At 61.6% G+C, this 55190-nt stretch carries 56 protein-coding genes and 1 riboswitch (2 of these 57 running past the window's edge); of the genes, 18 read left to right on the forward strand and 38 right to left on the reverse strand.

Features of this window, described 5'->3' with window-relative positions; translation table 11 throughout:
• From ACSQ3Q_RS20725 to ACSQ3Q_RS20760, 8 genes are all read right to left on the reverse strand, one after another.
• Positions 1-552, reverse strand: the 5' portion of a protein-coding gene (locus ACSQ3Q_RS20725; RefSeq protein WP_436136212.1) for a hypothetical protein. It extends 114 nt beyond the left edge of the window; the window shows 552 of its 666 coding nt (coding positions 1-552); the start codon lies at positions 550-552; the stop codon falls past the left edge of the window.
• A gap of 58 nt (positions 553-610) precedes the next feature.
• On the reverse strand, positions 611-1360 hold the full coding sequence (locus ACSQ3Q_RS20730; protein WP_436136213.1) for a metallophosphoesterase: 750 nt from the start codon (positions 1358-1360) through the stop codon (positions 611-613).
• A gap of 13 nt (positions 1361-1373) precedes the next feature.
• Complete coding sequence (locus tag ACSQ3Q_RS20735) at positions 1374-1646, reverse strand: hypothetical protein (protein WP_436136214.1); 273 nt, start codon at positions 1644-1646, stop codon at positions 1374-1376.
• Complete coding sequence (locus ACSQ3Q_RS20740; RefSeq protein ID WP_436136215.1) at positions 1643-2494, reverse strand: metallophosphoesterase family protein; 852 nt, start codon at positions 2492-2494, stop codon at positions 1643-1645. The genes ACSQ3Q_RS20735 and ACSQ3Q_RS20740 overlap by 4 nt, the downstream gene beginning before the upstream one ends.
• Before the next feature lie 554 nt (positions 2495-3048).
• Positions 3049-3837, reverse strand: coding sequence for a metallophosphoesterase (locus ACSQ3Q_RS20745; protein WP_436136216.1), 789 nt, complete (start codon positions 3835-3837; stop codon positions 3049-3051).
• A 358-nt stretch (positions 3838-4195) separates the two neighbouring features.
• The gene (locus ACSQ3Q_RS20750; RefSeq protein WP_436136217.1) at positions 4196-5110 is read right to left on the reverse strand and encodes a metallophosphoesterase; all 915 of its coding nucleotides are present in this window, start codon (positions 5108-5110) and stop codon (positions 4196-4198) included.
• Between the two features lie 259 nt (positions 5111-5369).
• Positions 5370-5999 carry a hypothetical protein gene (locus ACSQ3Q_RS20755; RefSeq protein ID WP_436136218.1) on the reverse strand — a complete coding sequence of 210 codons (630 nt, stop codon included), beginning with the start codon at positions 5997-5999 and terminating at the stop codon, positions 5370-5372.
• A 39-nt stretch (positions 6000-6038) separates the two neighbouring features.
• Complete coding sequence (locus ACSQ3Q_RS20760) at positions 6039-6497, reverse strand: hypothetical protein (RefSeq protein WP_436136219.1); 459 nt, start codon at positions 6495-6497, stop codon at positions 6039-6041.
• Between the two features lie 114 nt (positions 6498-6611).
• Here ACSQ3Q_RS20760 and ACSQ3Q_RS20765 point away from each other — a divergent pair, with 114 nt between their 5' ends.
• From ACSQ3Q_RS20765 to ACSQ3Q_RS20785, 5 genes are all read left to right on the forward strand, one after another.
• Complete coding sequence (locus tag ACSQ3Q_RS20765) at positions 6612-6920, forward strand: helix-turn-helix domain-containing protein (RefSeq protein ID WP_436136220.1); 309 nt, start codon at positions 6612-6614, stop codon at positions 6918-6920.
• A 505-nt stretch (positions 6921-7425) separates the two neighbouring features.
• A complete protein-coding gene (locus ACSQ3Q_RS20770) occupies positions 7426-7824 on the forward strand; it encodes a helix-turn-helix domain-containing protein (RefSeq protein ID WP_436136221.1) in 399 nt (132 codons plus the stop codon).
• Positions 7825-8135: 311 nt separating this feature from the next.
• Positions 8136-9044 (forward strand): TnsA endonuclease N-terminal domain-containing protein, encoded by a 909-nt coding sequence (locus tag ACSQ3Q_RS20775; protein WP_436136222.1) that lies wholly within the window; start codon positions 8136-8138, stop codon positions 9042-9044.
• Positions 9035-11293, forward strand: coding sequence for a transposase (locus ACSQ3Q_RS20780; protein WP_436136223.1), 2259 nt, complete (start codon positions 9035-9037; stop codon positions 11291-11293). The genes ACSQ3Q_RS20775 and ACSQ3Q_RS20780 overlap by 10 nt, the downstream gene beginning before the upstream one ends.
• A 154-nt stretch (positions 11294-11447) precedes the next feature.
• The gene (locus tag ACSQ3Q_RS20785; RefSeq protein WP_436136224.1) at positions 11448-12563 is read left to right on the forward strand and encodes an AAA family ATPase; all 1116 of its coding nucleotides are present in this window, start codon (positions 11448-11450) and stop codon (positions 12561-12563) included.
• Positions 12564-12596: 33 nt separating this feature from the next.
• On the opposite strand, the gene ACSQ3Q_RS20790 is transcribed toward ACSQ3Q_RS20785, so the two are convergent.
• From ACSQ3Q_RS20790 to ACSQ3Q_RS20805, 4 genes are all read right to left on the reverse strand, one after another.
• Entirely contained in the window at positions 12597-13949 is a 1353-nt protein-coding gene (locus tag ACSQ3Q_RS20790; RefSeq protein WP_436136225.1) for a TniQ family protein, read from the reverse strand.
• On the reverse strand, positions 13946-14308 hold the full coding sequence (locus ACSQ3Q_RS20795; RefSeq protein ID WP_436136226.1) for a hypothetical protein: 363 nt from the start codon (positions 14306-14308) through the stop codon (positions 13946-13948). The genes ACSQ3Q_RS20790 and ACSQ3Q_RS20795 overlap by 4 nt, the downstream gene beginning before the upstream one ends.
• Before the next feature lie 66 nt (positions 14309-14374).
• Positions 14375-16117: a TnsD family Tn7-like transposition protein gene (locus ACSQ3Q_RS20800; protein WP_436136227.1), complete on the reverse strand. Its 1743-nt coding sequence runs from the start codon at positions 16115-16117 to the stop codon at positions 14375-14377.
• A 194-nt stretch (positions 16118-16311) separates the two neighbouring features.
• The gene (locus tag ACSQ3Q_RS20805; protein ID WP_436136228.1) at positions 16312-16755 is read right to left on the reverse strand and encodes a hypothetical protein; all 444 of its coding nucleotides are present in this window, start codon (positions 16753-16755) and stop codon (positions 16312-16314) included.
• 182 nt (positions 16756-16937) lie between these two features.
• On the opposite strand from ACSQ3Q_RS20805, the gene ACSQ3Q_RS20810 reads away from it, so the two are divergent.
• From ACSQ3Q_RS20810 to ACSQ3Q_RS20820, 3 genes are all read left to right on the forward strand, one after another.
• Complete coding sequence (locus ACSQ3Q_RS20810) at positions 16938-17576, forward strand: LexA family protein (RefSeq protein WP_436136229.1); 639 nt, start codon at positions 16938-16940, stop codon at positions 17574-17576.
• Complete coding sequence (locus ACSQ3Q_RS20815) at positions 17573-18352, forward strand: DUF5131 family protein (protein ID WP_436136230.1); 780 nt, start codon at positions 17573-17575, stop codon at positions 18350-18352. The genes ACSQ3Q_RS20810 and ACSQ3Q_RS20815 overlap by 4 nt, the downstream gene beginning before the upstream one ends.
• A 212-nt stretch (positions 18353-18564) precedes the next feature.
• On the forward strand, positions 18565-19857 hold the full coding sequence (locus ACSQ3Q_RS20820) for a three-Cys-motif partner protein TcmP (protein WP_436136231.1): 1293 nt from the start codon (positions 18565-18567) through the stop codon (positions 19855-19857).
• A 124-nt stretch (positions 19858-19981) separates the two neighbouring features.
• Here ACSQ3Q_RS20820 and tcmP read toward each other — a convergent pair whose 3' ends face one another.
• The 9 genes from tcmP to glmS all read right to left on the reverse strand — a co-directional run bounded on the left by tcmP (position 19982) and on the right by glmS (position 28232).
• Complete coding sequence (gene tcmP, locus ACSQ3Q_RS20825; protein ID WP_436136232.1) at positions 19982-21184, reverse strand: three-Cys-motif partner protein TcmP; 1203 nt, start codon at positions 21182-21184, stop codon at positions 19982-19984.
• A 35-nt stretch (positions 21185-21219) separates the two neighbouring features.
• A complete protein-coding gene (locus tag ACSQ3Q_RS20830) occupies positions 21220-21759 on the reverse strand; it encodes an ATP-binding protein (RefSeq protein WP_436136233.1) in 540 nt (179 codons plus the stop codon).
• On the reverse strand, positions 21756-22223 hold the full coding sequence (locus ACSQ3Q_RS20835; protein WP_436136234.1) for an ASCH domain-containing protein: 468 nt from the start codon (positions 22221-22223) through the stop codon (positions 21756-21758). Before ACSQ3Q_RS20835 ends, ACSQ3Q_RS20830 begins: the two co-directional genes overlap by 4 nt.
• Positions 22195-23640: a GNAT family N-acetyltransferase gene (locus ACSQ3Q_RS20840; protein WP_436136235.1), complete on the reverse strand. Its 1446-nt coding sequence runs from the start codon at positions 23638-23640 to the stop codon at positions 22195-22197. Before ACSQ3Q_RS20840 ends, ACSQ3Q_RS20835 begins: the two co-directional genes overlap by 29 nt.
• 72 nt (positions 23641-23712) lie before the next feature.
• Positions 23713-24213 (reverse strand): GNAT family N-acetyltransferase, encoded by a 501-nt coding sequence (locus ACSQ3Q_RS20845; protein WP_436136236.1) that lies wholly within the window; start codon positions 24211-24213, stop codon positions 23713-23715.
• 11 nt (positions 24214-24224) lie between these two features.
• A complete protein-coding gene (locus tag ACSQ3Q_RS20850) occupies positions 24225-24608 on the reverse strand; it encodes an ASCH domain-containing protein (RefSeq protein ID WP_436136237.1) in 384 nt (127 codons plus the stop codon).
• Positions 24586-25647, reverse strand: a complete 1062-nt coding sequence (locus ACSQ3Q_RS20855; protein ID WP_436136238.1) for an N-acetyltransferase — start codon at positions 25645-25647, stop codon at positions 24586-24588. The genes ACSQ3Q_RS20850 and ACSQ3Q_RS20855 overlap by 23 nt, the downstream gene beginning before the upstream one ends.
• Positions 25648-25705: 58 nt before the next feature.
• Positions 25706-26071: a hypothetical protein gene (locus ACSQ3Q_RS20860; protein WP_436136239.1), complete on the reverse strand. Its 366-nt coding sequence runs from the start codon at positions 26069-26071 to the stop codon at positions 25706-25708.
• A gap of 220 nt (positions 26072-26291) precedes the next feature.
• Positions 26292-28232, reverse strand: a complete 1941-nt coding sequence (gene glmS / locus ACSQ3Q_RS20865; RefSeq protein WP_436136240.1) for a glutamine--fructose-6-phosphate transaminase (isomerizing) — start codon at positions 28230-28232, stop codon at positions 26292-26294.
• 135 nt (positions 28233-28367) lie between these two features.
• On the opposite strand from glmS, the gene ACSQ3Q_RS20870 reads away from it, so the two are divergent.
• Positions 28368-28859: an Lrp/AsnC family transcriptional regulator gene (locus ACSQ3Q_RS20870; RefSeq protein WP_436136241.1), complete on the forward strand. Its 492-nt coding sequence runs from the start codon at positions 28368-28370 to the stop codon at positions 28857-28859.
• Between the two features lie 354 nt (positions 28860-29213).
• Complete coding sequence (locus ACSQ3Q_RS20875) at positions 29214-30296, forward strand: diguanylate cyclase (RefSeq protein WP_436136242.1); 1083 nt, start codon at positions 29214-29216, stop codon at positions 30294-30296.
• 81 nt (positions 30297-30377) lie between these two features.
• Here ACSQ3Q_RS20875 and ACSQ3Q_RS20880 read toward each other — a convergent pair whose 3' ends face one another.
• The 3 genes from ACSQ3Q_RS20880 to ACSQ3Q_RS20890 all read right to left on the reverse strand — a co-directional run bounded on the left by ACSQ3Q_RS20880 (position 30378) and on the right by ACSQ3Q_RS20890 (position 33815).
• Entirely contained in the window at positions 30378-31250 is an 873-nt protein-coding gene (locus tag ACSQ3Q_RS20880; protein ID WP_436136243.1) for a sensor histidine kinase, read from the reverse strand.
• A gap of 217 nt (positions 31251-31467) precedes the next feature.
• On the reverse strand, positions 31468-32895 hold the full coding sequence (glmU, locus tag ACSQ3Q_RS20885) for a bifunctional UDP-N-acetylglucosamine diphosphorylase/glucosamine-1-phosphate N-acetyltransferase GlmU (protein WP_436136244.1): 1428 nt from the start codon (positions 32893-32895) through the stop codon (positions 31468-31470).
• A 155-nt stretch (positions 32896-33050) separates the two neighbouring features.
• On the reverse strand, positions 33051-33815 hold the full coding sequence (locus ACSQ3Q_RS20890; protein ID WP_436136245.1) for a Crp/Fnr family transcriptional regulator: 765 nt from the start codon (positions 33813-33815) through the stop codon (positions 33051-33053).
• Between the two features lie 147 nt (positions 33816-33962).
• Between ACSQ3Q_RS20890 and ACSQ3Q_RS20895 the strand changes: the two genes are divergently transcribed.
• The gene (locus ACSQ3Q_RS20895; protein ID WP_436136246.1) at positions 33963-34361 is read left to right on the forward strand and encodes a BLUF domain-containing protein; all 399 of its coding nucleotides are present in this window, start codon (positions 33963-33965) and stop codon (positions 34359-34361) included.
• Positions 34362-34415: 54 nt separating this feature from the next.
• Here ACSQ3Q_RS20895 and fabF read toward each other — a convergent pair whose 3' ends face one another.
• Complete coding sequence (gene fabF, locus ACSQ3Q_RS20900) at positions 34416-35705, reverse strand: beta-ketoacyl-ACP synthase II (RefSeq protein WP_436136247.1); 1290 nt, start codon at positions 35703-35705, stop codon at positions 34416-34418.
• Between the two features lie 257 nt (positions 35706-35962).
• Between fabF and ACSQ3Q_RS20905 the strand changes: the two genes are divergently transcribed.
• On the forward strand, positions 35963-36568 hold the full coding sequence (locus tag ACSQ3Q_RS20905; RefSeq protein ID WP_436136248.1) for a TetR/AcrR family transcriptional regulator: 606 nt from the start codon (positions 35963-35965) through the stop codon (positions 36566-36568).
• Positions 36569-36756: 188 nt separating this feature from the next.
• On the opposite strand, the gene ACSQ3Q_RS20910 is transcribed toward ACSQ3Q_RS20905, so the two are convergent.
• Both ACSQ3Q_RS20910 and ACSQ3Q_RS20915 read right to left on the reverse strand, forming a co-directional pair.
• Positions 36757-37158, reverse strand: a complete 402-nt coding sequence (locus tag ACSQ3Q_RS20910; RefSeq protein ID WP_436136249.1) for a DUF2917 domain-containing protein — start codon at positions 37156-37158, stop codon at positions 36757-36759.
• Between the two features lie 105 nt (positions 37159-37263).
• Positions 37264-37836: a DUF2917 domain-containing protein gene (locus ACSQ3Q_RS20915; protein WP_436136250.1), complete on the reverse strand. Its 573-nt coding sequence runs from the start codon at positions 37834-37836 to the stop codon at positions 37264-37266.
• Between the two features lie 138 nt (positions 37837-37974).
• Here ACSQ3Q_RS20915 and ACSQ3Q_RS20920 point away from each other — a divergent pair, with 138 nt between their 5' ends.
• A complete protein-coding gene (locus ACSQ3Q_RS20920; protein WP_436136251.1) occupies positions 37975-38970 on the forward strand; it encodes a LysR substrate-binding domain-containing protein in 996 nt (331 codons plus the stop codon).
• Between the two features lie 97 nt (positions 38971-39067).
• On the opposite strand, the gene tyrS is transcribed toward ACSQ3Q_RS20920, so the two are convergent.
• On the reverse strand, positions 39068-40300 hold the full coding sequence (tyrS, locus tag ACSQ3Q_RS20925) for a tyrosine--tRNA ligase (protein WP_436136252.1): 1233 nt from the start codon (positions 40298-40300) through the stop codon (positions 39068-39070).
• 205 nt (positions 40301-40505) lie between these two features.
• Here tyrS and ACSQ3Q_RS20930 point away from each other — a divergent pair, with 205 nt between their 5' ends.
• Positions 40506-41867 carry a M23 family metallopeptidase gene (locus tag ACSQ3Q_RS20930; RefSeq protein WP_436136253.1) on the forward strand — a complete coding sequence of 454 codons (1362 nt, stop codon included), beginning with the start codon at positions 40506-40508 and terminating at the stop codon, positions 41865-41867.
• 153 nt (positions 41868-42020) lie between these two features.
• The gene (locus ACSQ3Q_RS20935) at positions 42021-43148 is read left to right on the forward strand and encodes an anhydro-N-acetylmuramic acid kinase (protein WP_436136254.1); all 1128 of its coding nucleotides are present in this window, start codon (positions 42021-42023) and stop codon (positions 43146-43148) included.
• Positions 43149-43456: 308 nt separating this feature from the next.
• On the opposite strand, the gene erpA is transcribed toward ACSQ3Q_RS20935, so the two are convergent.
• From erpA to ACSQ3Q_RS20965, 6 genes are all read right to left on the reverse strand, one after another.
• Complete coding sequence (erpA, locus tag ACSQ3Q_RS20940; protein WP_008907234.1) at positions 43457-43822, reverse strand: iron-sulfur cluster insertion protein ErpA; 366 nt, start codon at positions 43820-43822, stop codon at positions 43457-43459.
• A gap of 61 nt (positions 43823-43883) precedes the next feature.
• Entirely contained in the window at positions 43884-44282 is a 399-nt protein-coding gene (locus ACSQ3Q_RS20945) for a bactofilin family protein (protein WP_436136255.1), read from the reverse strand.
• Between the two features lie 151 nt (positions 44283-44433).
• Positions 44434-45144, reverse strand: coding sequence for a DUF6776 family protein (locus ACSQ3Q_RS20950; protein ID WP_436136256.1), 711 nt, complete (start codon positions 45142-45144; stop codon positions 44434-44436).
• 160 nt (positions 45145-45304) lie between these two features.
• Entirely contained in the window at positions 45305-45697 is a 393-nt protein-coding gene (rpsI, locus tag ACSQ3Q_RS20955; protein WP_436136257.1) for a 30S ribosomal protein S9, read from the reverse strand.
• Positions 45698-45708: 11 nt separating this feature from the next.
• Complete coding sequence (gene rplM / locus ACSQ3Q_RS20960) at positions 45709-46140, reverse strand: 50S ribosomal protein L13 (RefSeq protein ID WP_056162827.1); 432 nt, start codon at positions 46138-46140, stop codon at positions 45709-45711.
• Positions 46141-46343: 203 nt separating this feature from the next.
• Positions 46344-48290, reverse strand: a complete 1947-nt coding sequence (locus ACSQ3Q_RS20965) for a serine/threonine protein kinase (RefSeq protein WP_436136258.1) — start codon at positions 48288-48290, stop codon at positions 46344-46346.
• A 357-nt stretch (positions 48291-48647) separates the two neighbouring features.
• On the opposite strand from ACSQ3Q_RS20965, the gene ACSQ3Q_RS20970 reads away from it, so the two are divergent.
• The gene (locus ACSQ3Q_RS20970) at positions 48648-49535 is read left to right on the forward strand and encodes a 23S rRNA (adenine(2030)-N(6))-methyltransferase RlmJ (protein ID WP_436136259.1); all 888 of its coding nucleotides are present in this window, start codon (positions 48648-48650) and stop codon (positions 49533-49535) included.
• A 60-nt stretch (positions 49536-49595) separates the two neighbouring features.
• Here ACSQ3Q_RS20970 and ACSQ3Q_RS20975 read toward each other — a convergent pair whose 3' ends face one another.
• From ACSQ3Q_RS20975 to ahcY, 4 genes are all read right to left on the reverse strand, one after another.
• A complete protein-coding gene (locus ACSQ3Q_RS20975) occupies positions 49596-50246 on the reverse strand; it encodes a septal ring lytic transglycosylase RlpA family protein (protein ID WP_436136260.1) in 651 nt (216 codons plus the stop codon).
• Positions 50246-51097, reverse strand: a complete 852-nt coding sequence (gene metF, locus ACSQ3Q_RS20980; protein WP_436136261.1) for a methylenetetrahydrofolate reductase [NAD(P)H] — start codon at positions 51095-51097, stop codon at positions 50246-50248. The genes ACSQ3Q_RS20975 and metF overlap by 1 nt, the downstream gene beginning before the upstream one ends.
• Complete coding sequence (locus tag ACSQ3Q_RS20985; RefSeq protein ID WP_436136262.1) at positions 51094-52095, reverse strand: TlyA family RNA methyltransferase; 1002 nt, start codon at positions 52093-52095, stop codon at positions 51094-51096. Before ACSQ3Q_RS20985 ends, metF begins: the two co-directional genes overlap by 4 nt.
• 202 nt (positions 52096-52297) lie before the next feature.
• Positions 52298-53734, reverse strand: a complete 1437-nt coding sequence (gene ahcY / locus ACSQ3Q_RS20990) for an adenosylhomocysteinase (protein ID WP_436136263.1) — start codon at positions 53732-53734, stop codon at positions 52298-52300.
• 69 nt (positions 53735-53803) lie between these two features.
• A riboswitch (S-adenosyl-L-homocysteine riboswitch) is annotated at positions 53804-53883 on the reverse strand.
• Positions 53884-54063: 180 nt separating this feature from the next.
• Between ahcY and ACSQ3Q_RS20995 the strand changes: the two genes are divergently transcribed.
• Complete coding sequence (locus ACSQ3Q_RS20995) at positions 54064-54297, forward strand: hypothetical protein (RefSeq protein ID WP_436136264.1); 234 nt, start codon at positions 54064-54066, stop codon at positions 54295-54297.
• A gap of 117 nt (positions 54298-54414) precedes the next feature.
• Positions 54415-55190: the 5' end (the start) of a peptide chain release factor 3 gene (locus ACSQ3Q_RS21000; RefSeq protein WP_436136265.1), read on the forward strand. The gene runs 856 nt beyond the window's last position; the window shows 776 of its 1632 coding nt (coding positions 1-776); the start codon lies at positions 54415-54417; its stop codon lies off the right edge, out of view.

The following is a 55190-nucleotide window of genomic DNA, read 5'->3' on the forward strand; positions in this document are numbered from 1 at the left end:
TAGAGATTTCGTTCCAGCAGCAGCGACCAGGCTTTCCAACTGCGGATCGAGCTCGACAAACCGCAGGTCCAGACGTCCCCATTTTTCTCGGGCGCTGAGCGCCCTGGGCTGCTGGCCACCTGCGTTGGCATGGGCCTGCAACTGTCCGCAAAGCTCGTCCAGCAGATCAAGCCAACCTGGCCCACCTCTCGGCACAGTGTGAGAAAAAATCAGCGGGTACTTGTCCTGCAGCACCTCCAGGCCTGCAGGTTTGCCGTACCCCTTCACGCTGCGGATGATCCTCAGACGCACGTCATCAGGCACCAGGCAGGCCATTGGGGACGCCTGCCGAAGCTGCTGTCCGCGTTCGGATTCTTCGAGCGCAGCCGCCCAGTCACTGGCCTTGATGATCTCAACCCAGCGGTCACGCAGTAGCTTCGCGTGCCTACTCCCACTCCCAGCCCACCGCTCCAGGATCGCCAGTGCGCGGTTTGCCAGGCTTGGGTCGGCCTGGATCATCCTCACTGCCTCTTCATGCAGCAGAAGGCTACGGTCTTTTGGTTCTTGGAGCATGGGGGGGGGTCAAGTCACAACGCTTGTAACAGGAGGGGACAAAAATCGCGTCGCTTGTTCAAAGGCATATGAGCAAGCCAGGGTTAAAGCGCGGGTTCTCAAAACTGCCATCGCGCTGCAGGTAACCACGAGGGTTGCACACCACCCGACACCCATGGGTCTCGTAATCAAACGACGTATGGGTGTGCCCATGGATCCACAGGTTCACACCGTTGAAGAATTCGGGTGGAAGGTCCGATCCAAAGGCCGCGCTGGCAGGCTCGTCGGCGTATTGCGGGTCAGTCGAGAGAGGGCTGGGGTAGTGATGGGTTACGACTACGCGAGGCCTACGAGATTCGGTGGACAGCTGGTTGGTCAGCCATGCACGGCTGGCCCGGTGCCGCTCGATGGTCTTGAAAGGGTTGCAGCCGGCGATTGCGCGGTAGTCGGCGACGTAACGGCTGGCATCGGTAATGGATTCGCTTTTACGTCCCAGCAACTCAAAGTCGGTCCAGAGCGTTGTCCCAAGAAAGTCCACTCCGCCAATCGAGATCGTGTTGTTCTCAAGAAAGTGAATGCCTCTCTGCTGCGCTGCCCTGCGCATGTCTTGCAGGCAGCGATCCCAGTGGTGGTCATAGAACTCATGATTGCCGGCCACCCAGAGAATCGGCTTGTCCTCCCCAAACTTCTCGCGCGCCCACGTCGGGACGAACTCGCCGTCGTGAATGTCCCCGGCCAGGATCACGAGGTCACAGGCCTCGATAGCTGCAGGATCGGGTGTGAACGCGGTGTGCTCCGCATGGAGGTCCGAGAGCACATAGAGTTGCATCGACTCCTTCCTTTCAGCTGCCGCGAAGGCCAACCCTGCCTGCCGGCACAAATTGACCGTCGTCCGTTACCTGACCCCGTTCCACCGTTCCGTTGGAATTGGTCCTCAGCACAACGGAAGGATCCGCAGGGTCCATGCTGAAGCGTACGGGGTTCATTCGCAGGATGTCACTCAGTGCCTCAGCGCGGGTCGGATCGTTCAGGACCTTCAGCAGTCCCCCGAGGACATCCGGACTTTGGCCGTCAGTTGTGTTTTCCTGCAGGCCATTCGGCTGATGATCGATCATGATGTTGTCTCCATTTGCTTGGTGCAGTTTTCGCGATCCACCTCCACGATGAAGGAGGTCGAGAAGCCGTCGTTTTCCCCTCGCAGTGGGGTGCCAAACGTGTAGCCCCTTGGGTTGCACACCACACGCGTGCCTTTCACGCGGTAGTCAGAGCTTTCGTGCATGTGGCCATGAATCCAGAGCGCTGCGTTGCCCATGAGGTGCTCCAGGTTGGACGCATAGGAAGGGGTGAGTGGATGACCGACGAATCCCTGCGGAATTGATTGGGGATGTGGCGCATGGTGGGTGATGACGACCGTGTTCTCGGCGCTGCCCCGTGCGAATTGCTCCTGCAGCCATTCAACGCTTTCACGGTGACGGCGCTGGGTGAGCGCAGGGATCACGGTTTTGGAGCGCACCCAGTAAAAGTCCGCGTTACCGGAGGTTCGGGAGAGCTTGATCCGTTTGTAGTCGGTCATCCGGTGCTGTGCCTCGCGCATGCACTCCTGGGCTTCGTCTTCTCCGTTGACCTCAAAGTCTGTCCACAGGCTGCAGCCCAGGAACCGAACGCCCTCGATCTCCACCGCGTCGCGTTCAAGGAAGTGAATGCCGAGCTCCTCAGCCAGGACACGCATATCTCGGATGTGTTTGGTCCCGTCTCTGGAATAGAACTCATGGTTGCCGGCGACGTAGATCACCGGCTTCTCGCCAAAGACCTCTTTGGCCCAGCGCAATCCCTTTAGCCCTTCGTCGATGTCGCCTGCCAAGACTATGACGTCTGAGCCGTCATCGATGCGGCGTCCATCGCTGAGCCTCACGTCCAAGGCGTGATGGTTCAAGTGAAGATCGGACAGGATGAGCAGTTTCATCGGCGGCAGAGAAGGTCAAGTGACGGTGCAGGTATGGTCAGACTCAAATTCGCATGGTCGGTCGGCCGAATGGCAGTGGCAAGTCCACGTGCACGCATCTCAGAGCCTCAAAGCAGACTACCGATCACGGCGGTCGGTGTCTAGGGGGGGTCACAGCGCAACGCAGTGGCCTAGACATCCACAGTCTCCCGCTTAAATGATCCGCAGATTTATCAAGTCCGGGAACGGATCGCTTCGTTTTCCCAAGATGCCATCACTAGAGTTCCCCTCCCATCAATGCTTTGTCAGCGTGCGCTGTGGCTATACGGTGGAGCGCTTGTTTTGAGCGATGGTTCTTCTCTGACCTTGGCTGGGCGCATCCACGCCCCCAGCCCGAGCGCATTCATAGAACACGTGTTCGCGGGGGAATGCAGGGTGCACCGAATCAACCAGCGGCGGCACCCATTTTTCACACCAAGACCACTGCGAGCGCTACAAGACAACAGGGTCCCTGGCATTGCCCGGACTCTCTCGCTGCAACGGCCTGGGAGCTGCAAATCGAAATGGCGCCTTATTCACACACATAACCACCGCCCGTCATCGGACCGCTCCACCAGCAGCCGGGGATTGAAATCGCGGTTTTCATACTCACCCTCAATCCAACCCCAGGGATACCCCCGCGGATTGCAAACTACACGACAGTTTCCTACTCTGTAGTGATGTGATGAGTGCGTGTGCCCGTGGACCCATAGCCCGGCTCGGTCCAGCAATTCGGCCGGCAACTCGGAACCAAATGCAGCTGTGCAGAGGTCGTTCCGGTACTGCTTCGCAGTTGATTTCTTTCGTGGGAAATGGTGTGTTACCACCACCCGATCTCCTGGCGCTGCTGCCTTGGACAACTCCGCCTCCAACCAAGCACGGCTGGCTTGGTGCCGCACGACCGTGGCCTCAGGCGTACAGCCTTCAATGCGTCCGTAATCCGCCATGTACTTGCGAGCCTCGGCCATGGCATGTCCAGCCTTGTCAGCACCAAAGTACTCAAAGTCGGTCCACAACGTCGCCCCGAGGAACTGTACGCCCCCGATGACAACTGAATCGTTCTCCAGGAAATGCACCTGTTCGCGCAGCGCCGATTCTCGGATCTCATTTAGGGTGCGCTGCCAGTGCCCGTCGTAGAGCTCGTGATTGCCAGGGACCAGCACAATTGGCTTGGCTGGAAAGGTCGCGCGTGCCCAGCTTGCCACCTGGCTTCCCTTGTGAATGTCACCCGCCAGCACGACCACATCGGCGGCCGCTGTCGCCGCTGGATCGGGCGTGAAGGGAGAGAACTCCACATGCAAATCCGAAAGAATAAGGAGCTTCATACAAGACCCGATGAGCGGGTGGTCTGCGGTTATGGTCTAGTTGCGCGCGGTCTTGAGAAGCCTTGCAATCGCGACGCCTCGGCAATGGAAGTGGCAATCCAGAATTACCGCAGACTATCGCCTGCGTTACGCGGCCCATACCGTCTCGGAAACCCCTGCAGGCAGCCACTGCGCCCATCCCAACGGCACAATTGGCCATCTTCAGTCACTTGGCCTCGTTCCACTGTCCCGTTGGCATCGGTCCTCATCGCGACGGAAGGATCCGCTGGATCCATGTCTATGCGCACCGGGTTCTTTCTCACGATTTCATCCAGCCCCTCAGCGCGGGTCGGATCGCTTAGGACCTTAATCACTCCCACTAATACATCGAGACTTTTCCCGTCAGTCGTGTTTGCCTGCATGACGTTTGGCGGGTGGTCGATCGTGGTGTTTCCTCCAGTTGCTTGGTGCAGTTTTCGCGATCCACCTCCACGATGAAGGAGGTCGAGAAGCTGTCGTTCTCCCCCCGTGGTGGGACGCCGAAGCTGTACCCCCGCGAGTTGCAGACGACGCGCGTTCCGTTCACGCGATACTCGGAGCTCTCGTGCATGCGGCCATGAATCCAGAGCGCTGCGTTGCCCATGAGGTGCTCCAGGTTGGAAGCATAGGACGGGGTGAGTGGATGACCGACGAATCCCTGCGGAATCGATTGGGGATGTGGCGCATGGTGGGTGACAACGACCGTATTCTTGGCGCTGTCCCGTACGAATTGCTCCTGCAGCCATTCAATGCTTTCACGGTGGCGGCGCTGCGTGAGCGCAGGAACTACAGTCTTGGAGCGCACCCAGCAGAAGTCTGCGGTACCAGAGGTACGGGAGAACTTGATCCGTTTGTAGTCGGTCATCCGGTGCTGTGCCTCGCGCATGCACTCCTGGGCTTCGTCTTTTCCATTGACTTCAAAGTCTGTCCAGAGGCTGGCACCCAGGAATCGGATGCCATCAATTTCGATGGCCTCGCGTTCAAGAAAGTGGATCCCGAGTTCGGCCGCTAGGACACGCATATCTCTAAGGTGCTTGTTCCAATCGCGCGAATAAAACTCGTGATTTCCAACGATGTAGGTCGTGGGCTTTTCTCCAAATGCCTCTTTAGCCCAGCGCAGTCCCTTGAGACCCTGGTCGATGTCGCCAGCCAGGACCACCACGTCAGCCTCGGCACCAATGCGGGTTCCATCGTGGCAGGTCAGGTGCAACGGATGGTGATCTAGATGAAGGTCAGACAGGATGAGCAGTTTCATCGGCGACATGAGGGAGTCCTATTGGGAGGTGCCTTCATCTCGGGGATTGCCAGCACCGGGTGGTGAGCTGGCGGGAGGGTGTTCAGGTGCACACCCACGCGCCAGTAGGTCGTACTCGGACGACGGTGTGCTGAACGCGGGGCTGGAAGATCATGGAGTCAGAAATACGCTGTCGATGGAACTTGATAGAAGGCTACAGGTCAGCGTTGCGGGTGTCTAGGGGGGGTCATTGCGCAACGCGAGCACCCAGACCACCGGATTACTCCGTCCAAATTTTGACGGAAACCCCGGGTGGGTCCGGCCTTTCCCACCCCAGGGCCGTCTGGATTTGGACCTGGAGGTCTTTTTCGAACTGTCCCATGCGACGGCTTGTCCTTCGGACGGCGAACACGAACGTTGCGCTGCAGATTCCTAGTCCTACGCCAAAGCCAGTCCATCCCATCTTGAACATGGTGGCTCCGATGATCGACAAGACAGGCACCGCCAAAAATCCCAAAATTGGTACCAAGCACCCGCCTCGGAACGCGTCACCGAAACTCACCCGCTTGGCGATGACCTGTGTGGAGTACCGAAACAGCTGTTTGGTTGTCGCATTGAAAACAGCGATAGGCCACATGGACTCCGCGTCCCGCCAACCAACGTAGATCGCAGACACCTCATGCCCGTCACGCAAAGGGATGTCCTCGTTAACGATCAACCGCTTCTCGGTGCCATCGTCACGCTTGATCCACCAGCTTGTCTTGTTTTCGGTGGAGCGAGCCAGGTACTTTCCGTTGTTCAGCGCAATGTGCTCTTCCCGATAGACCACTTGGGAGTTTTGCTCCACTCCATAGATTTTGCCGGTGAGTACATATCGTTCGAGGATTTTGCTGCCAACTTGAAATGCCACGGGGACTCCTGCTTTGAACTTTGGTTCGGGTCGCTTCGCTTAGTGCGCAGAGGCAAAGCCAGCGGTCTGGGCTTGTGCGCTGTAGATCAGGGTGGTCCTTCGGAACTCGAACATTTCATGCAAGCCGTAGCAGTCGAGCAGTTCACGCCCGTCTGCCAACACATGAATCCAGCCCTGGCAAGTCTCTCCACCGGGCAGTGGCGCCGCGCAACGCCAGAGCTCGGCTACGGCATCCAGAGCCCAGTGACCGGTGGAGTTGGCAGGGCCAGGCGATAGAAGGCTGACGTGGGAGATCTGATATTGCTGAGCCATGCCTTCTAGCTCCGAGGGCGCTGCCAGTACGGTGCGGTTCTTGATTTCTGAGTCGCCCTCCTGGTGGATCGCTTCGACCAATAACCTGCAGGACGCTGAGGCGATGGTGACCTGGCGCCAGAAACACGGTTCGGTCTCCGACGTCGGGATCAGGTGGATTTGGTGGCGGGACTCGGTCAGGAACACGGGCGAGTTTATGTAGGAACTGACGGAGTGGCTTCACGCAGAAGCATCGAGCGCTACGTGCAATGTACGAATTGGTGTGTGTACGAATGAGTATACATATCTGAGAGTTGGGGCGTGCCCTTCCAACGCCCGCCAACGGTTTCAAAAGAAATAGATCCACGACGAAGCCTCGGGCTACGTGTCAAGGAATTGCGTGCGGAGTATGGGCTTACACAAGAGGATTTGGCCGATCGCAGTGGACTGTTTAGGACGTACTTGAGCAGGATCGAATCAGGTCAAGCAAATCCCACCCTGACAGTGCTTTACCAGGTTGCGGCTGCGTTTCCTATAGGCGTGATTGAGTTGCTCACACCGGCAACGAAAGACGACCCTCCAAAGGTGAGATCCGCCGCGCCTCTATCACGTGGACGAGTAAAGAAGTAGTTTGTTGAGAGTCTTGGTGACTTTCAAAAGCCTTCAGTGCAGTTCGACCCCTAATCCATCGCGGCGCCTGTTTCTGAAGGGCCCCTAGACAGCAGCTGACGGTCTAACCTGCTGGGCAGATAAACCTGCTGGTCTATAAATCGCTTGCTCCCCGCAGCTTCACCAAGAGGCTGAGGCTCGCTCAATTTAAGCGTTGCCAGCCGTTCTGATCGCTCACCAAACACCGGTCAAGCCGTACCAGCCACTTGGGACGAGAAAACAACGCAGCTGGCAAGTCACAAAAATATTCTCGGCGAAGGCTCTGCAGAGACTCACTTTGATATTTATGTGTGGACATCTCCAGCAGACTCGACGAAGGCTTTTGCTTCGCGGAGCGAATGGAGATAGAAAAGCGGCAAGCAATTAAGACAGGCCCTCGGCACGCGCCCCAGATCTAGACGCGCAAGCATGAGCTACCTAGGATGGTCTGCTTCAACGACTTGGGCCCTACGTGAATATGTGCGCCGTGGCAGAAAAATTGCAACGATCACCCTTAACTGAGGCCAGTTTCGGTGAGTTGCTTTTTGAGTTGAGGCGGATGCGCTGCGTGAGCCAAAGAGAACTGGCGAGATTGGCTCATCTATCACCATCGTTGGTCAGCGAAATCGAGAACACCCGACGTGCTCCGCCGCCACTAGAAAAAGTGATCGCAATCGGAAGAGCCCTTCGGCTCGCACCGATCGAGCAACGCCGTCTCATCCAATTTGCAGAGTTGGAACGCACTCGACTTGGGCTGCGGATCAAGAAAAGTACGCCTATACACGTCGCCGACCTACTGCGCGAGATAGCCGGTCTCGCTGGACAACTCTCGCCTGCACAAGTGCAAATGATCAAAGAGAACCTAGCGGAGGCAATCATGAAATAAGAAACGGCAGGACCCCTTTTCAGAAGCCCCGCCGCCCAGGGTGCTCAGACCGAAGTCCTCGCGGAGCGCACCGCTAGATTAACCGATCTGACCTCAGGGTGGTGGATTTGTTCGCGCCTATCAGGCGAACAACTCGGAAGTCAGAATCATGCAAAGACTTGTCTTGTGCGGTGAGGTCCAGACACGACTGTCAACCCCGTCGCTGCTTTCACCAGATCCCTATGGCTCGCAAAACCCAGATACAGCTGAGTCTCGGCACCCAGCAGTAGCCAGCAACTTCTGCAGCTGTCCCCAGCACCTGGAGGCAGCTCATGAGAACTGAAAAGAAGTTTTCCCCAAAAGTACTTGCTCGCTTCTTGAAAGAGGGGCGAGGCCTCGGCACGTACTCGGACTACGTACCCTGGCACCGCGTCTCACGCTCAGATCCGTCGAGCCGCGGCCGATCCCATCTGCTCTTGTGGCGCGACCGTCAGCGGGAGCTGCTGTCGGACGGCGAATGGACAGGCCTTAACTTTGCTTCGATGCTGCCAAACTTGGTTGACCTCGTCGAGCAGTTCCCAATCAACCAGGAAGATGCTGAGCATGAGTTGAGCCGCTGGCAGATTGGGATTGGAGGACGGGTCTACCCCGGCACCATGACTTTGGCACACCAGATGGGTATCAAACACCCCGTTGTGACCGACACCGACGAAACAGTCACCTGGACCAGCACAACAGACCTGTTGCTGGTTTTAAGGACGCCTAAGGCAACAAAGCTGACCTTGTTAGCAGTTTCCTGCAAGCCAAATGACACGCTTACTCCACGCGCCAAAGAGCTACTACTACTAGAAAAAACGTACTGGCAAGTGCGTGGTGTGGAATGGCTGCTCATCACACCCGAGATATACAACAAGCAGGTCGGACTGACCTTGAAAATCGCCTCAGCCTGGGGATTGGCTGAACCTGCCAGCGCGACCGAGATCAGCATTGCCACCCATGTCGTTCGGTCGATGCCTTTTCATTCCTATTCCGACGTCATCGGTCGATTGACTCAGATCTTCGGTGGATCAGAGCAGCACGTGTATCTGGGACAACGGGCACTTTGGCAGGCCGTTTGGCAAGGCCAACTGCCTCTCGACCTCCGCCGTCATTGGCGCCCTCACTTGCCTCTCACACTGCTGCCGATGACGGATTTCCTCGCGCTCAATCCGATTGCATCAAGGAGGTCGTCATGTCTCTGATGCCCAATCAGGTATTCCGCCTCGCACGGGACGCTCTCGGTTTGAAAGCCGGACTTTTTCGAATCGTTATTGATGCCCCCGAGATCAATGTCGTCTACTGCTCACAGTTTGCCCCTTCGCACCTTCCTGAAAACAAAAGAGGCGGGCGCACCCGGCTAGCGAAAACCAAACGGTCGAAAAGGATCGTCAAAACGCCGTTGGTAGGTCAGCTATTGAGCGTGCCTCGGCAGGCCCTCCTTGAGCTCCATGAAGCGCACGAGTTGATGCCTGTAACCCTGGAGCTCGCATCGACCTACTACCTGCCTCTTACAGATCGAAATACAGCTGAAAGATTCGAGCAACGATGCAATGTAATGAGCGAGTTTCTCGACCTGGAAAAGCTCAAGGAGGAACTGTTGGTCCACGGCAATTTAGGCCGTTTGGTCCGAAATGCCGTGGCTAGACATAAGGCTAGTCGAGGCCTCATCTACAACCTTTGGTCATTGCTATGCAGGTTTGGTTTGACCTCAACCAGTCTGCGACCGCGATGGGATCTTTGCGGTGCGGAAGGCAAGCCGCGCGACCTTGGCGAGGATGGGCGCCAGAACAAGGTCGGACGTAAGACGCTAAAGCAAAGGATCGACAAACAAGCATACGGCTCTTGGGGTGAACCTATTCAGCCCGGAATGAATGCAGACTGGCGCGCCAAGATCATCGTGGCCGACAAGCGCATACCAGTTCCTAAGCCATCGATGCGCAGGCGTTACGGAGAAATTATCGCAAGCGGGTTTGTTAAAGCAATGCGCTACGACGATGCTGGGAAAATTGTGGATGTGGAACTCAAGCACGGTGAGTACCCAAACTACCAGCAGGTCAAACGGGTTCTCACTGTCGAGACCAGCGCGTTAGAAAAAATACTTCAAACAACAAGCAAAGGCCACTTCAAGCGCTCTTTGCGAGGCATGACCAGTTGCAGTTGGCAGGGTTCTCCCGGCCCTGGCCTTTTGTACGCCATCGACAGCACCATCGGTGACATCTATCTGAGATCGGCGGTAAACCCTGAGTGGATCGTTGGGCGACCGATTGTCTACATCATTGTCGATGTCTGGTCCACGGCAATCGTTGGTTTCTACGTCTGCCTGACTGGCCCCAGTTGGGACACAGCGCAGGTAAGCCTTTTCAACACAACGGCATCGCCAGCGATGTTAAGCAACCTCTGGGGCTACGAGATGCGCCAGTCATTATTTCCATCCCCTACGCTCCCGGCGCGTCTTCTGTGTGATCGCGGCGAATACCTCTCTAAACGTGCGAAGGCCACGGGTATGAAACTGATCAGAGATATGCAGTACACGCCGCCTTTTCGCCCCGACCTAAAGGGCATCGTGGAGGTCCTCCATCGCATCGTGAAGAACACCCAGTACAACTTCCTACCCGGGGCCATGGACGCTCGCCGTGTGGAATACGACCTAAGACGCTCCAACCCAGCGGCTGCGACGATGAATGTCCGCCAGTACACCCACTACTTGCACGAAACTTTCTTTGTTTACAACCTCACCGCGAATCGCTCAAATCGAATTGATGCTCATATGGCAGCCGCCGGTGTGTTCCCCAGCCCGGCAGGACTCTGGAGTTGGGGCCACGCCATGGGCATCGGCTACTTGCGTGCAGCCGCGCAAGCAGAGCTGGTAACTCAACTACTGCCAGCTCGCGAAGCTCGTGTCACCCCCCGCGGCATTCGGTTCCGCGGAAATTATTACGAATCTCCCCTTGTGGAGGCGGAACACTTGTCCACCTTCGCCAGATCGTCTGGGGGTTGGGAAATTCCAGTCCAGTACTACCCGGGATCTGTGTCGACCATTTGGACACCTAACGTTTCTGGCGATGGCCTTATCGACCTCCAGATAGCCGACCATGCAAATGCTTCGCCCGAAATCAACTACGACGATATGGCTGACGCAATTGCCTTTCAACAGCTCAAGGCCGCCGACATTGAGCACCAACGCGTTTGTGCCGCGGTACTTGGTTTGAAGCGCATGGATGCCATCCGCCAGCAATCGATTGAACAGACTCGGATAGCACTTGATCGGGTCAGAGGCCGAGCACCGACGATCACGGAGGCCCGTGCCATGGAAAATGAAATCGCTGCCCAGATGTTGCACTGTGAATACCGTGGCACCCGAAAAGACCGCGCAGCGGTCAACGAAAACCATCTCAGCATGATGGAAGACATCTTTGCGGCAAAGGATAGGGAGGTGGCAAATGACCTCTAAACATGCCCCCCCACACGACCCGTACGCTGACAACATCTTGGTCCAAGGGCTTGGTCCAATACTCTCGCGGCAGGAGGCTGCGAGTTCACTCGTAGCTCTTCCCAAACGACCTCCAAAGGATATAGGGACCATTCCGCGTCACCTGCGACTACACATGCTGATGGATGTCCGCAATCTACACACACCGAGCATTGAAGGGCTTCAGCTGTTCGAATCGATCGACATGATGATCAGGCAGAACTACCACCATTTGCACCCCTCATCTGCGAGCACCTGGAGCAAGATCAGCGGTGAACCTGTTCAATTCCAGCTACCGTTGAATGCTCCAGCGTTCGGAGCTGCGGTGGAGGGAGTATCAGGTTCGGGAAAGACTCAAGCGATCAGAAGGTGCCTAGGTAGGTATCCCCAGCAAGTCATCAAGCATCCGTCATTTTTTCGGATGACAAACGGCTTGCAACAAGTCGTCTGGATCTCGCTGGATGTCCCCGCCAGCGGCAAAGCAACAGATCTCGCAGCCGCACTGATGACTGCATGGAAAAAGGTCACCGGTAGTACTCGGTTCGACAAGACACTGTCGGGAGACTGGCGCAATGGGATGCAGATGCTGGAGGAATGGCGACAAGTGGCATCGACCCACTTTCTGGGCTTGCTGCATCTCGATGAGATCCAGAATTTCTTCAAACTCTCAACACTGGATCGACGTAGACGGCGCAAGGTCGGGGAGGAACCTCCAGAGCTCAGCATTGTGGAAGATCAGTGCATCAAATGGATCCTCACATTGATGAACACGTGGCAAATACCCTTGCTGGTATCGGGCACACCCGATGGGATCAGTGCGTTGACCAAGCGATTGAGCAACGCCGAACGCATTGTCACCTCGGGGTATCACGCGTTCAAGCACTTTACCGATGTTGAAGACCCGGTTTTTCGACAGCAATTCCTGCCCAGGCTGGGTGTGTACCAGTATGTCGCGCGACCACTACCGATTTCGGATGAACTGGCTGTGGTCATCATGGACAAAACGGCGGGTGTCCAACGGTTGATCATCGCCTTATGGGTGGCCGCCCATCGAGTGGCATTTGAGCGCAAAGAAGACGATTTGCGGCTCGACGATTTCCGCGTCGCAGCGGATACTTATCTCGCTCCTGTGGGACCGGCGGTCGACGCACTGCGCAGCCAAGATCCCAAGCGGATGGGACGGTACGAAGACCTGGTCACCCGGGACCACAGCTTCTGGGGTCAGTTCTGGGGTCCAGTCAAAAGTAACTGAGAGTCAACAGAGATAGCTGCAAGGTGGGCCCGTTCACTGAACAGGTTCCACTGTCGCTGCCAATTGCACTGACAAAACCTGCTTTGCTTTTCGAGCACGGGGCCGCACGCTGTTTTTGGGATTCATCCTCTTTAAGCATTTAGGCAAATTTGGGCCGCACATCCGAAGCAATCCCTCGAACTTTCGCTCAGACAGCCCAGCAACTTCTGCACTCGCAGAAAAAGAAAGTCGCCGAAGGTAGAAGGCTCTCAAGCCGACAACACGACCGATCGCCTCAGGGTCATCCGCATCGGAAAGAGTTGGAAGGCCCAAGCCGAGAAGCGCCTTTCTCACCGTGTGCGTGGGAAACTCCAATTTCTTCATCACTTCGCTATGCGCGCCGAGAGCCTCGACGTAGAGGTCAATCAGGGTATTGTCGTCAGGTAAGTTGTGAACGCGCCGAGAACGGCGTACTGCTCGCGTCTCATCATCACTGCAGGCGTTCAATAGCGCGTTAATCGCTTCGTCGGCACTCCCGAACAGCACAGTCAAAACCAACAGGTATGCCGTCACGGAAGACGCCGAAGTTCTTAAGTACATCACCCCGTCGATCTGGTGTAGGAACGTGCCTGGCTCCTTTTCCAGAATTCCATGGAACACCGCATCGAGCCAATGATGAGGAAACAAATCACGTAGTCGGTCGCTGATCAAATCGCCCTTACTCTGCCCAGGATTGGTCTTAAACCCGAGCGACCGGCCAAGGTCATTCAACATGGGGACAATTAACGCGACACTGAAGGGCTTAGGTTGATCGTAGAAAGTGGCCGCCAGATCGAGGAACCTTTGCACATATCCGTTCTGTAATGCCTCCTCTGTCCACACGTATGGGATTGATTCACCGCTTCCGACGAACTGAGTTGGCGAGTGCAGAAGTGGATCCCCAGTGGACACGAAAGACAACGGTATCCTGTGCTTCGGACACCATAGCTGCCCTGGGATTTGGTGATCCCGGCGCCAATAGCTAACCCCATGAAAGCGGATGTCAGCCGTCACACAGTCTTTGCAGTAATACGCTGCGTGATACGTCTTCTGCATCGCTGTGTAGTTGAGGGCCGTGCCTTCTCCCTCACTTCCATGAGCAACCTCGGGGTGGTATGAGGTGATTCCTCGTCGTAACGGCAAGGTGGTATGCCGCTGTGCAAATTGAACTTCGGACATTCCCGCCATCTGACTCAGTAGTGCATGGACGGTCAGCTCCCGTCTGCTCGCTCCTGCATGTCCAAGGTGCGCTGCCATGGAGTCCGTCATTTCCTTCAGATGCTTGTAGCCGTTGACTCTCATGATCCGGCCGAGATATCCGCGATCCAACTCCTCCGGCAATGGCGCAGGCTGCACGAGCATGGTCATGAACGCTCTCCTTGAGATCGGGAAACAGGTGTCGAATGTTTCAGGACAGCAAGCGAACGGATGACAGCTGCCAAGGCTTTGGCATCTGACGCAGAACCATCCCAAGTCGCTTGAAGTGCCTCAATCAGGTCGTGGTTGCTGCGCACAGCATCGGCGCTGACCCCGCCCTCGAAGTGCTCAACGAAAAGGCACACCTCTTCAAACAAGCGGGAAGCCCTTGTGCCCTCCCCTTTGAGGATGCGGCTGACCTGCGATTGACTGGCCCCCACATGGGCAGCGATATGGGCCTGGGCGATTCCATGCGCCGTGCAGATACGGCGCGCGTTCGCTGCGCGCGCTCTCACTTCTGATTCAATCATGCACTAAGCATATCTCAATACATATATGCATATCAAGCCTGAAATATCGGCGAGACTAAACTGTCATCAGCGAAAAAGGTCCCGGGAGGGGAGACGTGCAGCCAAAGCCGCCTGGATCGCCTCCAGGGTGCGGGGCAACCGTTGCAGAGAAGCCCGCTTGGCCCGGAGATCAGGTATTTGCTGGCACAACTGCCAGAAGTGGATGCGGCGCACGCCCCGCTCCTCCATAAGGTGCAACGCTGCTTCACGAACCAAGTCGCGTAGTTGTTCGTCTCTGGCTTCCCAATCCACTACTGAGGGCCTCGGACGCAGCGAAGCTGGTAGCAGGTCGGGCTTGTTGGCATCCAGCCAGGCGCGGTCGTTCCGGTAGAGCCACACGTAGGTGCGCGGGTCCAGTTGGCGCATCCATTTGATCCCGAGACTTCCCGAGGACTGCAACAATTGAAGCCACAGTGCGCGCGAATGGGCTCTCGCTTTGGCGCTTCGTGCCTCAGACCAATCTGCATGCAGCTTTGCGTCACTGAGCAGCAAACGGGTGATGCTCCCGATGGAGACTCCGGCTTGAGAAGCCGCTTTCTCCTTGTCAATCCCTCTGCGTAGGTCTCGAATTGCTTTGGCACGCACATTTTTGGACAGCTTCTGTGGCCGACGTGAAATCGCTATCCCAGCCTTTGCAGCCCAGACGAGCGCTGTTTGCGGATCGACCCCAACCAAGCTCGCCGCCTTGCGCACTGATTGCCCCTCCTCCCGAATGAGGCTACATAGGCGGTCTATTCGCGGGTTAACGACTGGCAATGCGGCTAGCACATCGTCCTGAGTGGGTGCGCGGTTTTGGACCTTCTCAGATTTCAATGCGCATTCAAACCGTTGGGCATCGCCAAACAGCCAATGGATGAGCAACAGGTGCCTGAGCGGGTGGGTGCCAGAGCGAGGTGGCCTCAACAATCGGCCCAATTGCATTGCCATCCCCTCCTCGTCTTCGGCCAGCGAATCGAACTCCGGGATACGCCTGAGCGGCTCGCAATGGTTGAGGAAAGCAGTCGCGATCTGTCCAGTGCGCAAGCTGGCCACACCGGCAATCCAACCGCGCGCCTGCAGTTCCTGGCGGTAGACCTCGTGCAGTTTCCCTAACAGTAGTGGTTGATGCTCCGCTGATTGCACAAGGTGTTCAATGAGTTCGGCGAGGCTCAGTAACACGGAGGACGAAACCGTCTCGATGGGCTCCACGCTAGCGGGATTCAGTTCGCTCAAGCGTGGCAAAAGCCATTGGAAGCGCTCGACCCCATTGGCTTTCAGGGCAGATTGCAGCAGTGGTTGTTTGTGTGTCGTGCACATCCACACACCCGGGAACTGGTGCTTCAAATGCCAATAGGCCCACCCAGTCTCGCGGAGGTCCTGTTCCATGCATTGCGGGCAGGCTTTAAGGGGATGGTTGGCGCGAAAGCGACTTGTAAGGATGCCAAGGCGCAGCTTCAAATGGGCGACACTGGCGCTGGACATACACGCGACTGCATTTTCAGTCTCGCCTGGAGGAGCGAAGGCCGCGTAGAACTTGAGTAATGTCCGCTCCCTCGCTATGAAATCGACTTCTCCAAGCAATGCGTTCGTGCGCTGCGAGAAGGCACCAAGACTGTTGGGTAAATCATGGTGGGTACCAGCACGTGCGCTGCCGAAGATCAGTTGGCAGGTTTGCGCAGATGTGACGTGCCCCCAAAGCTGGTGATGACGGCTAACCAGACTGAAGAATGTCTCGTCAGGCAGCCAGGACAGGAGCTGGTACTCGGGAAAGAGTTTGTCCGTTTCTGGCATCGCGGTAGGCTATGCCGAAGGAGGTCCCTCCGCAAGGTGTCTTGACTTGCCGGATTGCGACTCGCCGCCGCTGGTCACCTAGGCTGAAGGTTTGATCGATGTCTGCAATGCCAACGAACCGCTGAGTGGGACTTTCGGTGCATCGATGCACCACCTCGGACTGCAGTGCGTGCGCTGAAGCAGGGTGATGCGCACTACGCCGATGCACGCCCTATCCAGAAGGCGGGGCAGCAGGTGAACAAGCGCGGCCCTTGGCGAGCAGCGCTTGCGCAGATCCCGCGCAATAGGCCAATCATGGCGATGATCGTTATCCTGGCCATGATTGGTCTGCACCCGAACTGCAGGCAGAAGTAGCGGCAGCGCCCTTTACATTGGACCGCACAAGCTCGCGCGCAAAGAACAGCAATTCGCTTTTCGACGTAAGCCCTGCGCTGCTCCGGCGCGTCCGAGGTCAGGAATTGAAAGGCCGAGACAGAAGATAAAGCACGTGGACGCAGCTTGCGACTCTCGCCCTGCCATTCAACGCCGAACTCCTCCAGTGTGAACCCTATGTCTTTCGCTACCAGGGCAATGGCGAGTTCTTGAGCCAGAAACAATTCCAGATCAGGCGGTACCTCGATTTTTTGATCGGCATACATGTCGGTTTGGAGTCGGCGTGTCCACAGGATTGGTAGACGAGCTTCGGCTTGATTCTCCAACAGATCGGCGCTACGCCGAGCGCGCATTCCTCATCGCCGAGTCGACATTCAAGACCAGGAGCAAGCTGTGAAACGACTCTCTCCTCTTGATTAGTGGACGAACGTCCACTAAAATTTGGGGCATGGCTCGAACGAACCGCGACTCTGCACACCTGCGAAAACTCCGTGACCTTCATGCGCGTCTCGGCTGCATTCCTTCCTATAGCCAGATCGCCGCTCACCTGGGATTCAAGGCAAAGAACGCTGCATTCAAGTTGGTAGACCGGCTCGTTGCGAGCGGACATTTGACGAAGGGCCCAGGGGGGCGGCTGGTTCCCGACGTCGCATTCTTTGCGCTTGAGTTGAGCGATGACTCCGTACGGGCCGGCTTCGGTTCTGATGGAAGCGCCACAGGGCTGTTGCAGTCCCAGGCAATTGATCAGCTCTTGATTTCTAGACCATCAAAAACTGTTCTCGTGAGTCTCCGCGGCGACTCAATGGTGGACGCGGGAATCCTCAACGGCGACATTGCCGTCGTTGAGACAGATCTCCAAAGCGTCTCTGGAGATATTGTCGTCGCGGACATCGACGGCAGCGTCACGGTCAAGGAACTGCAGATCAAGAAAGGCCGTCCTTGGCTGGTGCCACATAACTCAAGCATTGAAGCTCAGACTCCTCGAGAATCGCTCAAGGTGATAGGAGTGGTGAGGGGCATTGTTCGACGGTATAAGCCGCTGCCGACCGGCAGAGGCACGCTAACCAGGTGGGGGGTAACATCATGACGACGACCAGCAAAATTGAGTGGACAGAACAGACTTGGAATCCAACGGTCGGGTGCACCAAGATCTCGCCTGGCTGCAAGCATTGCTATGCGGAGGCTATGGCCAAGAGACTCAAGGCCATGAACACGCCAGGCTATGAAAATGGCTTTGCGCTCACTTTGCTACCAGAACGGCTGAACGACCCAATCAAGCGCAAGAAGCCGACCGTCTATTTCGTCAACTCAATGTCCGACCTTTTCCATGATCGAGTGCCGGACGAGTACATCGAGAAGGTGTTCGCTGTCATCGAACAGACGCCTCAGCACACCTACCAGATTCTCACCAAGCGGGGGGCGCGAATGGCCCGCTACTTCCGCAACCGCAAGGTACCTGTCAATGCATGGCTCGGCGTCTCGGTCGAGGATCGCAAGTACGGCGTCCCACGCATAGACTATCTGCGCAAGGTGCCAGCGAGTATCAGGTTCCTTTCGGTGGAGCCCCTGCTTGCAGATGTAGGGGAACTTGACCTGACCGACATTCACTGGGTCATCGTTGGCGGTGAGTCGGGACCCAAAGCTCGACCCATGAAAACCGAGTGGGCAGAAGCTGTACGCGTCCAATGCCAAGAGCAGGGAGTCGCCTTCTTCTTCAAGCAATGGGGTGGATGGGGCGCGGATGGAAAGAAGCGCGCCAAGGCGGCCAACGGCCGCGAGCTCAACGGCCGCACGTGGGACGAGATGCCGGTAACCGTGGTTGCCCGCGTGACGCCCGGTGCTGAGGTAGGGCAACCGGTTTGAGCATGGGGCCCGCCCCCATGGAGCGGGCCTGTGCTGAAGCGCACACGAGTACATGCGCCAACGAGTGAGTGACTCGCTAGGCAGCAATTGGGCGATGGCGCTCCCCAGAAGTGAGCTTGAGCCTTTCTGGTAGAGCAAGGGCCTGCAAGAAATCAACTGCTAAAAAGACGACAGACGGCTATCATGGACTGACCCCACACCAATAGCTAAGAATGGTCAAACGCTCCGAGAAGTATGTCTGGGTACCAGGATCACGCCCGCCTCCACTAGACCCTCACAGCGTCGTTAAACACGACATCGTGCGCGAGTACTTGAGTCAGTACGTGCATGTGCTGATGAGCAACTACCTCATGGATAAGCTTGTCTTGTCTGTCGTAGATGGGTTCGCTGGGGGCGGAGAGTATGTCGGCAGCTCAGGTGAATTTGTGCCTGGCTCGCCACAGATCGTTATCGACGCGTTGGCGGAGCAGGAGGTACTCCTCAATGTGGGCAGAGAGAAGCCTCGCAAGCTCGATATGAGGTACTACTTCGTGGAGAAGAAGAAGAGTAGCCTGCAGTACCTCAACGCGCTGCTGACAACCCGCTACGGCGGTCATCGCTTCGGACAGGACATTTTGACCCTCCAGGGAACGTTTCAGAAAAACTTCGATGCCATCCGCGCCGACATCAAACGGCGAGGTCGCGGAGACCGAGCCATATTCCTGCTCGACCAATACGCATGGGACCAAGTGCCAGGTGCGCTACTCAAGGAGATTTTTGACACGCTGAAAGGTGCGGAGGTGATTCTCACGTTCGGTGTAGACAGCCTCATCTCGTTCTTGAGTGACAACGAGCAAAGCCGGCGCAAGATGGAAAGCATGGGATTCGCCGACCACATCGACTGGAAGTCCCTGGAAGAGCTCCGAGGCACAACCGGAGACGCCTGGAGAGCCGCAATCCAACGGAATCTTGCGGATGCGCTCATTCACGCCAGCGGTGCTCAGCACTCGACCATCTTCTACATAACGCCGCAGGGGGACACGCCGTGGACGTACTGGCTCGTGCACCTGTCCAACAACTACAAGGCGCGCGATGTGATGATGAACATTCACTGGGGTAAGTCCAACCAGTTCTCTCACTACCTGGAGCCCGATATCTTTACGCTCGGCTATTCGGCTCAAAAGGATGCGGAGGTGACAGGGCAAAACTCTTTGAGCTTCGGTGAGGAGTTCCAGTTCGACAAACTTGCCGCGGAAAAATGCACGGCAGGTCTAGAGCGCAAACTCGTCCCATGGCTGTTCGATAGGGGCGATAAGGCTGTTCAGTTCAAGGAGCTGTCGCACGGCATTGGAAGCCGCACCCCGGGAACGGAGAAGATGCTCAAGGAGTCTTTGGATGAGGCGATTCGATGTGGAGACCTTGTAGCCTTCACGAAAGATGGCGGCCGTAGAACGAAGGGCAGCTCGATCAAAGCGGATGATGTGCTTATGGCCGGAGATCAGCGGTCGTTAATCCACCTGGGATAGATTTGAGGTGTTCATGCTGTCAACCTAGTAGGCGACCTACGCTGCAAGATAGCGTCTTTGCGGTAGAGAAATAGGCCTGAGAACGAGCCTGAGTAAGACAGAAAAAACGGCGGGCTACAGCGCGTCACAGGATCAGAACAAGCCGCTCCGAATCCTCCGGATGGAGGGGCCGTGAGCTCCTGGCGTTAGTCGCGTCGATGTTCTTGACCTTACCAGCATCGATCAACCGAACGAGAGATGCCTGCAAATCCTGGGGCATCCAGTCCGTCGTTTCAAGGATATCCGCAAACAAGGCCTCGTCGATGGCAGTGGGCTCTTTGCGCAGTGTCGTCAGCCAGTACTTGTCGACATCGCTTGCGTTATCGAGTCCCTCCGGCGTCATGGGCATTTCGTCAGCGAACATATCACGGACGCGCGTTGCCTCCTCACGCTTGTCCCTGCGCTGTTCGGCGCGAACTCGCTGCTGGATCGTCTCTACGCCATGCGAGATCTTCATGAACTCGATGGTGCCTTTGGGATGGCTGCTGAGGTACACCAAGTGGTACTTCGCACGCTCCCTTTTTGAATCAAGAACCCTGACATAGGCAGTCCGGCCAACATAGGGGTGCTTCTGGATGGGGAGCGCACCTTTGAGACTGGCACGATAGTGCCCTAATAACTTCTTCTCGCGGTCCTGTGGCGAAAGCTCCTCAAGCCTCTGCACTTCCTCCAGAGATACGCCGAGAAATTCAGCGATCTCCTCTTGCCACTCCCCCATCGACGCGGTGCGATTGATGAAGTCGTAGATGAAGTTGATGAGGAACTCTGACCGCGGCCGCTGAAGGAGGGGACGGAGCTTCTCGATGCCGATGGACTTCCAGCCCTTCGGGTCGATGAAGAAGAAGGTGAACGCGTTGCGCCCGCTCCATTCGAGGATCTCGCCACGAAGGTCGACAAAGTCGCCGTGCCTGCAGCTGGACTGTACGTCCGAGGGAGTTGCATCTTCAAGATAGCGCTGCAGGTTGGAGTACGCCTGGTCATCGCGTTCGATGTAAAGCGCTCGCATGGTGGCCCTAACCCCAAGCTGCGCGAGTGTCTCTCTGCACCTAGCCAACGTTCGCAGTGACACAGCGATCGAGGTGCTTTCAAGCTCACTGGTTCCCCAGGGGCCAGAGAAGCAGTCAACGTAACAGATCTCGATCAAACCCTGTTTCCTGGCCGCATTGCCGACAATCATCACCAGCTTTTCCAGGTAGCTCTCCAGCAGCTGGTGCTTTATCCATGCTTGCTCACGGCCTTTGTATGCTGGGGGAATGGTCGGTAGCGCCGCCGTCATGTTTTCTGTCATTGGTTCGGGTTCTGCTGCCTAATCGCGTGGTGGAATCAGCGCACTGTGCTTTTCGAAAAGTAGTCCTGAGCGGCTTGGGCAAACGCCTGCTCAGTCGGGGCTTGGAGAACATTCAGAGGCAACCCGAGTTCTTTGCAGACCACTTCGGCGCGCGACCGCTCGACCTCCATCGCCGCCTGCAACGCATCAAGCGATGGGTCAAGGCCGTCTCGGTCGGCGATCTGCTGACGAATGATCTGCGGGTCCTTCTCCAGCAGGATGACGCCCACCAAATTGAGAGACGCAAAAACTTCCGTCTTGATCTCGGTCAGCTCACCAGCACTGTTGCGCAAGAGAAAGTGTCCGTCGAGAAGGATCGGTGTATTCGCGTCGGCATACCGTTGAATTGCTGCGATCAACGCAAGCTGGTTACCCTCGATGTCGGATACCAGCTTGTTCGCATTCCACTCGGGTAGCGCCAGCTGTTCCTTGATCAACTTGCTCGCTGAGGCATGGGTGAATCCATGGGATCTGACAGCGTGCTCGCACAGATAGGTCTTGCCCACACCGTGGACTCCGGCAACAAAGACATTCATTTTTGACCTCTTGAGGGAAACATCGACCGGAATATCGAGTGGTACTTGAATGGATCGAGGTACATGTAAGACTGTGGGGGGACGAAGTCTTCAAACACTGCCTTCGGGTCGAGCTGGAGCTCAGCTACGTCGACCGAATTGATCATGATTCCGAACGTCTTGCGCTTCCCGGAAAAGTAATCGTCGAACTCTTCGCGAGTGACTCCGCCGCCAAACTCCTCGGCGAGCTTCCACAACTTGTCAGGTGGCTCCTTTCGCACCGTGTCGATATAAGCGACCCCTACTAGCCTTTGTACCGGCGCCGACGAGTACAGTACAAGCACACCGATGTCTTCTTCCGGCCAGGAACGTCTGAGCTCGATGCGCTTGGTGCCAGCCAGGATGAGGTCGGCATACTTCGGCTTGATGGACAGAAGCGCCGCCCTTCCTCCTGGGCTATCGGATGATTCTGGAAAAAGACTCATCGTCTATCCTCGTGATTGATTGAATGGGACCGTAGACGATTCGCTGATCGAGCAGGGCTTGGTAGGAGATCGGTGTGTCGAAATGCTGTATGTGCCTGAAGAGCATGACCTTGGTGGTCCGCTTGGCCATTTCCTCGATTTGTTCCTGCGAGTAGACCGTCCGACGCCTGACCGCCTTGACGATCTCATCCACGTCGCGCGACGCAAGCACCCTTTCGACGACGCCCAGCGAAGTGATGGCTTTGGTATCTCTGCTGCGATAAAACAGGACCACATCCCCTGGCTGAACCTGATTGGAGGGTGCATGCGAGAGGTAGGCGAGCTTGATCGCATTGCCGAGGTGCGCCAGATGTCCTGAACGACTGGTCCCTCCATTGCCTGGATAGTCCGGAAAAATGATGTCGTGAAAGTGCGGCTGAATAGGGACGATGAATTTTTGAATGGCGTTGTCGCTGCGATAGTGCGGAAAGAATCTCCGCAGAAACTCCACCGGAGGTGCAAGCGATGTCGGCGGATTGATGGGATGCTCCTTTACGAAGGCCTGATCATCACCATAGGTGCCCTGCTTCACGAATCCGAAGTCGAGAAGCAGATCGATCAGGGGCTGTTGCACCACCGGATTTGCGTGGATGAAGATGTTCTCGCACCGAGCACTGGTCGCATAAAGGAATGCCGCTTTGAGCAACAGCTCACCAATTTTTCTGCCGCGCACCTGGCCATCCACCTTGAACGTGCACAACTTGAGAGCCTTGCCGCGCAGGCGAGCACCGGCATCGTTGATCACCTCATTTTTTTGAACATCGTAGATGCACAGCGCGGCCACGGTCCCGCCCTTCGCACGGTAGACCCAGGCACTGCGGCCCTCTCTCGCCTTCTCTCTGAACCAGGCGTCAAAGTCGTAGCTCGCACGCAAGCTGTCAAAGAACGGGCCAGGCAACTGATCGGTGAACGTGTTGAGCTCGACGTCCTCGATATGCAGAAGCTTCGGTGCGGGCGTGAGATGCAGGCGAGCAAGCAGATCCTCTGCTGTCTGTATCGTATAGACCCTGTCATCGAGGTCTCGCGCCCGGGCCTTCGCAAGCAGCCTCTGATCTTCGGTGATGAGGACATGGGCCGCATCCCGCTCGATCGCATAGAGAATCTCGTTGTCGCACTGATCGTTGACAGACACCCCTGCCGGCGTCCAAGGACAGGAGGCTGCGTCTGGAAGGCGGGTGTACTGCTTCAGTCGCTGCAGCGTCCTGTTGCGCCGTTCCTCATTCCGGTCGCGTTGGATGTCCACCACCGAGGCCGGGTGGTACAGGAGCTGATGATGGCCGATGCTTGCTAACCTGACGAAGTTCGCCAGATTCGGGGTGAGCACGGCCAGAGAATCGTGCAACGGAATCAGAATATTTGTGTCCAGCAAGAATCGCATTTCTTATTTCTCCCCACTTCCCTTTGCCTCCGCCGCGTACCCCGCCCAAGACGATGAATTCAACGCATACCGCTAGCGGCCACCCCCTGGGCCATCGGGCAGTAGCAACGTCCCGTTGAAGCTGTACTCCACACTGTTTGCACGGTACAGATCTGTGTACTCTGCGCCGATCTGAAATCCAAAATACTCGAAGACTTTGTCGAAAATCGGAAGTCGCTGATCGGCCACGGAAAGCAATGGATGCTCAGTGCCGAGCTCTTCGAAAGCATGCTTGAAAAGCCGCACGCCCACACCTGTTCCCTGAAACTCCGGTAGCACACGAAGGCAGCAGAGTTTTCGCTCCTCTGCGATCTTCAAGACGGCAAGGCCAGCCAGTCGCCCTTGTGAGGCGCGCAGGAGAATCTTGCGCTCCCCAGAAAGCAACCCAGGCTCGACTTTGTTCTGGTACCACTGGACGAAGCCGGGGTAGAGCCCGCTGACCGCAAGCAGCTGAGACTTCGCCAGTGCGCTGAGCGAAACGAATCGTCTCGGATCCTGCACGGCCATTACGCTGTCAATCACTGCCGATTCCATGGCGTGGGTAGCTACTCGAGCGCCCGCAGATAGCGGTACGACTGGGGAGGCGTGATGCCGGGACCGAGGGTGGCAAGCTCCATGGGCTCGTCGTACTTCGTAACCGTACCTACCGCAATCGCAAAGGCGGTGTCCCGGTCCTCGTAGTACTCGTCGAAGAAGCGCTTGTTGATGCCCGCGTGATCCTTAGTCTTTTCCCAGATCCGCGAGGGCTCGTCCTTGTGGACCTCAGCGATGGAAAACTCCCCCACAACCTTACCGACCGGCTTGGTAGCGTAGATCACAACGGTCTCTACGCCCACCACGGTGAAGCCGCACTTGCGAAACTCGAACCTCTTGGTACCGTTCAAGATCTTTTCCGCGAAGGCGGGCTTAATCGACAAGATAACTTTCATGCGCCTGTCCGAGTTCGAAGATGAGGTCGAACTGTGCCCTTGTTAGTTTGAAAAAGTCCCAGCGCCTGGTGCCAGCCGCCAAGCCAACCTCTTCGATGAGCCGCTGACGGATCAGCCTGCGCCTGAGGGCAATGTTGTAGGTGAATTTGATCATGTTGTGATGCTTTTTCGTGTCATACAACTCGGTTAGCTTTTCCTTGGGGAAGATACTGTAAGGCCCCGCGTACTTCAGGAACTCAGAAAGTGTTGCAAAGCTTTTGATGCGACGAACTTCTTCAACTACACCAATCGAAGTTGCAACAGATCGGTAGAGTGCTGGCCCTTTGCCGTCCGAGGTGCGGTACATGACCAGGAGGTCTCCTCGCGTCAGCTTGCCCGCTGCGGCGATTCCAGAGACGTAGATCTTGTGGATGCTGTTGGCGTGGGAGACATCATCCAGAATGCTGAAGTGCTCATTTTTGAGGATTGAATCTGGCAGGAACTTCGAGTGGTACTCGGGATAGATGGCCAGCAGGCCGATGGTCACACCATTGGCTTTGATGCGCGGGTAGTCCAGCAGAATGTCGTTCTTCACGTTGTGGAAGCTCTTGAGCAGGACCATCTCCTGGCCGTTTGGCCCGTCCTTCACGGCATAGGGCTCGAAGCCATACCTCGTATAGAGGTCAATGAGCCCTTGGTGTTTGGCAAAGACAGTCACGTAGGCATCATCGGCATGAACTTCAAAGGCGTGATCGAAGACCTTCTTGATAAATCGCTCACCCAGCTTGGTTCCGTGGGCATCGATCTTCATTGTTCCGATCTTCAGGTGCACCCCAGCTTTGAGGGGCGGCTTGATGTCGGTCACCATACCCGCTTCGGCCTTCACGTAGAGAAACCCGACGAGGCCCTTCGTCTTGGTCTTGTATAGATATGCTGACTCTCCTGAGTCAGCCTTCTTCTTGAACCAAGTCGGGAACTCGGCGTAGTCCGTCTTCAGCGAATCAAAGAACGGCTCAGCGAGGCTGATCTCACTGAACGGTGTGCGCACCAGATTTGTCATCCATCCCTCGAATATCTATTTTTATATGTAGCCGTCGGGTGACGTAAGCCACGCTTGCTCATTGGATCAGCAGCGCAGCCAAGCACCACCACATAGCCTCTTCTGTGATCTGCGCAACAGGGTAGTGGCGTACCGAGCTTTTGACCAGAAAAAAATGGCGGCGAGCTGGACTTGGCAAGCCGCAGGGCCAGATCACCGCGGCTCCGGGCGCACAGCCGCCGCTTGAGCCGTCGCCATTGAGCGTTGGCAACCAGCCTGAAGCCGTCAACCATACAAATGTTGCGACCGCCTGCTTGTGGCCGAGAGTACCCATTCGCGCGAACGCAGTGAGCGTCAGCAACCAGCCTCTTGCAGTCATCGGAGCGTTTAGGGGCTGCTCGGACCGCAAGAACTTCTGGAAAAACCAAAGAAAAAGAGCGCTCAAACTGAGCGCTCTTTTATATATAGCAACAAGCCTAAACAGGGCTGCGATTTGCTTCGTATTTCTAGGTCGTCTTTACCCGTCAAGCTCGAGTTCACGACTTTACTGTTACAAATGACCACCCCGCATACCCGCATGAATGCTGGAGGCTTGTTTACGACTTTATTTGCGTGTTTACGACTTTAATTACCCAGAATAAAAGCGGAGGCACCCGTCCCCCCGATCACTCTACAGTGACACTCTTTGCCAGGTTCCGCGGCTTGTCCACATCCGTCCCGCGCGCACACGCCGTGTGGTACGCCAGCAGCTGCAGCGGCACCACATGCAGCAGCGGGCTCAGCGCACCGTAGTGCTCAGGCATGCGGATCACGTGCAGGCCTTCGCCGCTTTCGATGCGGGTGTCGCCGTCGGCCAGTACGTACAGCACGCCGGCGCGGGCTCGCACCTCTTGCATGTTGCTCTTGAGCTTTTCGAGCAGCGCATCGTTGGGCGCCACGGTGACTACGGGCATGGCGCTGGTGACCAGGGCCAGGGGGCCGTGCTTGAGTTCACCCGCGGGATACGCCTCGGCGTGGATGTAGCTGATCTCCTTGAGCTTCAAGGCGCCTTCGAGGGCGATCGGGTAGTGCAGCCCGCGGCCCAGGAACAGGGCGTTTTCCATGCGGGCGAAGTCTTCGGCCCAGCTGATGAGTTGGGGCTCCAGCGCCAGCACGGCCTGCAGGGCCACGGGCAGGTGGCGCATGGCCTTGAGGTGGGCGGCCTCTTGCTCTTCAGACAGGCGGCCTTTGGACTGGGCCAGGGCCAGCGTCAGCAAGAAGAGGCCCGCCAGCTGCGTAGTAAACGCCTTGGTGCTGGCCACCCCGATCTCGACGCCCGCCCGGGTGATATAGGCCAGCTTGCATTCACGCACCATGGCGCTGGTGGCCACGTTGCAGATGGTGAGCGTGTGCAACATGCCCAAGGACTGCGCGTGGCGCAGGGCGGCCAGCGTGTCGGCGGTTTCTCCCGACTGACTGATGGTGACGACCAGGGTGCGCGGGTTGGGCACGCTGGTGCGGTAGCGGTATTCGCTGGCCACTTCCACCTGGGTAGGGATGCCGGCGATTTCTTCGAGCCAGTACTTGGCGGTGCAGCCGCTGTAGTAGCTGGTGCCGCAGGCCAGGATGAGGACGCTGTCGATCTCCTTGAACACGCGCCAGGCGGCGGCGCCAGGCTCGCCATGCAGGCCGGCGCCGTCGAACAGCTCGGGCACGATGCCTTCGACGCCTTCAAGGGTGTCGGCGATGGCGCGCGGCTGCTCGAAGATTTCCTTTTGCATGTAGTGGCGGTAGGGGCCCAGCTCGGCCGCGCCGCTGTGGGCCTGCACGGTGCGCACGGGGCGCTGCGCGGGAGTGAGCGCGGCGCGGTCCTTGCCCACGATCCAGTAGCGGCCCAGTTGCAGGTCCACCAGGTCGCCCTCTTCCAGGTACACGATCTGGTCGGTGACGCCGGCCAGGGCCATGGCGTCGCTGGCGAGGAAGTGCTCGCCCGCCACCGACCCTGCAGTCGCCGAGCCCACACCCAGAATCAGCGGCGAGCCGGCGCGCGCGCCGACCACGCGGTGGGGTTCGTCGCGGTGGATCACTGCGATGGCGTAGGCGCCGTGCAGTTCGGCCACGGTGGCCTGCACCGCGTCGAACAGGTCGCCGTTGTAGTGGCTGTCCACCAGGTGCGCGATGACCTCGGTGTCGGTTTGGCTGGCAAACACGTAGCCGCGGGCCTGCAGCGCGCGGCGCAGTTCTTCGTGGTTTTCGATGATGCCGTTGTGCACCAGCGCCACGCGGCCAGCGCTTTGGGCCTGGGCATCGGCACCCGTGCCGTGGCTGAAGTGCGGGTGGGCGTTGTGCACCACGGGCGCGCCATGGGTGGCCCAGCGGGTGTGGGCGATGCCGGTGGCGCCGTCCAGGTGGTCGGTCTGCACCTGCTCGAGCAGTTCGGCCACGCGGGCGGTGCTGCGGGCGCGCTGCAGGCCGCCGCGCTCGGTGCCGTGGCGCGACGCGTCGAGGCTGGCACCGTGCACGGCCACGCCGCAGGAGTCATAGCCCCGGTATTCGAGCCGCTGCAGGCCCTGCACGAGGATGGGAACGATGTTGCGCGTGGAGACTGCGCCGACGATGCCGCACATGGGAAACCTTTGTGTGAAACGGATGAGGGATGGTAGGCATCCTCAAAAACAATTTCTCATTGATATTTGCGTCGATTTGAATTTAAATTTCACCATTTCCCATTTGAGAAATTAAATTTCCTCGTTGAGCAATAAATGGAATCATTCACACTGGATGCCACAGATCTGCAGATCCTCAACCTGCTGCAAACGGACGCCGCCCAAAGCAACCAGTCGCTGGCCGAACAGGTGCATGTGTCGCCGCCCACCTGCCTGCGCCGGGTCAAGCGTCTGACCGAGGCCGGGCTGATCGAGCGCACGGTGGCCCTCCTCCAGCCGGACCGGCTGGCTGCGGTCCAGGGCCATGGCCTGGCTTGCATCGTGGAGGTGTCGCTGGACCGCCAGGGTGCCGAGCACCTGGACGCGTTCGAAGCCCGCGCCGTGGCAGACGACGCCGTGCAGCAGTGTTGGCGCGTATCGCCCGGGCCGGACTTCGTGCTGGTGGCGCACACGCGCGACATGCCGGGTTACCTGGCGCTGTCGCAGAGGCTCTTCACCGGCGATGCGAATGTGCGCAACGTGAAGGCTTTTTTTGCCACGCGGCGGGCCAAATTCGAGACAAAAGTGCCTCTAGCGCTTGATACGTAAGCGGTAGTAGCTATATTTTTAATAGCAAATGCACGCATACCGCGTAGATGCGCGCCCCATGCGCGTTGCTTTCGCCGTCGCGGGGCGGCCTGTTTCCTGTCTTTGCCCCTGCCATCGAGCGCCCCTGCGCCGGTGTTTCGCGTTCGCTTGGCTGCGTTGCCGATGGCCCGTCACAGGCCTTCGCCAGCTAGCGCTATGGCGAAAGTCTCCTACTGACTTTCATCCCGCTCAGGCGTAAGCTGCCCCGATCATCGATCCCCCCGCCCATCAGCCCTGCGCGCTGGCGTGCTTCTCTTGTGATGCCTCAGGGCTCCAAACCTGCGCGCAATGCCGATGGCGACGCACCGCAGCACCATGCCCTCCACCGAACGCCAGCTTCCCCGCCGCGTCTACCCCTTGCGCATCCTGGGCATGGGCCTGGGTGGCATGGTGGTGGGCGTGGTCCTGTGGGAGCGGCAGGCGTCCGCATGGGCCTGGGCAGGCCTGGTGCTGGCGTCGTTTGTGTGGCCCCATGTGGCCTATTTGCTGACCCGGCGCAGCGCCGACCCGTACCGCACCGAAGCGCGCAACCTGCTCATCGACTCGGCGCTGACCGCGGCGCTGGTGCCGCTGATGCACTTCAACCTGCTGCCCAGCACCCTCATCCTCACGCTCACCATGGTGGACAAGATCACCACCGGCATGCGTGGTCTGTGGGCGCGCTCGATTCCGGTGATGTTGCTGGCTGGTGTGGCCAGCGCCATGCTCACGGGCAACCACTGGGCGCTTGATACCTCGATGCGGGTGATCACGGCGTGCCTGCCGGTGATGGTGCTGCACACCCTGTCGGTCAGCGTGGTGAGCTACCAGCTCATCCGCAAGACGGCCCGGCAGAACCACCTGCTCGATGAACTGCGCCGCATCGATGCGCTCACCGGGCTGTATGGGCGCGGGCATTGGCAGGAGCAGGCCGAGGCCGCGCTGCGCCACCACCTCGCCACTGGCGAGCCCGCCTGCATGCTGATGATGGACGTGGACCACTTCAAGCAGATCAACGACAGCCACGGCCACACCGTGGGCGATGAGGTGCTGCGCGTGCTGGCGCGCGTGGTGCGCGCTGCCGTGCGCGGCGGGGACTGCGCCGGCCGCTACGGCGGCGACGAGTTCGCGATCATCCTGCCCGGCACACGCACCAGCGACGCCGTGGCGATTGCCGAGCGGATCCGCGAACACAGCGAAAGCGTGCGCCTGCGCCACCTGCCCGCGCTGCGCCTGTCGTGCAGCCTGGGCGTGGCCCCGGCCCAGCCCCACCACGCCAATGTGAGCGAATGGATCGATGCCGCGGACACGGCCCTGTACGCCGCCAAGAAGGCGGGGCGCAACCGGGTGGGCGCGCCGCCCGCACCCGGGCGCGTGGTGGTGGATGGGGGGCCGCAAGGTGAGGCGCTGGCGGTGTAGGCCTGCAACGTGAGTGGGTGTTGCGTTCCGGGGCAGGGCGCGTCCTGCCCCGCTTTAAAGGCGGTCTAGCGTGGCGCTAAGTCACTGGTCACTGGTCCCTGGCCACTGCACACGCACCGTACAACCCGCACCCACCGCGCCGGTGGCCGTGATGGTGGCGCCGTGGCGCTGCGCGATGGCGCGGCACAGGGCCAGGCCGGCGCCCACGCCGTCAAACTCGGCCTCGCGGTGCAGGCGCTGGAACACCCCAAACAGCTGGGCTGCGCGGGCGTTGTCAAAACCGGCGCCGTTGTCGGTCAATGTGAAAGCGACCCCACCTTGTGCAGCACCGGGCGCAGCGCGATCCACACCCTCCGCCCCGTTTCCGCCGTCTGCGTCGGCGTCGGCGTCGGCGTCGATCATGGCCGGCACCGCCTGCACCGCAATGCAGGGCACCCGCGTGCCGCCACGGGTGAACTTGAGCGCATTGCCCAGCAACTGCACCAGCAGTTCCTGCAGCAGCGCCGGGTCGGCCTGCAGGGTGGGCAGATCGGGGGCAATGTTCCACTCCACCCCCCGCCCCGCCTCGGCCGCCGCCAGGGTCGCGCGTGCCTGGGCCAGCGCGTCGGCCAGCAGTACGGGCTGCAAGCGCAGCGGCGCACGGCTGGCCTGCGCCAAGGCCTCCAGGCCATCGATCATCCGGCCCATGCGGCGGGCCGATTGGTCCATGGTGGCCAGAAAGCCCAGCGCTTCCTGTACCTCCGGGCCGGCAAGCACAGGCGCTGGCAGGTCTGCCAGCGTTTCGCGCACCAGCGTGCCGTAAGACGTGACGTGGCGCAGCGGCGCGCGCAGGTCGTGCGAGACGGCGCGCAGAAAATCTTCCTGCGCCGCGGCCATGTCCGCCACGCGCCGTTCGCTGCGGGCCAGCTCGGCGCGCAGCTGCTGCAAGGTGTTCTGAATGGCTTCGTCGCTCATGGCTCACATCCTCCGTAACCGGCGCTGCCTAAACCAGTCAGCCACCTGTGCATCCGCGGAGCCGGTTTTGCTAGGTCGCCGGTTGTGTTCCCTTCTCTCGCCGCGAGCGAGGGGCTGAGGGCCGCGGCTCCCAGCCAGCCTGCGCAGGCTTGGACAACAACGACGAGCGGTCGCCTCTGGCGAACGCACCGAGAGGGGAGGCAGCCCAAGGGGCGTCTCATTTTTTCGGCCGATCCCAATTAGCAATGCTGATCTGCTTGCCGCGCGCCACGCTCAAGGCGCCTGGCGCGGTGCTTTTGGTGATGGTGCTGCCACCGCCGACCGTGCCGCCCGCGCCGATGGTGACGGGCGCCACCAGCACGCAGTTGCTGCCCACATGCACGTCGGCCTCGATCACCGTGCGGTGCTTGTGGGCGCCGTCGTAGTTGGCGGTGATGCTGCCGGCGCCGTAGTTCACGCGCTCGCCCACGGTGGCGTCGCCCAGGTAGGCCAGGTGGTTGGCCTTGGCGCCGTCGGCCAGCGTGGAGTTTTTGACCTCGACAAAGTTGCCGATGTGCACCTCGCGCCCCAGCTGTGCGCCCGGGCGCAGGCGGGCAAACGGGCCGATGAGCGCGCCGGCGCCCACCGTCACGCCGGCCTTCTCGCCGTCGATGTGGGTGTAGGGGTGAATCACCGCGCCATCGGCAATGGTGGCGTTGGCGATGCAGCAGTGCGCGCCAATGCTCACCCCGTCGCCCAGCGCCACGCGGCCGGTAAAGATGCAGTTCACGTCGATCTCCACGTCCTGCCCGCACACCAGCTCGCCACGCACGCCGGTGCGCGCGTCATCGCGCACATCAAAACGCGAAGGGTCGGCCAGGCGCACGCCCTGCTCCATCAGGCCGCGCGCCACGCGCAACTGGTGCGCGCGCTCCAGCTCCGCCAATTGCAAGGGGCTGTTCACGCCCGCCACCTGCAGCGCGTCGGTGATGCGGTGCGCCACCACGGGCACGCCATCGGCCACGGCCATGGCGACGATGTCGGTCAGGTAGTACTCGCCCTGGGCGTTGTGGTTGGTCAGCCGGGCCAGCCAGCCTTTGAGCTGGCGCGTGGGCACGGCCATGATGCCGCTGTACACCTCGGTGATGGCTCGCTCAGCGTCGCTCGCGTCCTTGTGCTCGACGATGCCCTGCACATCGCCCGCGGCGTTGCGCACGATGCGGCCGTAGCCCGTGGGGTCGGCCAGCGTGACGGTGAGCAGCGCCAGACGCCCGCCGCTGCCATCGGTGCTGGCCACCACCAGCGCGCGCAGGGTGTCGGCCTGGGTCAGCGGCACATCGCCCGACAACACCACGGCGGTGCCGTCGTCGGCGAGCAGCGGCGCGGCCTGCTGCACCGCGTGGCCGGTGCCCAGCTGCGGCTCCTGGCGCGCAAATTTCAGGTCAAAAGTGCCGCCGGCGCTTGCTGTGATTGAACAAGCTGCTTCTACTTCTGTAGCACCGTGGCCGGTGATGACGATGGCACTGCGCGCCTTGAGGTGCGCAGCCTGGTCCAGCACGTGGTGCAGCAGCGGGCGCCCGGCGAGGCGCTGCAGCACTTTGGGGATGCGGCTTTTCATGCGCGTGCCCTTGCCGGCCGCCATGATGAGGATGTCGAGTTGCGTCATGGAGATTTCAGGAAATTCAGGGGCCCGGGCGGCGCTGGCGCGGGCCGGTGGGGGATTATCGGCTGCGAAGCCGCCCACGCACCATGCTATTGTTTTAGTAGCTATTAGCGCTTATATATCAAGCGCTGGAGGCCATTTTGGCCTCAAACCCCGCCCTACAGCAGCGGCATGACGCGCGGCGGCGTGTCGTAGTACTCGGCAATGCGCGCCAGCGCGCGTGGGTTGAGCAGTCGCAGCCGCCCGTCTTTGAGCTCATGCAGGCCCAGCAGCGCCAGGCGCCGCAGCGTCTTGTTGGTGTGCACCAGCGACAGCCCGAGCGCATCGGCAATGTGCTGCTGCGTGAGCGGAAACGGCACGCTGCCGTCCTCGGCCAGGCCAATGCGGTCCAGGCGCCGGTACAGGTGCATCAGCAGCATGGCCACGCGCTCGGTGGCGTTGCGCCGGCCGGTGGTCAGCAGGTTGTCGTCGACATGGCTTTCCTCGTGCGCGGCCAGCCAGGTGACGTCGTAACCCAGCCGCGGATGCTCGCGAAACACGGCCCACAGGCTGTCGCTCTGGAACACGCACAGGTAGCAATCTGACAGCGCCTCAACACCGTGCGCCGACACCTCGCCAAACTCTTGCTGCAGCCCCACCAGGTCGCCCGGCAGCAAAAAATTAAGGATCTGCCGGCGCCCATCGCTCAGCGACTTGTAGCGAAATGCCAGGCCCGAAAACAGCGTGAACAGGCGGACGTTGGTCTGGCCCTCGTGCACCAGCGTTTCACCCGCAGCCACCGACTGGGTTTCGGTGCGAAAACTTTCGATGAAATCCAGCACCTCGGGCTTGAGCACCGTGAAGGCCCCCGTGCGGCGCAGGCTGCAGTTTTGGCAAGACGGCGGGCAAACGGCGGCTGCGGCGGGCGGAACGGGGGAACTCATGGTGTGGAGATTCTAGGGAGCGCGGGGCTTTTGCACCTGCAATTTGCGAGCCCAACCGGCCCGCACCGCCCTCGGTGTCGCAGGTCACCCACGTATGTCTTTTGACATTGCGCCGGGCTCGGGCTTTCCCTATATTGGGCTCAGCCTATGAAACTCATCCCCGCCTTGTACGAGGTTCTCTACGTCAGCCAACTTGCGCCCGGCCAACCGCTGAGTGTGGTGGCAGAAATCGCTGCAACGGCCCGCCTGGCCAATGCCCAGGCCAACATCACGGGGCTTTTGATCTTCGACGGCCACCGCTTCTGCCAGCAGCTCGAAGGCCCGAAAAAAGCCGTGCTCAAGCTCATCGAACGCATCCGCACCGACCCGCGGCATGTGAACGTGGAGGTGGTGCACCACGGCGCGCTGGCCGGCCGGCGGTTTCAGAACTTCAGCCTGGCCTTCAGCACGGTCGAAGATGTGGACGCGCTATCGCGCATGGAGTCGCTGGACGGCGACGCCGCGCTGGCCGCATTCCGTGCGGTGTGCGGCGAGCTGGAATATTGAAACCAGCCGCCGCGCTGCCCGCACAGCGGGCTCAAGCGACGACGCGCCTTGGCATCAAGCCCCACCACCCGCCCCCTGCGTCCAGCGCCGCAGCACCAGCGTGGCGTTCACCCCGCCAAAACCAAAGCCGTTGACCATGGCATGCGTGAGCGCCATGCGCCGCGGCGCGAGCGCCACCAGATCCAGCCCCTCGGCCTGCTCATCCGGCGTGTGCAGGTTCAGCGTGCCGGGCACGACCTGATCGCGCAGCGCCAGCACCGAGAAGATCGTCGCCACCGCACCCGCCGCGCCCAGCAGGTGCCCGGTGGCCGACTTGGTGGAGCTGATGGCCACGCCGCTGCCATCGCCAAACACCTTGCGGACGGCAGCCAGCTCGCCCCGGTCGCCGACCATGGTGGAGGTGGCGTGCGCATTGAGGTACTGCACCTCGCCCGCCTGCAAGCCCGCCTGCGCCAGGGCGGCCGCGATGCTGCGGGCCGCGCCGTCGCCGTCCTCAGGGCCTGACGTGATGTGGTACGCGTCGGCCGAAGTGCCATAGCCCACCAGCTCGGCCAGCGGCTGTGCGCCGCGCGCCAGTGCGTGCTCCAGCGCCTCGATCACGAGCATGCCCGCGCCCTCGCCCATCACAAAACCGTCGCGCCCGGCATCAAACGGGCGCGAGGCCTGCTCGGGTGCATCGTTGAACGCGGTGGACAGCGCCTTGGCAGCCGCAAAGCCGCCCAGGCTCACGCGGTCGATGGCGGCTTCGCTGCCACCGCACACCGCCATGTCGGCCTCGCCGCAGCGGATCATGCGGGCCGCATCGCCCAGCGCCTGCACGCTGGCGGCGCAGGCCGTCACGGGCGCGCCCAGCGGGCCCTTGAGCCCGTGGCGGATCGACACGTGCCCGGCCGCCAGGTTGACCAGAAACGACGGCACGGTGAATGGCGACAGGCGCTGCGGCCCGCGCGTGTCGGTGGTGCGCACGGCCTCGGCAATGGCACCAAACCCGCCGATGCCCGAGGCAATGACGGTGGCCGTGCGCGCAAGGGCCGCCTCGTTGGCGCCCGCGGGCCAGCCGGCCTGCGCCAGTGCCTGCTGCGCTGCGCCGAGGGCAAAGGGGATGAAGCGGTCCATCTTGCGCTGGTCTTTGGTGGAGACGACGGCGTCGACATCCCAGCCGCCCTCGGGGTCCTCGGCCAGGGGCAGCACGCGGCCGCCGATCTTGGCGGCGATGCCTTCGGTCACGGCCTCGGGCAGGCGCGTGATGCCCGAGCGCCCGGCCAGAAGGCGCTGCCAGGCGAGCTCTACCTGGCAACCCAGCGGGGAGACCAGGCCCATGCCGGTGATAACGACGCGGCGCATCACCGGGCCGCTCCCGTCACAGGAGTTGCCGCCACGGCGCGGTCGGAAAGGAAGGTGTTGTTCATGAAAACATCTCGCTGGTTGTCGCCTGCCCGTGGGGTTGCGCGGGTGCCACGGGGGCCTCGCGGTGGTCACAGGCCGCAGTGCTGGGCTGCGCGTCGCGCTACCTTGCCCCGGGGCTCAGGCTTATGATTAAGGTCGTCATCATAAGCACAAAGCCGTTTTTTGCGTACGACCGCAATCATTAAGAGGTTTCCATGAAGGTGTCCAAAGCCCAGGCCGCAGAAAACCGCGAAGGCATCCTCGACGCCGCGGCACGGCTGTACCGCGAACGGGGATTGACGGGCGTGGGTGTGGCCGACATCACGCGCGATGCCGGGCTGACCCATGGCGGGCTGTACCGGCATTTCCAGTCGAAAGATGCGCTGGTGCGCGAAGCCTGCGCCCGCGCGTTTGACTGGTCGATTGCGCCGCTGGACGGGCACACCCCCAATGCCAATGTCGAGGACCGCATCCGCAGCTACCTGTCGCCCCAGCACCGCGATGCGCCCGGCAGCGGCTGCCCGGCCGCCGCGCTGGCGGTGGACGCGGCGCGCGCGGGGGCGGAGTTGTCAGGGGTGTTTGCCGACGGCATCGAGCGCAACATCCAGCGTTTTGCGCAGCTGCTGGCAGAGAGCGCACCGGCCAGTGCCGAAGCCGCCCCGGCTGCGAACCGCGCGCGTGCCATGGAGGTGCTGGCCACCATGGTCGGCGGCTTGGTGCTGGCGCGCGCCACGGCTGCGGGCCAGCCAGAGTTGTCGCTGGAGATATTGACCACCCTGCAGGACCAGCTGGTGCGCTTGGTGGAGTCGCCGCTGGGCTGAGTGGGCTTTCGCCTGCTGCCTACAGATCGGCCGGGGCAATATCGCTATCAAAAAAATAGCTTCTAGCGCTTGCTGAACAAGCGGTGGAAGCCATTTTGACTAAAAAACTGCCTGCGATCAGAACCTGCCATCAGGCTTCGGGTGCAGCGGCCTCCCGCCGATTGGCGAGGACCGCCACACAGGGCCTATCAAGCGCAGCAGGCGTCGGCCGCCACGCGCTGGTCGGTGCCAGCAGCGCTGCCGAAGGCGGCCCGGCGCCACCAGGGTGCGGGGCTGCCGTCGGTAGCCGAGGCCGCCACGGCGCTCAGGCGGTACTGCAGGCGCAGGCCGCCCAGGGGCTCTACCACCGCGTGCTGGCCGGCGGCGATGCGCAGGGTTTGGCCGGCGTGCAGAAACACGTCGCCGGCTTCGGCGCCGCTGCCGTGGGGACCGTCATCCAGCGTGACCCAGGCGTGGCCTTCGGCCACGCGCAGCGCGGTGGGTGCGCGGGGCGTAAGGCTCACGGCCTTGCCGGGCAGCACGGTGGTGGCAGATGGGCCGGTAGCCGAAGCAGCGGCGGGTGCGAACTTTAAAATTTGGCTGATGGTCATGGCATTCTCCGGGTTTTCCCTTGTTGGACTCTATGGTGCTGCGTGCTATGTAAATCGTCCAATGAAAAGCAGTGCAGCTATTGATGCTCTTCTTGCATCTCGCCCTCAGGCTGGCCTGCGCTCGCGCGGCGCTGCTATCCGAAAGAGAGCAAAACGGGTGGCGCCCCACACCAGGCGGCTGCTTGCGTGCAACACCAGCCTGGCTGCTGTCGCCACGGCGCGCCCGCCCTGGGCCAGCGCCTGCAGCAAATCGCGCAGGGGTTGCACCACGCCACATTCCCATTCGGGCGTGGCGCCGGCGGCGGGCTGGCGGGTGGCCACGGTGGCCGCAGCGGCAACCGCCGCGCCCTCCCAGCAAAAGGCGGCGCCCTGCGCTGGCGCGCCCCCGGGCAGGCTCCAGGCTTCCATCACCAGATGCTGGCCGGCAGCAACGCTGAGCCGGTCGCCAGCTTGCAGCACCTGGTCGGCATCGCGGCTGGGCGCACCGGCCAACGGGGTGCCGCTGACCGTGACCCAGACGCGGCCTTGCGCAATCTCCAGCACGCTGTGCTGGCGCGGGTGCAGGGACAGCGCGCGGCCTGGGGTGAGTTTCCAGCAACCGGCCGCAGAACGGCCAGCCACAGCGGCGTGAACGGCGTGGGCGGATTGTTGCGATTCCAGAACGTTGCGGGCGGTCATGACGGACTCCTTGGGGTGTGCGAACAGGGTGTTGCAGAGCCTGAATAGTGATCCGAGTGCCCTACACAGTCCAATGAAAACGCGGTACGCTATTCATTCCGTCAATGCATGAATGCGGACCCCTCCGCCCACCCTGGCATGGCCTCAGCCGAATACTCCCCCGCCGTTCTTCGCACCCGCGCCGTTGCCACCGGCCACTGGCGCGCTTTTCTCGCCGTGGCGCGGCACCTGAACTTCCGCGCCGCCGCCGACGAGCTGGCGCTCACCCAATCAGCCGTGAGCCGGCAGATCCAGGCGCTGGAAGAGGAAGTGGGCGTGGCGCTGTTCCTGCGCCACACGCGCGCGGTGGAGCTCACCAGCGCCGGCGCCCAGCTACAGCGCGCCGTGGGCCCCGCACTGGAGCGCATGGACGCGGCTGTGCGCCTGGTGCGCCAGACGGCCGGGCGCCGCAGCGTGGCGATCAGCACCTGGGCCAGCTTTGCGTCGATGTGGCTGATCCCGCGCATGGAGGAGTTCCAGCGCGACAACCCGGGCATCGACATCCGCATTGATGCGAGCGATGTGCAGATCGACCTGGAGACTTCGGACGTGGACCTGGCCCTGCGCTACGCCATGCCCGGCGGCGCCACCCAGGGCGGGGTGCGCCTGTTTGGGGAGCAGCTGGCCGTGGTTGCCAGCCCCTGGCTGCTCAAAAGCGGTAAGCCCCTGCGCACGCCGGCCGATGTGGCGCAGTTCACCCTGATCGAGGCGGGCGACGCCCACCGCACGCACTACCTGGAATACCTGAGCTGGCGCCGCTGGTTTGACGCCCGCGACCTGGCCAAGCTGCAGCCCGAGCGCTGGCTGTACTTCAACTACGCCCACCAGATCGTGCAGGCCGCGCTGGCCGGCCAGGGCCTGGCGCTGGCGCGCATGCCGCTGATTGCGGATGCGCTGGCTTCGGGCGACCTGGTCGAGGTGCTGCCGGGCCACCGCATCGACTCGCCCCTGACCTACTGGCTCGTGGTGGGACCGCGCAGCGCCCAGCGGCCGGAGATCAAGGCGTTTTGCGCTTGGCTGCAGCTGCAGGCCCAGGCCACGCGCGAGGCCATCGGGGATGTGCCGGATCCGGATCTGAATGACAACCTGGATTGACAACAAAAAAGCGCTGGCCCGGCCCGGCTCAGCGCTTCTATTTTGATAGCTACTAACGCTTATATATCAAGCGCTAGCGGCCAGTTTGACCTAAAACTCAGGACAAAGTCACACGTGCAAACTTGCGCTTGCCCACCTGCAGCACGTAGGTCCCGGCATCGAGCTTGAGCCCCTTGTCGCTGACCACGCTGCCATCCACGCGCACGCCGCCGCCGTCGATCAGCCGGTTGGCCTCGCTGCCGGATGGCGCTAGGTTGGCCTGCTTGAGCAGCGCGCCAATGCCCAGGGGCGCGCCCGACAGGGCCAGCTCCGGAATCTCGTCCGGCACGCCGCCCTTGCTGCGGTTGATGAAATCCTGCTCGGCTGCATCCGCCGCCGCCGCGTTGTGAAAGCGCGTGGTGATCTCCTTGGCGAGCATCACCTTCGCGTCCTTGGGGTTGCGCCCGCCGGCGATCTCGGCCTTGAGCGCGGCAATCTCGGCCAGGCTCTTGAACGACAGCAGCGTGTACCAGTCCCACATCAGCGTGTCGCTGATCGACAGCACCTTGGCGAACATGGTGTTCGCTTCTTCGGTGATGCCGATGTAGTTGTTCTTGGACTTGGACATCTTGTCCGTGCCATCGAGCCCCACCAGCAGCGGCATGGTGAGCACACACTGCGGCTCCTGGCCATATTCTTGCTGGAGGTGGCGGCCCATGAGCAGGTTGAACTTCTGGTCGGTGCCGCCCAGCTCCAGGTCGCTCTTCAAAGCCACCGAGTCGTAGCCCTGCATCAGCGGGTACAAAAACTCGTGCACCGAGATCGACTGGCCGGTGGTGAAGCGCTTGTGGAAGTCGTCGCGCTCCATCATCCGGGCCACGGTGTACTTGGCAGCCAGCTGGATCATGCCGCTCGCGCCCAGGGGCTCGCTCCATTCGCTGTTGTAGCGAATCTCGGTGCGGGCCGGGTCCAGCACCAGGCTGGCCTGGCGGTAGTAGGTCTCGGCGTTGGCCTTGATCTGTTCCTTGGTGAGTGGCGGGCGTGTGCTGTTGCGGCCGGAGGGGTCGCCGATCAGGCTGGTGAAGTCGCCAATCAGGAAGATCACCTGATGGCCCAGATCTTGCAATTGCCGCATCTTGTTCAGCACCACGGTGTGGCCGATGTGGATGTCGGGCGCGGTGGGGTCCAGACCCAGCTTGACGCGCAGGGGCTGGCCCGAGGCTTCGGAGCGCACCAGCTTCTTGACCCATTCGTCCTGGGGCAGCAGTTCTTCGACACCACGCAGCGAGATTTCGAGCGCGCTCCTTACACCATCGGAGACCTCGGTTGTTGTAACAGCAGATTGATTCATAAGGGTTTTTTGGGATGTCTATACAGCATGCGCCGCTATACTCCAGCCCACATTGCTAAAGGCGGATTCTAGTGGGACCGCTGTTTCGACCTGTTTTTCACCACGCTGTCGACGGGCCACGCCCCGACAGTTTGTGCTCCTGGCCTCGCCCCGCATACGCACCGGGGGAGTTCCACGGAACCACGTTCACCCTGGGGATAGACCTTTGATTCACGGCTTGACCACCGCCAGCTCGGCTTTGCTTGACCGGCTGTCCCGCGCGATCCAACAACACCCTAAACGCATCACCGCCGCCGTTGCAGCCATTTTGCTGACGGGCGGCGGCGGCGCTTTTGCCGTAGCGTCCTTTGCCCCCGATCCGTCCGAACTGCCGGTGCGCATGGTGAGCCACCCCGTGGAATCGCTCGCTGCCAACCTGGTACTGGACGAACTCGACTCCCCCGGCTTCTCGCTGTACCGCTCCGAGCAGGTGCGCAGCAGCGACACGCCGGAGTCGCTGCTGCAGCGCCTGGGCGTGGCCGATCCGGCTGCCGCTGCCTTCATGCGCGGTGACACTCCTGTGCGACAAAACGTGCTCGGCCGCACCGGCCGTGTGGTGTCGGCAGAAACCACCGATGACCACCGCCTGGTCCGCATGACCGTGCGCTGGGTGCCGGACGACAGCGGCAACTTCCGCCGTTTGATCGTCGAGCGCTCGGGCAACAACAAATTCACCTCGCGCATCGAGACCGCCAAGATGACGGCCAGCAGCCGGCTGTCGGGTGGCGTCATCAACAGTTCGCTGTTCGCGGCGACCGATGCGTCCAACATCCCCGACGGCGTGGCGGTGCAGATGGCCGAGCTGTTCTCGGGCAACATCGATTTTCGTCGCTCGCTGCGCAAGGGCGACCGCTTCTCGGTGGTCTACGAAACCCTCGAAGCCGATGGCGAGCCGCTGAGCAGCGGCCGTGTGCTGAGCGCCGAGTTCGTCAACAACGGCAAGACCCACCAGGCGATCTGGTTCCAGGAGCCGGGCGCCGGCAAGGGCTCGTACTACACCCTGGACGGCGAAAGCATGCGCCGCGCCTACCTGACGTCGCCCGTCGAGTTCTCGCGCGTGACCAGCGGCTTCAAGATGCGCCTGCATCCCATCCTGCAAACCTGGCGCGCCCACCTGGGCACCGACTTCGCCGCCCCCACCGGCACCGCAGTGCGCACCGTGGGCGATGGTGTGATCGAGTTTGCCGGAGTGCAGAACGGCTTTGGCAACGTGGTCTTCGTCAAGCACCGCAACCAGCATGTCACCGTCTACGCCCACCTGAGCCGCATCGACGTGCGCCAAGGCCAGTCGGTAGAGCAAGGCCAGACCCTGGGCGCCGTGGGCGCCACGGGCTGGGCGACGGGCCCACACCTGCACTTCGAGTTCCGCGTGAACGGCGTGCACCAGGATCCACAGACCATCGTGGCCGCCAGCGACGCCGCCGCGCCGATCTCGGCCGCAGCGCGCCCTGCCTTCCAGCGCCTGGCGTCCAATATGCGCATTCAGCTCGGTGCTGCCGCCCTGATCGAGCAGGCCAGCGCAGAATAAGCAGATGCATCCCCCTGTGGCGCTGCGCGCCTTCCCCCTTCTCTCGGCTCGCGCCGGGAAGGGGGACGCCGCCAGCGCGGCGGGGCGGCCCTTGCGCGGCGGCCCCAAGCCCAGCCTGCGCCCTGTGCACACACCTCGGGCCCTTTCACGCGCGTGACGCCCTCTTCCAGCGCACCAGAGCTTTACATCGGCCTGATGTCGGGCACCTCGCTTGACGGCATCGACGGGGTGCTGGCCGACTTCTCGGGCCCGCGCATGGTGGTCACCCACCACGCCAGCGCGGCCTTCGCGCCCGAGCTCCGGGCCGAGCTGCTGGCCCTCAACACCCCAGGTATAGACGAACTGCACCGCGCCGCGCTGGCCGGCAACGCGCTGTCGCGCGCATACGCCGAGGTGGTCCACACGCTGCTCGCCCAGAGCGGCCGCCCCGCCACCGCCGTCCGCGCCATTGGCGCCCACGGCCAGACGGTGCGCCACCGACCCCAGGAATTCGACGGCACCGGTTACACGCTGCAGCTGGGCAGCCCGGCCCTGCTGGCCGAACGCACGGGCATTGCCGTGGTGGCGGACTTCCGCAGCCGCGATGTGGCCGCGGGGGGCCAGGGCGCGCCCCTGGTGCCGGCCTTTCACCAGGGTGTGTTCGGCCGCGCGGGCGAGACGGTGCTCGTGCTCAACATCGGCGGCATTTCCAACATCAGCGTGCTGGACGCAGATGGCAGCGTTCTCGGCTTCGATTGCGGGCCAGGCAATGCGCTGATGGACCACTGGTGCCAGCAGCACACCGGCCAGCCTTTTGACGCGGGTGGCGCCTGGGCCGCCACCGGCAATGTGCTGCCGGGCCTGCTGGCCTCGCTGATGCAGGAGCCGTTTTTGCACAAGCCTGCGCCCAAAAGCACCGGGCGCGACCTGTTCAACCCACCGTGGCTGGCCGCCCACCTTGGGGCCTTTGCGGGGGCAGCACCGGCGGATGTGCAGGCGACCTTGACGGAATTCACGGCCAGCGCTTGTGTATTAAGCATTTATAGCTATCAAAAAAATAGCAAATCGCTGGCGGTGTGTGGCGGCGGTGCACTCAATACCCACTTGATGGCACGCCTGCAGGCGCTGTGCCCCACCCTGCGCGTGGTGCCCACCGACGCCCTGGGCCTGCCCGCGCTGCAGGTAGAGGCCGCTGCCTTCGCCTGGCTGGCGCGGCAGGCGCTGACGGGGCAGCCGGGCAATCTGGCGAGCGTCACGGGGGCCACGGGGCTGCGCGTGCTGGGCGCTATCTACCCGGCGTAGGCGGGGCGCGCTCACACACGCTCTCATCGGTCGGGCACCCGTCTTCGCCCCCATGACATGCAGCGAGGCCCATGTGGGCGCGGAATTCTCAGGCGCAAGGAGTGTTCCCCCAAGGGCCCTAGACGGTCCCCGGCATCCCCGGGAGCGGGCTGATGGGCTCTTTCTTTGCCCCGCAAGGCACCCGCATCGTGCTGACTCCCGCACTGGCTTTCGCGGGAAACGACCGGACTTGAAGCCGTACCCCAAAAGAAAAAGCCGCCCGAAGGCGGCTTGTGGGGGGCAGCAGGGCGACCAGCGCCCTTTCGCGGTCAGGCAGAGAAGCTGGAGCCGCAGCCGCAGGTGGTGGTCGCGTTCGGGTTTTTGATCACGAACTGCGCGCCTTGCAGATCTTCCTTGTAGTCGATCTCGGCACCGACCAGGTATTGGTAGCTCATGGCATCGATCAGCAACGAGACACCATTCTTGGTCATGGTGGTGTCGTCTTCGTTGGTGATCTCATCAAAAGTGAAACCATATTGGAAGCCCGAGCACCCGCCACCCTGCACGAAGACACGCAGCTTCAGGTCAGGGTTGCCCTCTTCGGCAATCAGGTCCGCCACCTTGGCCGCCGCGCTGTCCGTGAACAGGATGGGGGCGGGCATTTCGGTCTGGATGTTCTCGGCAACTGCGCTCATGGGGGGTCCTTCCGGTTCTATATTGCGGTGAATAGTACTGCAGACCGCTCGGGAATTGCGTTCACTGGCCGTTAGACGCTAACTTGAGTGGGGGCTTTTCCTCCACCAGCACGGCCGCGGGGCACATCTGCCCGGCGATCATCGCGCCCTGGTGCATCTCGAGCGCCTTGTAATGCACATTCCCTGTGATCTTGGCCTTGGGCTGGAGTTCCAGCAGCTCGGCCGCATGCACCGGACCCACCACCTGCCCGTTGACGATCACGTGGTCCGCATGCACGGCACCCTCGACCCGGGCGCTCTCGGAAATCACCAGGATGCTGGGCTGCCCCGACGCGGCCCGGATATCGCCAACCACCTCGCCGTCGATGCGCATGCCTTCGACGAAGTGCACGTCCCCTTCGATCTTGGTGCCTTGCGCGATCAGGCTCTTGATGGGGGGCTGTTTCTTGCGGGAAAACATGGGCAAACTCCTGGAGAGATGGGCGTACGCCTCGGGTTACGAAGGCACACGCGAGATGGCGCGATGCGGGCCGCAAGAGCGAATTTCTTGCGACGGCCCTGGTTACGTATGTGTTGCCTGGGGCGAAGATGCGAGACCGCTTGGCGGGCCGTTATTCGACGGTCATGGCCTGGACCGCACGGACGGTCGTGCCCTCGAGCACGCGGGCGGTCACGGTTTTTACCACGGCGTTGGGGGGCAGATCGAGCACGCCCTCGATGCGCCGGTATTGCTTGACCTGCAAAGGCTGGCCCTGCGGCGGCTGGGTCTGAGTCCAGGGTTGGCCATCATGTGTGCCGGTCAACACCAACTCCAGCCGACCATTGAACTCCGGCGCATTGCGTGTCGCCTGGATCACGAGCACCTGCCAGCGCAGCTGCATGCCCCCCAGTACTTCGGCCTGCAGGCTGCGGATCGCCAAGCCTTCGGTCTTGGCCGCCGGGATCAGCTTCTCGAAAAACCCCAGGTCCTCGCGCAGCGTGCGGTTGTCTGCCTCTAATTGGCGCACCTGCACCATCAGGCTTTCCTTGGCAGCGCGCTCGGCCACCAGCAGGCTTTCGGCCGTGTGCGCTACGGTCTGCTGCGCCTGACCCTCGCCATGCAGGCGCGCCACCTCAGCGCGCAACTCCAGCAACTCATCCCGGGAAACGGTGTCCAGGCCTGCGATGGATTTTCCGAACTCGAAGGCCCACAGCGCCACCGCCGCACACAACCCGAGGACCACCGCCAGGGCCAGCCAGCGCAGGGGCCAGGGCAGCGCACTGCGGATCGCAACCCGGGGGGCGCTGATGGTCAGCCGGCGGCGCAGCAGGCGAAGGCGCATGGCTTGGTGGCGGGGTGGAACATGAGAATGACTCGCAGGAAAAAAGCGCACCTTAAACGAAAAAACCGCCCGGAGGCGGTTTTTGCTCTGCAAAGTAGCCCCGAAAGGCCACCTGCAAAATCGGAGTTCGCGTGAGCGGCCTCCGGGGCAGAACCAAAGCTTAACGCTTGGAGAACTGCTTGGCGCGGCGTGCAGAGCGCAGACCGACCTTCTTACGTTCCACTTCGCGGGCATCACGCGTCACGAAGCCGGCTTGGCTCAGTACGGGCTTGAGCGTCGCGTCGTAGTCGATCAGAGCGCGGGTGATGCCGTGGCGGGCAGCGCCAGCCTGGCCGGATTCACCACCACCGTGGACATTGATCATCACGTCGAAAGTTTCGCCGTGGTTGGTCAGCATCAGCGGCTGCTTGGCAATCATGATCGAGGTTTCGCGGCCGAAGTAGGACTGGATGTCCTTGCCGTTCACCGTGATCTTGCCAGTGCCTTTTTTCAGAAACACGCGGGCGACGCTGGACTTGCGACGGCCGGTGCCATTGTTCCATTCACCAATCATCTCAAGGCTCCTTAGATTTCCAGCACTTTGGGCTGCTGGGCGGTGTGGGGATGCTCAGCACCGCCATACACCTTGAGTTTCTTGATCATCGCGTAGCCAAGGGGGCCCTTGGGCAGCATGCCCTTGACAGCCTTTTCCAGCGCGCGGCCGGGGTGCTTGGCTTGCATGTCGCGGAAGTTCGTGGCCGTGATACCGCCGGGGTAACCCGAGTGGCGGTAATACACCTTGTCCAGGGACTTGGTGCCGGTCACCTTGATCTGGGCGGCGTTGATGATGACGATGAAGTCACCGGTGTCGACGTGAGGCGTGTAAATGGCCTTGTGTTTGCCGCGCAAACGGAGAGCAACTTCGCTGGCTACTCGTCCGAGGACCTTATTGGTCGCGTCAATCACAAACCACTCGTGCACAACCTCAGCGGGCTTGGCGCTGAAAGTAGTAGTCATGAGTTTCTCTTTATGCAGAGGGTTTGGCGGGTCCTTTTCCACGGTCGGTGCTTCTCTGAAGGAAGCCTCTTAGGTGGCATGAAATCTTCGCCGCGGGACCACAAAAGCGCTGCGAAGCCCACGATTATACGAATTTACCTATCTATGGCGCAAGCTTGGGTCGCAACGGGCCCATTTCGCCCTCCCCTGGCGCCCGGCAGCAGCTAGTTGGGGGTTTGACGGCGGCGCTGCTCTTCGGCTTCGTAGCGGCGGCGGTTCTCCACGCAGATGGGCTGGTTGGCCTGGGAAGGCTTCTGGCATTCCTGGTGAACGCACATGGGGCGGGACAGGAAATTAGCATCCGCGCAGGCTTCCTGCGGGCTGGGCGCACGTGGCGCCGGGCGGGGGCGGGGTTCTGCCACCACGGGAGGGGGCGGTGGTGGCGGCTCCTCATGCACCACGGCCGGAGCCGCGGTGGGCTCTGGAGCGGTCCGCTTCGTGCGCGGGTTGGTGCGCGGCGCCGAGGCAGTCACGAATGCCGGCGTGGGCGCGGAAGCCGCAGTCACAGCCGCCGCCGCTTCTACCGAGGCAGCAGCAGCAGGGGCATCGGCGGGCGCTTCGGCCAGGACCAAGGGCTCGGCGCTCGAAGCCGGCGCTGCGGGACGCTCCGCCATCTCGGTGATGATGTCGTCCTGGGGCGCCTTGTTGCTCTGCGCCCAGCGCAGCCCGGCGGCGGAGGCCACCACCGCAAAGACCGCCACCCCCAACCAGACGACGACTGGCGAACGCTTGCGCGACTTTGGCGACTTATGGGCCGGGCGATGGGCCTCCCGCTCGGTAGGGCGCGGCTGCTGCTCGGCTGCATGCCGGGCGTTGCCAGCGGACAGATGGTGCCCGTCAGGGTCGTCGTAGCGCGAATCCTCGGCCACGACCGTGTCGCCGGCATCAATGAAGACCGTATCCCCTGCATCGGCCACCACGGTGTCAGGGCCTCCGAGCACCACCGTGTCTCCGCCCACATCGGCGGCGTCGGTCGGATCGCCGTGCGCGTCCGACCCGGGGGTGCCGTGGGCGGCCGCCCGCTGTGCTTGCGCCTGAATCGCCGCCACCGCATTGGCCGCAGAGGTCACGTCCACCGTAGGCGTGACGAGCCCTGGGCCGGGCCGGTCCGCGGGCTCGACCCAGATGTCGCCCAGGTCCGCCCTGAAATCGAAATGCTCCACCCCTTCAGGAGCGGTGGTCATCTCCATGAGCAGCAGGAACTCGTCGATGTTCTGTGGCCGGTCTTCAGGCCGCAGGGCCAGCGATTTGGCAATGGCGGCCACGAACGGCGCGGAATAGTCCACGCCAAACTGGCGCTTGACGGTCCTGGCAACGCGCGAGAACGACACCATGCGGTCGCGGATGGAGCGCAGCGTGGCGGGTAGCGGCGTGTCGTTGCACAGGCAGCCATGCATCACGGCGGCCAGCGAATACAGGTCGCTCCACGGCCCCTGGCGCAGCTCTTCGTCCCCATCGGAATATTGCTCAATGGGCGCGTAGTTCACCTTGAGCACCGCCGTGTGCTTGCGGTCCTGGTCATTGATCGCGTGGCGGGCAGCGCCCAGATCCAGCAGCACCGGGGGACCGCTGTCCTGCAGAAAAATATTGTCGGGAGAAATGTCCCGGTGCAGTGTCTTGCCATCGTGCAGCACCCGCAGGGCACCCAGCACCGACCAGAGCACCTTGCGCAGCCAGGCCTCCGAAGGCGGGGTGCGCATCTGAGCCCGGGCCTGCTTGAAGGTCATGCCGGTGTACAAGGGCATGACCATGTAGGCCGTGTTGTTCGCCTCCCAGAAGCGAAACACCTTGACCAGGGAGGGGTGGTCAAACTGCGCCAGCAAGCGCGCCTCGCCCACAAAGGACGCCAGCCCGGCATGGAAGGTCTGCTGGTCGGACGAGGAGCGGACCCACAGCGACTGCCCCTCGGAGCGCCCTGCCAGCGCAGACGGCATGTACTCTTTGATGGCCACGGCGCGGTGCAGCGAATGGTCAAACGCTTTGTAGACCATGCCAAAACCGCCGACCCCCAGCAACTCCAGGATCTCGAACTCAGCCAGGCGGGTGCCGGGAAGCAGCGCATCCACGTGGCTGACACCGCTGGCAGAGGCTTGGCTGGAACTTGCGATCATGGTGAAAAGGGCTTGGCGTGGCGTGCGGGCGTCAACAAAACGGGGGTTCAGCGGGCGCCAGGGCCACCGCAGACGCGATGATGAAGCATGCCAGCCGCGCTACAGAAACAAAAGACGTCCTGTCTGCCAAAAACATCACGTGGGCTGTCAGACAAACCCCAATTGTGCCGTGCCCGGGTCCGAGACACCACCCAGAGCCATGACGAAAAGGCATCCGGTCATGACGGCCGGGGCACCCGATCGACCTGAGACCAGGGTCATTTTGGCGCAGCCAGGACCGTCTTCCATCGCACCGCGCCCATTGCGCCGCACAAGGTCCCTGTCCTGTGTGAGAAGCACACTCGTTACCATTGGGGCATGTTCAGTTATCGCCACGCCTTCCACGCAGGCAACCATGCCGATGTGCTCAAGCACACGGTCTTGATTACCGCCTTGCAACACCTTACCGAGAAAGACGCGGCTTTGACCGTGCTGGACACCCACGCTGGCGCGGGCCTGTACCGTCTCGATGGTGACTACGCCAACACCAGCGGCGAGGCCGCCGATGGTGTCGCCCGCCTCTTTGCCCCTGAGGCGCCAGCCCTCACTCCGGCCCTGCAAGCCTATGTAGACCTGATCCGCGGCTTCAACCAGGGCAATGCGCTGCGGATTTACCCGGGCTCCCCTTTCATCACCCAGCGCCTGCTGCGCGAGCGCGACAAGCTCAAGCTCTTTGAACTGCACCCGACCGACCTGCGCTCGCTGGCAGGCAACGTGGCGCAGTTGGAGGCCGGCCGCCAGGTGGCCGTGCTGCACGAAGACGGATTCGAGGGCATCAAGAAATTTTTGCCTCCACCCGCCCGCCGCGCTTTGGTACTGTGCGACCCCAGCTATGAAATCAAGAGCGACTACGCCAAGGTGCTCGACATGGCGGCGGATTCGCTCAAGCGCTTTGCCACTGGCACCTACGCGTTCTGGTACCCCATCATCCCGCGGCCTGAGGCCCACGACCTGCCCCGCCGCCTGAAAACGCTGGCCACCAAGGCCGGCAAAAGCTGGCTGCACGCCACGCTCACGGTCAAGAACAGCAAGCTCATTGAAAACGCCGCGGGCGACATCAAGCGCCCCGGTCTTCCGGCCAGCGGCATGTTCCTGATCAACCCACCCTTCACCTTGAAGGCCGCGCTGAAGGCGTCCCTGCCGCAAATGGCAGAGCTGCTGGCGCAAGACAAGCACGCGACGCACACGCTCGAGTCCGGCGGTTAAGCACTGGCGCACGCCCCCTGCGGACGACCGCCGCGCGCAGCCGGCGTCCAGGGCACGCCGTCAGGGCTCGGGGCAATCCTGCTCGCCGTCCGGCAACGCAAACAGCTCCACAGGCTTGAGCCCGAGGCCGATCATTCCCAGCGCATCGGCGGCGGCCCGGCTCAGGTCGATGACCCTTTTGCCGGTGTGCGGGCCACGGTCGTTGATGCGAACCACGACCGTGCGTCCATTGACTTTGCTGCGCACGCAGACGAGGGAGCCGAAAGGCAGTGTGGGGTGCGCCGCGGTCAGTGCCCGCATGTCAAACAGCTCACCGCTGGCGGTGCGGCGCCGATGGAACTTGCCGCCATACCAGGAAGCCAATCCCACCTGGTCGGCCAGGGCGCGCGATGCCGAAGTGGCGGATACCAGACCTTCGGCAAGACCAGGGGCAGTCTCTTCGGCGGCGGGAATCGGGGGACGCAAGGGAGTATCTGAGGGCGCTACCTTGGCCGGTGCGGCGGGGCGGTGGACGGCTGCTGGCTTCTTGGCCTCAGGTGCCGGGCCGTGCGGCTTGTCTGCCACAGCAGGCTCGACGGACGCGCAGCCCGCCACCACCACACAGCAGGCCAGCGCCATCACCCGCACGCCCAGGACCCAGGCGGCAGCACATCCTGCGGCCGCCTGCTTTGCGGCGGCCCGACGCGGCGCGCGATCATCCCGCCGTTGCATCAGATCCCCAGCCTGCGACAGATCTCCAGCGTCGCAGTGCTCTGGTTCATCGTGTAGAAGTGCAGCGCCGGTACGCCCGCAGTGCGCAGCCGGTCGCACAGGTCGGTCACCACATCCAGGCCAAAGGCCTTGATGCTGGCCGTGTCGTCGCCGAAGGCCTGCAGGCGCAGGCGGATCCAGCGCGGGATCTCGGCGCCGCTGGCGTCTGCAAAGCGCATGAGCTGCGTGGAGCTCCCGATCGGCATGATGCCGGGCACTACCGGCACGTTGGCACCAAACCGCTCTGCGTCTTCCACAAAACGGAAATAGGCGTCGCTGTTGTAGAACAGCTGCGTGATGGCCGAGTCCGCCCCGGCACGCACCTTCGTCACATAGGCCTGCAAGTCCGCATCGGGCGATTTCGCCTGGGGGTGCACCTCGGGATAGGCCGCCACCTCGATGTGGAAATCGCGGCCGGTTTCTGCACGGATGAACGCCACCAGATCACTTGCGTAGTGAAACTCGCCCCCCGAGCCGTAGCCGCTGGGCAAATCGCCGCGCAGGGCCACCAAGCGCTTGACGCCCATGGCCTTGAGCGTGGCTAGCTGCTCCCGCACGGACTCGCGGGTGGCGCCGATGCAGGAGAAGTGCGACGCTGCACTCATGCCCTCGGCAAGAATTTCGCGCACAGCACCAAATGTGCCTTCCTGCGTAGAGCCCCCTGCGCCATAGGTGACCGAACAGAAATCCGGCTTCAGTGCGTACAGCTGCTGGCGCGCGGCGCGCAGCTTTTCGACGCCTTCGGGCGTCTTCGGGGGAAAGAACTCGAGGCTGACCGGAAAACCGGTGCCTTGTGCGTTACCAGCTGTCATGCAGCCCTCCTCGCATAAACAAAAAATTCACGGTTGCCGTCGCCGCCATCAATCGGGCTGGGGAGCCACTCGCTCACCGTCAATCCCGACTCGGCGCAGCAGTCGCGGATGCGTTTTTCGACCACCGCATACAGCGATTCGTCACGCACGATGCCGCCCTTGCCCACCTGTCCAGGCTGCAGTTCAAACTGCGGCTTGACCAGCATCAGCAGCGCGCCGCCTGCCTTGAGCAGCGGCACCAGGGCTGGCAGCACGAGGGTGAGCGAGATGAAGGACAGATCGCCGGTGACAAAGTCGAACGCGGGCGTGATGTCTACGGCTTCCCGCCCCGCCTGGCGCTGGCGCCGGGTGGGCACAACGCCCTCGGCCCGGGCACGGGCCTTGGCCGCGCGCTCGGCCTTGAAGGCCTCGACGTCCTGCTCCCTGGCGTCGTCGCTGTCGTCATACGCCTCGTCCACCTCGCCACCGTTGCGCATCCAGGCATACGGCGCCACGGGCAGGGTGTCGTTGTCGTCGACGTCGGTTTCCACGTGTTCGGACAACGCCTCCTCGCAGGCATCCTGCAGAGATTGGGCGGTCATGGCGCGGGCGTTCAGCCCTTCTACGCCCACGACGCGCGGGTCGTTGCGCAGGCGTTCGTGCAGTTGGCCGTGGCCCACGTCCACCCCGATCACCTGAACCGCGCCATGCTGCAGCAGGCAGTCAGTGAAACCGCCGGTGCTCTGACCGACGTCCAGGCAGCGCAAGCCGTCCACCGCGAGGCCTGTGGCCTTGAGCGCGCCCTCCAGCTTGAGGCCACCGCGCGAGAGGTACTTGGCCTCGGCGCCGTCCAGCAGCTCGACCTGGGCAATATCCGGAATGTCGTCGCCGTTCTTGGTCACCTTCTGCCAGGGCATGCCGGGCGACAGGCGCCATTGCACGCCTGCTGCAATGAGCCGCTGGGCTTGCGAGCGGGTCGCGGCATGGCCGCGCTCCACCAAATACACATCTGCGCGCATCGCGCCCATCCTTTTTTTTAATCAAATAGGCCGCCAGCGCTTGATTGATAAGCGTTGGTAGCTATTATTTTTATAGCAAACAAGCTACAGCAGGTTCAAGCCCCGCTGCCGACTGTGCATTCACGCTCAGGCGGGCTGACGGTGCCGAGGCCGTCGAAACGCCCTCCGAACCCGCACCCCCACCCGCCGCGCGCGCGCCCTATCAATAGCGGTAGGTGTCGGGCTTGTAGGGCCCTTGCTTTTGTACGCCGATGTACGCAGCCTGCGTATCGGTCAGCTCGGTCAGCTGCGCGCCGACCTTCTTCAGGTGCAGGCGGGCAACCTTTTCGTCCAGGATCTTGGGCAGCACGTACACCTTGCCGGCTTCGTAGTCGCCCTGCTTGGTGAACAGCTCGATCTGCGCGATCGTCTGGTTGGCGAACGAGCTGCTCATCACGAAGCTCGGGTGGCCCGTGGCGCAGCCCAGGTTCACCAGGCGGCCCTTGGCCAGCAGCGTGATGCGCTTGCCGTCCGGGAAGATCACGTGGTCCACCTGGGGCTTGATTTCTTCCCACTGGTACTTCTCGATCGACGCGACGTCGATCTCATTGTCGAAGTGGCCGATGTTGCAGACGATGGCCTCGTTCTTCATCGCCACCATGTGCTCGTGGCGGATCACGTCCTTGTTGCCGGTCGTGGTCACGAAGATGTCGGCCTTGTCGGCGGCGTATTCCATCGTCACGACCTTGAAGCCTTCCATCGCGGCCTGCAGGGCGTTGATGGGATCGATCTCGGTCACCCACACCTGGGCGCGCAGGGCAGCGAGCGCCTGGGCGCAGCCCTTGCCCACGTCACCATAGCCCGCCACCACAGCAACCTTGCCGGCGATCATCACATCGGTGGCGCGCTTGATGCCGTCCACCAGGGATTCGCGGCAGCCATACAGGTTGTCGAACTTGCTCTTGGTGACCGAGTCGTTCACGTTGATCGCGCGGAACAGCAGCGTGCCCTTGGCGGACATTTCGTTCAGGCGGTGCACGCCGGTCGTGGTCTCTTCGGTCACGCCGATGATCTCGGCCGACTTGCGGCTGTACCAGGTGGCGTCTTCGGACAGCTTCTTGCGGATGGAGGCGAACAGGATGCGCTCTTCTTCGCTGGCACCGTTGCCGGCCACCAGGGACGCGTCCTTCTCGGCGCGCTGGCCCAGATGCATCAGCAACGTGGCGTCGCCGCCATCGTCCAGAATCATGTTGGGGCCTTCGCCCGGCGTGCCCTTGGCACCGAAGTCGAAGATGCGGTGGGTGTAGTCCCAGTACTCTTCCAGCGACTCGCCCTTGACGGCAAACACCGGCGTGCCGCCCGCAGCAATGGCGGCGGCAGCGTGGTCCTGCGTGGAGAAGATGTTGCAAGAAGCCCAGCGCACATCAGCGCCCAGCGACTTCAAGGTCTCGATCAGCACAGCCGTCTGGATAGTCATGTGCAGCGAGCCGGTGATGCGGGCGCCCTTCAGGGGCTGGGCGGCAGCGAATTCCTCGCGGATCGCCATGAGACCGGGCATCTCGGTCTCGGCAATTGCGATTTCCTTGCGGCCCCAGGGGGCCAGGCCGATGTCGGTGATGACACAGTCGGTGTTGACGGGGGCGTTGACGCGTGCGTTCATGATGGTTTGCTCCAAAGCATGTTTGAAAAAACCACTCATCGGGGGATTGCCGGGGCTCACCACACGAGAAGTGGTTGAGCGTCGTTGCTAGATGACTCCGAGCCTCACGCCCCGCCAGTGCTGGGGACGCTGCAACGCTCCTCGGATTCCGGCATTTTATGACATCCCGCGAACCGGACCACCGCCGCCACCCAAAGGGGGCCATTTCGCACTTGTGTGTTGCCAGCGCTCCTACAGGCAGCCGCCGCATTGCTCGCTGTAATTCAAAGCGTGCTCCGGCCCCATCGCAAGCGCCGGCCTCCTCAACCTTACGCAGAAAGTGCTTACCCATGAAAAACCTCATTGCTCTGACCATCGTTGCGGCCAGTTTTGCCGGGCTGACAGCCTGCGACGTGAAGAAGACCCAGGAAGGCAACGTGACCGTGCCCAAGTACGAAGTGGAAAAGACCCAGTCGGGCGACGTCACGCTGCCCAAGTACGACGTGAAGACGCCCGACGTCAATGTGACCACTGAAAAGAAGGTCATTGAGGTTCCCAAAGTCGAGGTGACGCCCGCCAAGTAACTTCTGGCACAAGTGGGGCGCCGTCACGGCCCCCACTCCCTTGGCACACGGCGCAGGGATAATCGCGGGATTCCAGCTATTTATCGCGCTGCGCTTCTGTGCGCCGCCTCTGCCTGCATGTCCGCACCGTTCCTTGCCGAAACCCAGCGCCGCCGCACCTTTGCCATCATTTCCCACCCCGACGCGGGCAAGACGACGCTGACCGAAAAGCTGCTGCTGTTCTCGGGCGCAATTCAAATCGCGGGCGCCGTCAAGGGCCGCAAAGCCAGCCGCCACGCCACGTCGGACTGGATGGAAATCGAAAAGCAGCGCGGCATCTCGGTGGCCTCGTCGGTCATGCAGATGCTGTACCGCGAGCGCGTGATCAACCTGCTCGACACCCCGGGCCACAAAGACTTCTCTGAAGACACCTACCGCGTGCTCACCGCCGTCGACTCGGCGTTGATGGTGATCGACGCGGCCAACGGTGTGGAAGCGCAGACCCGCCGACTGATCGAGGTCTGCCGCCAACGCGATACGCCCATCATCACGTTCGTCAACAAGATGGACCGCGAAGTGCGCGACCCGCTGGACATCCTCGACGAAGTGGAGCGCGAACTGGGCATGCCCTGCTGCCCCATCACCTGGCCCGTGGGCCAGGGCAAGAGCTTTGGCGGCATCATCAACCTGCGCACGCAGACCATGACGGTGTTCACCCCTGGCAGCGACCGCGGCCCGAAAGACTTTGAGGTGGTGCCGCTGGCGGAAGCCGACCGGCTGCGCAAACGCTTTGGCCAGTCATTTGACGATGCACTGGAGAGCATGGAGCTGGCCGTGGGCGCCTCGGCAGCCTGGAGCCATGAAGACTTCCTGGCCGGCAAGCTCACACCCGTGTTCTTCGGCTCGGGGGTGAA

This window comes from Acidovorax sp. LjRoot129, assembly GCF_964253765.1.
GTDB lineage: Bacteria > Pseudomonadota > Gammaproteobacteria > Burkholderiales > Burkholderiaceae_C > Acidovorax.

Bases quoted from the DNA above. Each gene is read 5' to 3' on its own strand.
- ACSQ3Q_RS20830 (WP_436136233.1), bottom strand. From the start codon at position 21,759: ATGAATGTCTTTGTTGCCGGAGTCCACGGTGTGGGCAAGACCTATCTG.
- ACSQ3Q_RS20840 (WP_436136235.1), bottom strand. From the start codon at position 23,640: ATGCGATTCTTGCTGGACACAAATATTCTGATTCCGTTGCACGATTCT.
- ACSQ3Q_RS20805 (WP_436136228.1), bottom strand. From the start codon at position 16,755: ATGTATGCCGATCAAAAAATCGAGGTACCGCCTGATCTGGAATTGTTT.
- ACSQ3Q_RS20810 (WP_436136229.1), top strand. From the start codon at position 16,938: ATGGCTCGAACGAACCGCGACTCTGCACACCTGCGAAAACTCCGTGAC.
- ACSQ3Q_RS20740 (WP_436136215.1), bottom strand. From the start codon at position 2,494: ATGAAACTGCTCATCCTGTCCGATCTTCACTTGAACCATCACGCCTTG.
- ACSQ3Q_RS20950 (WP_436136256.1), bottom strand. From the start codon at position 45,144: ATGCGCCTTCGCCTGCTGCGCCGCCGGCTGACCATCAGCGCCCCCCGG.
- rplM (WP_056162827.1), bottom strand. From the start codon at position 46,140: ATGACTACTACTTTCAGCGCCAAGCCCGCTGAGGTTGTGCACGAGTGG.
- erpA (WP_008907234.1), bottom strand. From the start codon at position 43,822: ATGAGCGCAGTTGCCGAGAACATCCAGACCGAAATGCCCGCCCCCATC.
- tcmP (WP_436136232.1), bottom strand. From the start codon at position 21,184: ATGACAGAAAACATGACGGCGGCGCTACCGACCATTCCCCCAGCATAC.
- ACSQ3Q_RS20780 (WP_436136223.1), top strand. From the start codon at position 9,035: ATGTCTCTGATGCCCAATCAGGTATTCCGCCTCGCACGGGACGCTCTC.
- ACSQ3Q_RS20915 (WP_436136250.1), bottom strand. From the start codon at position 37,836: ATGACCGCCCGCAACGTTCTGGAATCGCAACAATCCGCCCACGCCGTT.
- ACSQ3Q_RS20890 (WP_436136245.1), bottom strand. From the start codon at position 33,815: ATGAGTTCCCCCGTTCCGCCCGCCGCAGCCGCCGTTTGCCCGCCGTCT.
- ACSQ3Q_RS20995 (WP_436136264.1), top strand. From the start codon at position 54,064: ATGAAAAACCTCATTGCTCTGACCATCGTTGCGGCCAGTTTTGCCGGG.
- ACSQ3Q_RS20795 (WP_436136226.1), bottom strand. From the start codon at position 14,308: ATGATTGAATCAGAAGTGAGAGCGCGCGCAGCGAACGCGCGCCGTATC.
- ACSQ3Q_RS20855 (WP_436136238.1), bottom strand. From the start codon at position 25,647: ATGACAAATCTGGTGCGCACACCGTTCAGTGAGATCAGCCTCGCTGAG.
- ACSQ3Q_RS20975 (WP_436136260.1), bottom strand. From the start codon at position 50,246: ATGCAACGGCGGGATGATCGCGCGCCGCGTCGGGCCGCCGCAAAGCAG.
- ACSQ3Q_RS20790 (WP_436136225.1), bottom strand. From the start codon at position 13,949: ATGACCATGCTCGTGCAGCCTGCGCCATTGCCGGAGGAGTTGGATCGC.
- ACSQ3Q_RS20800 (WP_436136227.1), bottom strand. From the start codon at position 16,117: ATGCCAGAAACGGACAAACTCTTTCCCGAGTACCAGCTCCTGTCCTGG.
- ACSQ3Q_RS20965 (WP_436136258.1), bottom strand. From the start codon at position 48,290: ATGATCGCAAGTTCCAGCCAAGCCTCTGCCAGCGGTGTCAGCCACGTG.
- ACSQ3Q_RS20920 (WP_436136251.1), top strand. From the start codon at position 37,975: ATGGCCTCAGCCGAATACTCCCCCGCCGTTCTTCGCACCCGCGCCGTT.
- ACSQ3Q_RS20835 (WP_436136234.1), bottom strand. From the start codon at position 22,223: ATGAGTCTTTTTCCAGAATCATCCGATAGCCCAGGAGGAAGGGCGGCG.
- ACSQ3Q_RS20820 (WP_436136231.1), top strand. From the start codon at position 18,565: ATGGTCAAACGCTCCGAGAAGTATGTCTGGGTACCAGGATCACGCCCG.
- ACSQ3Q_RS20870 (WP_436136241.1), top strand. From the start codon at position 28,368: ATGGAATCATTCACACTGGATGCCACAGATCTGCAGATCCTCAACCTG.
- ACSQ3Q_RS20785 (WP_436136224.1), top strand. From the start codon at position 11,448: ATGCTGATGGATGTCCGCAATCTACACACACCGAGCATTGAAGGGCTT.
- glmU (WP_436136244.1), bottom strand. From the start codon at position 32,895: ATGACGCAACTCGACATCCTCATCATGGCGGCCGGCAAGGGCACGCGC.
- ACSQ3Q_RS20745 (WP_436136216.1), bottom strand. From the start codon at position 3,837: ATGAAGCTCCTTATTCTTTCGGATTTGCATGTGGAGTTCTCTCCCTTC.
- ACSQ3Q_RS20985 (WP_436136262.1), bottom strand. From the start codon at position 52,095: ATGCGCGCAGATGTGTATTTGGTGGAGCGCGGCCATGCCGCGACCCGC.
- ACSQ3Q_RS20735 (WP_436136214.1), bottom strand. From the start codon at position 1,646: ATGATCGATCATCAGCCGAATGGCCTGCAGGAAAACACAACTGACGGC.
- metF (WP_436136261.1), bottom strand. From the start codon at position 51,097: ATGACAGCTGGTAACGCACAAGGCACCGGTTTTCCGGTCAGCCTCGAG.
- ACSQ3Q_RS20905 (WP_436136248.1), top strand. From the start codon at position 35,963: ATGAAGGTGTCCAAAGCCCAGGCCGCAGAAAACCGCGAAGGCATCCTC.
- ACSQ3Q_RS20850 (WP_436136237.1), bottom strand. From the start codon at position 24,608: ATGAAAGTTATCTTGTCGATTAAGCCCGCCTTCGCGGAAAAGATCTTG.
- fabF (WP_436136247.1), bottom strand. From the start codon at position 35,705: ATGCGCCGCGTCGTTATCACCGGCATGGGCCTGGTCTCCCCGCTGGGT.
- ahcY (WP_436136263.1), bottom strand. From the start codon at position 53,734: ATGAACGCACGCGTCAACGCCCCCGTCAACACCGACTGTGTCATCACC.
- tyrS (WP_436136252.1), bottom strand. From the start codon at position 40,300: ATGAATCAATCTGCTGTTACAACAACCGAGGTCTCCGATGGTGTAAGG.
- ACSQ3Q_RS20845 (WP_436136236.1), bottom strand. From the start codon at position 24,213: ATGGAATCGGCAGTGATTGACAGCGTAATGGCCGTGCAGGATCCGAGA.
- glmS (WP_436136240.1), bottom strand. From the start codon at position 28,232: ATGTGCGGCATCGTCGGCGCAGTCTCCACGCGCAACATCGTTCCCATC.
- ACSQ3Q_RS20880 (WP_436136243.1), bottom strand. From the start codon at position 31,250: ATGAGCGACGAAGCCATTCAGAACACCTTGCAGCAGCTGCGCGCCGAG.
- ACSQ3Q_RS20945 (WP_436136255.1), bottom strand. From the start codon at position 44,282: ATGTTTTCCCGCAAGAAACAGCCCCCCATCAAGAGCCTGATCGCGCAA.
- ACSQ3Q_RS20750 (WP_436136217.1), bottom strand. From the start codon at position 5,110: ATGAAACTGCTCATCCTGTCTGACCTTCATCTAGATCACCATCCGTTG.
- rpsI (WP_436136257.1), bottom strand. From the start codon at position 45,697: ATGATTGGTGAATGGAACAATGGCACCGGCCGTCGCAAGTCCAGCGTC.
- ACSQ3Q_RS20875 (WP_436136242.1), top strand. From the start codon at position 29,214: ATGCCCTCCACCGAACGCCAGCTTCCCCGCCGCGTCTACCCCTTGCGC.
- ACSQ3Q_RS20730 (WP_436136213.1), bottom strand. From the start codon at position 1,360: ATGCAACTCTATGTGCTCTCGGACCTCCATGCGGAGCACACCGCGTTC.
- ACSQ3Q_RS20895 (WP_436136246.1), top strand. From the start codon at position 33,963: ATGAAACTCATCCCCGCCTTGTACGAGGTTCTCTACGTCAGCCAACTT.
- ACSQ3Q_RS20970 (WP_436136259.1), top strand. From the start codon at position 48,648: ATGTTCAGTTATCGCCACGCCTTCCACGCAGGCAACCATGCCGATGTG.
- ACSQ3Q_RS20775 (WP_436136222.1), top strand. From the start codon at position 8,136: ATGAGAACTGAAAAGAAGTTTTCCCCAAAAGTACTTGCTCGCTTCTTG.
- ACSQ3Q_RS20910 (WP_436136249.1), bottom strand. From the start codon at position 37,158: ATGACCATCAGCCAAATTTTAAAGTTCGCACCCGCCGCTGCTTCGGCT.
- ACSQ3Q_RS20815 (WP_436136230.1), top strand. From the start codon at position 17,573: ATGACGACGACCAGCAAAATTGAGTGGACAGAACAGACTTGGAATCCA.